Origin of the sequence: Paenibacillus sp. EPM92 (assembly GCF_016586185.1) — a bacterium.
GTDB lineage: Bacteria > Bacillota > Bacilli > Paenibacillales > NBRC-103111 > Paenibacillus_G > Paenibacillus_G validus.
The window spans coordinates 1-51,160 of record NZ_BCPS01000087.1; the positions used below are offsets into that span (position 1 = coordinate 1).

Annotated in this window: 42 protein-coding genes and 1 pseudogene; 3 read left to right on the plus strand and 40 right to left on the minus strand. The window is 48.1% G+C overall.

Going from position 1 to position 51,160, the window contains the following annotated elements; all coding sequences use genetic code 11:
• From JMF85_RS22350 to cyoE, 13 genes are all read right to left on the minus strand, one after another.
• On the minus strand, positions 1-1,898 hold a 1,898-nt coding region (locus JMF85_RS22350; protein WP_201318933.1), incomplete at its 3' end, for a GH92 family glycosyl hydrolase.
• A gap of 81 nt (positions 1,899-1,979) precedes the next feature.
• Entirely contained in the window at positions 1,980-7,877 is a 5,898-nt protein-coding gene (locus JMF85_RS22355; protein ID WP_201318934.1) for a GH92 family glycosyl hydrolase, read from the minus strand.
• A gap of 144 nt (positions 7,878-8,021) precedes the next feature.
• On the minus strand, positions 8,022-10,055 hold the full coding sequence (locus JMF85_RS22360; protein ID WP_201318935.1) for a cohesin domain-containing protein: 2,034 nt from the start codon (positions 10,053-10,055) through the stop codon (positions 8,022-8,024).
• 51 nt (positions 10,056-10,106) lie between these two features.
• Positions 10,107-11,126 (minus strand): S-layer homology domain-containing protein, encoded by a 1,020-nt coding sequence (locus JMF85_RS22365; RefSeq protein WP_141335541.1) that lies wholly within the window; start codon positions 11,124-11,126, stop codon positions 10,107-10,109.
• Positions 11,127-11,416: 290 nt separating this feature from the next.
• Entirely contained in the window at positions 11,417-14,227 is a 2,811-nt protein-coding gene (locus JMF85_RS22370; RefSeq protein ID WP_201318936.1) for a glycoside hydrolase family 3 N-terminal domain-containing protein, read from the minus strand.
• Positions 14,228-14,614: 387 nt separating this feature from the next.
• On the minus strand, positions 14,615-15,436 hold the full coding sequence (locus JMF85_RS22375) for a carbohydrate ABC transporter permease (protein WP_054799339.1): 822 nt from the start codon (positions 15,434-15,436) through the stop codon (positions 14,615-14,617).
• Position 15,437: 1 nt separating this feature from the next.
• Entirely contained in the window at positions 15,438-16,421 is a 984-nt protein-coding gene (locus JMF85_RS22380; protein ID WP_127608358.1) for a carbohydrate ABC transporter permease, read from the minus strand.
• A gap of 64 nt (positions 16,422-16,485) precedes the next feature.
• Positions 16,486-17,829, minus strand: a complete 1,344-nt coding sequence (locus tag JMF85_RS22385) for an ABC transporter substrate-binding protein (protein WP_141335538.1) — start codon at positions 17,827-17,829, stop codon at positions 16,486-16,488.
• Positions 17,830-17,965: 136 nt separating this feature from the next.
• The gene (locus JMF85_RS22390) at positions 17,966-18,745 is read right to left on the minus strand and encodes a response regulator transcription factor (protein WP_127608356.1); all 780 of its coding nucleotides are present in this window, start codon (positions 18,743-18,745) and stop codon (positions 17,966-17,968) included.
• Positions 18,742-20,094 (minus strand): ABC transporter substrate-binding protein, encoded by a 1,353-nt coding sequence (locus JMF85_RS22395; protein WP_201318937.1) that lies wholly within the window; start codon positions 20,092-20,094, stop codon positions 18,742-18,744. The genes JMF85_RS22390 and JMF85_RS22395 overlap by 4 nt, the downstream gene beginning before the upstream one ends.
• Before the next feature lie 2 nt (positions 20,095-20,096).
• Positions 20,097-21,899 (minus strand): cache domain-containing sensor histidine kinase, encoded by a 1,803-nt coding sequence (locus tag JMF85_RS22400; RefSeq protein WP_127608354.1) that lies wholly within the window; start codon positions 21,897-21,899, stop codon positions 20,097-20,099.
• A 235-nt stretch (positions 21,900-22,134) separates the two neighbouring features.
• Positions 22,135-22,668, minus strand: coding sequence for an RDD family protein (locus JMF85_RS22405; protein WP_141335535.1), 534 nt, complete (start codon positions 22,666-22,668; stop codon positions 22,135-22,137).
• Positions 22,669-22,780: 112 nt separating this feature from the next.
• The gene (cyoE, locus tag JMF85_RS22410; RefSeq protein ID WP_141335534.1) at positions 22,781-23,698 is read right to left on the minus strand and encodes a heme o synthase; all 918 of its coding nucleotides are present in this window, start codon (positions 23,696-23,698) and stop codon (positions 22,781-22,783) included.
• 184 nt (positions 23,699-23,882) lie between these two features.
• On the opposite strand from cyoE, the gene JMF85_RS22415 reads away from it, so the two are divergent.
• Positions 23,883-24,488, plus strand: a complete 606-nt coding sequence (locus JMF85_RS22415; protein ID WP_201318938.1) for a TetR/AcrR family transcriptional regulator — start codon at positions 23,883-23,885, stop codon at positions 24,486-24,488.
• A 110-nt stretch (positions 24,489-24,598) separates the two neighbouring features.
• Here the strand turns inward: JMF85_RS22415 and JMF85_RS22420 are convergent, their stop codons facing one another.
• The 8 genes from JMF85_RS22420 to JMF85_RS22455 all read right to left on the minus strand — a co-directional run bounded on the left by JMF85_RS22420 (position 24,599) and on the right by JMF85_RS22455 (position 31,881).
• Complete coding sequence (locus JMF85_RS22420; protein WP_054796613.1) at positions 24,599-25,258, minus strand: ABC transporter ATP-binding protein; 660 nt, start codon at positions 25,256-25,258, stop codon at positions 24,599-24,601.
• Positions 25,255-26,907 carry an ABC transporter permease gene (locus JMF85_RS22425; RefSeq protein ID WP_141335531.1) on the minus strand — a complete coding sequence of 551 codons (1,653 nt, stop codon included), beginning with the start codon at positions 26,905-26,907 and terminating at the stop codon, positions 25,255-25,257. The genes JMF85_RS22420 and JMF85_RS22425 overlap by 4 nt, the downstream gene beginning before the upstream one ends.
• A 2-nt stretch (positions 26,908-26,909) precedes the next feature.
• Positions 26,910-28,013 carry a Fe(3+) ABC transporter substrate-binding protein gene (locus JMF85_RS22430; protein ID WP_054796612.1) on the minus strand — a complete coding sequence of 368 codons (1,104 nt, stop codon included), beginning with the start codon at positions 28,011-28,013 and terminating at the stop codon, positions 26,910-26,912.
• A 123-nt stretch (positions 28,014-28,136) separates the two neighbouring features.
• Positions 28,137-29,558 carry a sensor histidine kinase gene (locus tag JMF85_RS22435; protein ID WP_201318939.1) on the minus strand — a complete coding sequence of 474 codons (1,422 nt, stop codon included), beginning with the start codon at positions 29,556-29,558 and terminating at the stop codon, positions 28,137-28,139.
• Complete coding sequence (locus JMF85_RS22440; RefSeq protein WP_155615131.1) at positions 29,555-30,232, minus strand: response regulator transcription factor; 678 nt, start codon at positions 30,230-30,232, stop codon at positions 29,555-29,557. The genes JMF85_RS22435 and JMF85_RS22440 overlap by 4 nt, the downstream gene beginning before the upstream one ends.
• Before the next feature lie 172 nt (positions 30,233-30,404).
• Entirely contained in the window at positions 30,405-31,046 is a 642-nt protein-coding gene (locus tag JMF85_RS22445; protein WP_054796611.1) for an S-layer homology domain-containing protein, read from the minus strand.
• A complete protein-coding gene (locus JMF85_RS22450; protein ID WP_201318940.1) occupies positions 31,043-31,681 on the minus strand; it encodes a hypothetical protein in 639 nt (212 codons plus the stop codon). Before JMF85_RS22450 ends, JMF85_RS22445 begins: the two co-directional genes overlap by 4 nt.
• Positions 31,681-31,881: a glycerophosphodiester phosphodiesterase family protein gene (locus tag JMF85_RS22455; RefSeq protein WP_201318941.1), complete on the minus strand. Its 201-nt coding sequence runs from the start codon at positions 31,879-31,881 to the stop codon at positions 31,681-31,683. Before JMF85_RS22455 ends, JMF85_RS22450 begins: the two co-directional genes overlap by 1 nt.
• A gap of 321 nt (positions 31,882-32,202) precedes the next feature.
• Between JMF85_RS22455 and JMF85_RS22460 the strand changes: the two genes are divergently transcribed.
• Entirely contained in the window at positions 32,203-32,895 is a 693-nt protein-coding gene (locus JMF85_RS22460; protein ID WP_164751850.1) for a helix-turn-helix transcriptional regulator, read from the plus strand.
• Positions 32,896-32,984: 89 nt separating this feature from the next.
• Here JMF85_RS22460 and JMF85_RS22465 read toward each other — a convergent pair whose 3' ends face one another.
• The 3 genes from JMF85_RS22465 to JMF85_RS22475 all read right to left on the minus strand — a co-directional run bounded on the left by JMF85_RS22465 (position 32,985) and on the right by JMF85_RS22475 (position 36,802).
• The gene (locus JMF85_RS22465; protein ID WP_201318942.1) at positions 32,985-34,076 is read right to left on the minus strand and encodes an NAD(P)-dependent alcohol dehydrogenase; all 1,092 of its coding nucleotides are present in this window, start codon (positions 34,074-34,076) and stop codon (positions 32,985-32,987) included.
• A 102-nt stretch (positions 34,077-34,178) separates the two neighbouring features.
• Positions 34,179-35,111 carry an alpha/beta hydrolase gene (locus JMF85_RS22470; RefSeq protein ID WP_201318943.1) on the minus strand — a complete coding sequence of 311 codons (933 nt, stop codon included), beginning with the start codon at positions 35,109-35,111 and terminating at the stop codon, positions 34,179-34,181.
• A gap of 38 nt (positions 35,112-35,149) precedes the next feature.
• On the minus strand, positions 35,150-36,802 hold the full coding sequence (locus JMF85_RS22475; RefSeq protein ID WP_201318944.1) for a flavin-containing monooxygenase: 1,653 nt from the start codon (positions 36,800-36,802) through the stop codon (positions 35,150-35,152).
• A gap of 336 nt (positions 36,803-37,138) precedes the next feature.
• On the opposite strand from JMF85_RS22475, the gene JMF85_RS22480 reads away from it, so the two are divergent.
• Complete coding sequence (locus JMF85_RS22480) at positions 37,139-37,333, plus strand: hypothetical protein (RefSeq protein WP_054796608.1); 195 nt, start codon at positions 37,139-37,141, stop codon at positions 37,331-37,333.
• 16 nt (positions 37,334-37,349) lie between these two features.
• Here JMF85_RS22480 and JMF85_RS22485 read toward each other — a convergent pair whose 3' ends face one another.
• From JMF85_RS22485 to JMF85_RS22555, 16 genes and pseudogenes are all read right to left on the minus strand, one after another.
• Positions 37,350-37,487, minus strand: coding sequence for a hypothetical protein (locus JMF85_RS22485; protein ID WP_155615124.1), 138 nt, complete (start codon positions 37,485-37,487; stop codon positions 37,350-37,352).
• A gap of 293 nt (positions 37,488-37,780) precedes the next feature.
• Positions 37,781-38,113, minus strand: a complete 333-nt coding sequence (locus JMF85_RS28455) for a response regulator transcription factor (RefSeq protein ID WP_308645034.1) — start codon at positions 38,111-38,113, stop codon at positions 37,781-37,783.
• A pseudogene (locus tag JMF85_RS28460) lies at positions 38,102-38,449 on the minus strand (hypothetical protein); the annotation flags it as partial. The gene JMF85_RS28455 and the pseudogene JMF85_RS28460, both read right to left, overlap by 12 nt.
• Positions 38,450-38,605: 156 nt before the next feature.
• Positions 38,606-39,175: a hypothetical protein gene (locus tag JMF85_RS22495; RefSeq protein WP_201318946.1), complete on the minus strand. Its 570-nt coding sequence runs from the start codon at positions 39,173-39,175 to the stop codon at positions 38,606-38,608.
• A gap of 444 nt (positions 39,176-39,619) precedes the next feature.
• On the minus strand, positions 39,620-40,315 hold the full coding sequence (locus tag JMF85_RS22500; protein ID WP_054798517.1) for a response regulator transcription factor: 696 nt from the start codon (positions 40,313-40,315) through the stop codon (positions 39,620-39,622).
• Positions 40,316-40,332: 17 nt separating this feature from the next.
• Positions 40,333-41,766, minus strand: a complete 1,434-nt coding sequence (locus JMF85_RS22505; RefSeq protein ID WP_201318947.1) for a sensor histidine kinase — start codon at positions 41,764-41,766, stop codon at positions 40,333-40,335.
• A 13-nt stretch (positions 41,767-41,779) separates the two neighbouring features.
• Entirely contained in the window at positions 41,780-42,532 is a 753-nt protein-coding gene (locus JMF85_RS22510) for an ABC transporter permease (protein ID WP_127608338.1), read from the minus strand.
• On the minus strand, positions 42,519-43,247 hold the full coding sequence (locus JMF85_RS22515; RefSeq protein WP_236595954.1) for an ABC transporter ATP-binding protein: 729 nt from the start codon (positions 43,245-43,247) through the stop codon (positions 42,519-42,521). The genes JMF85_RS22510 and JMF85_RS22515 overlap by 14 nt, the downstream gene beginning before the upstream one ends.
• Positions 43,248-43,319: 72 nt before the next feature.
• Positions 43,320-44,441 carry a hypothetical protein gene (locus tag JMF85_RS22520; RefSeq protein ID WP_236595955.1) on the minus strand — a complete coding sequence of 374 codons (1,122 nt, stop codon included), beginning with the start codon at positions 44,439-44,441 and terminating at the stop codon, positions 43,320-43,322.
• A 405-nt stretch (positions 44,442-44,846) separates the two neighbouring features.
• Positions 44,847-46,376, minus strand: coding sequence for an alkyl hydroperoxide reductase subunit F (ahpF, locus tag JMF85_RS22525; RefSeq protein WP_141335513.1), 1,530 nt, complete (start codon positions 46,374-46,376; stop codon positions 44,847-44,849).
• Positions 46,377-46,388: 12 nt separating this feature from the next.
• Positions 46,389-46,952 carry an alkyl hydroperoxide reductase subunit C gene (ahpC, locus tag JMF85_RS22530; protein ID WP_054799352.1) on the minus strand — a complete coding sequence of 188 codons (564 nt, stop codon included), beginning with the start codon at positions 46,950-46,952 and terminating at the stop codon, positions 46,389-46,391.
• A 211-nt stretch (positions 46,953-47,163) separates the two neighbouring features.
• Complete coding sequence (locus tag JMF85_RS22535) at positions 47,164-48,063, minus strand: NAD(P)-dependent oxidoreductase (protein WP_201318949.1); 900 nt, start codon at positions 48,061-48,063, stop codon at positions 47,164-47,166.
• A gap of 276 nt (positions 48,064-48,339) precedes the next feature.
• Positions 48,340-48,981, minus strand: a complete 642-nt coding sequence (locus JMF85_RS22540) for a GntR family transcriptional regulator (protein WP_127608333.1) — start codon at positions 48,979-48,981, stop codon at positions 48,340-48,342.
• Positions 48,982-49,407: 426 nt separating this feature from the next.
• Entirely contained in the window at positions 49,408-50,106 is a 699-nt protein-coding gene (locus JMF85_RS22545; protein ID WP_127608385.1) for a 4-carboxy-4-hydroxy-2-oxoadipate aldolase/oxaloacetate decarboxylase, read from the minus strand.
• Positions 50,106-50,837, minus strand: coding sequence for a PIG-L deacetylase family protein (locus tag JMF85_RS22550; protein WP_174817587.1), 732 nt, complete (start codon positions 50,835-50,837; stop codon positions 50,106-50,108). Before JMF85_RS22550 ends, JMF85_RS22545 begins: the two co-directional genes overlap by 1 nt.
• 40 nt (positions 50,838-50,877) lie before the next feature.
• Positions 50,878-51,160, minus strand: a 283-nt coding sequence (locus JMF85_RS22555; protein WP_483874223.1) for a VOC family protein, incomplete at its 5' end; no start/stop codon positions are given.

Below are 51,160 nucleotides of genomic sequence, written 5' to 3' on the forward strand. Positions count from 1 at the left end.
GCTATACTCCATTTTGGTAAAAATCCGTTTCTGCTCTTGGCGTCATCGACAAAGGACTGTGCGATATCCGCTCCGATATCCGGGAAAAGAACGGCGATCAGCTGCATCTGCGTCCGGTAGACGTCCCATCCGGAGAAGGTCGAATAATGCGTATATTTGCCTTCCGTGTTATAGATCTTTTGATCGAAGCCTCTGTAATCGCCGTTCACATCGCTGTACACATTGGGGTGGATCAACGAATGATACAAGAAAGAGTAGAACATCCGTTTATGCTTCTCCGTTCCCCCCGATACTTCAATCGTACTCAGCGCCTTTTTCCATTTTGCCTGAGCCGATTGCTTGACAGCCTCAAAGTTCCATCCCGGGTTCTCGGTTTTCAAATTCAGCTTGGCATGCTCGATATCGGTATAAGAGATCCCAACCTTCACGTACACTTCTTTATTGTCGGTCGTATCAAACTTGACGAAAGCGCCTACTTTACGGTTGTTAGGAATATCCGATCTTTCAGAAACCTGATCCTTCATAATTTGAGCGCCCTTATAGGTGCCGACTTCAGTGAAGGGCTGACTGAACTCTGCGGCGAAGTAAACGGTATAGTTGTTCGTATTTTCCGCCAAGGTTCCGCTTCCCTTGCTGCCGCAAAAGCCGCCGGCATTCACAGAACCGGTTACGACCCTGTCATTGGTTTCAATATTCACGGTTGCATCTCTAACGCCCGTACCATTAATACCGGTATTGATCAGCATCATGGATTGCGTGGAGGAAGGGTAGGTAAATTTACCGATGCTGGTACGTTCCGTTGCAGAAAATTCAGTCTTTATGTTGTATTTATCCAACACAACACTGTAATAACCAGGAACCGCTGTTTCATTCTCACGTTGAAAAGGAGAGGAATAGTCCTCAAAATTGGTTGCAGGAGACTTGCGTAAGTTACCTACAATCGGAAGAAACGGGATGTTCTGAGCGATGTCGCAGCCGGGTCCGTCAATGTGTGTCAAGCTGAACCCGGCAATGGATTTGCGGTCGTAATCATATCCCGAGCCCAGAGGCGCTTTACCGGTGCCTAGGTCGTTGTAGCCGGTATCCGGACTCCACTGAATCATGCCGAACGGCACTACCGCACCCGGGAACGTATTGCCCCTGTTGCCGCCGAAGCCGACAATGTCCAGCTTGTTATTTTGCGATCCGAGTAACGGGTCTGCATAGGGAGTCGGGTCGAATTCCGAGTTCCTGATTTGAATTTCATCGATAAAGCTGCGGAACGTACCGATTTTCCCCGTTTGTTCATAGGAAACGAGAATCCGCTTAATCGTTCTTCCATTCGCGACGCCGCCGATATCAGATGAAATGAAGTTCCAGGTGTCGAGTCCTAAATGCCCGCCCTTGCCCTGCTGTTCGGGATGCATGAGGATCCCATGCTGGTCCACTGCATGGGATCCGTGCAAGTAGGTTCCGTCTTCAAAGGCGAGATCAACGGCGACAAACGTGCTGTTTTTCCCATGGTTTATGCTCATGCCGTCTAGGGCCGATTTGCTTTGCGGGTATATCCAATAGGATATTGTGGTATTCGGTTTTACAGGAATGTTCACATCAAACACTTTATTGTAGGTGTAAGAGCTGCCGGTACTCGCAGCTTTACCGGAAAATAATAATGCCCCTTTTCCCGATTGGCTTTTCTCGCTGCTTACTTTGGATTCCGGTTGAATCACATTGCTGCCGGCTTCCGCCTCATTCTCCCAAGTCGGTTTCCAAGTATCTTTATTCTCAAAACCCGAATAGAAGCTTGGCACCGCAGCATCGGCAGTCTGAACGAACGCCGGCGGAATAGAAAGCATTCCCCACATCAACATCAAACAAAGCAGCTGACTTATCGATTTCTTCATGGCCGTTGTGCTCATCCCGATGACCTCCACATTTTTTCTCCTTGCGACTAAAGCTTGGGGAGGAAGGCGTAAACGCCACCCTCCCCAACTGAGCAATTATTGCAAAATCTTTCTTGCTAATGCTGCAAGGTCTTCAATATCGATTTTTCCATCGTTGTTCAGATCCGCTTTTTTATACAAATTCCAATTGGGATCATCCGATGCTTTACCGTATAATGCCGCCATAATACCCAGGTCACCGACACTGAATTTGTCGTCTCCGTTCAGATCCTCCGGAAGCTGCGTATTCACGGATGCCCGGAACACTTGCAGTGCCGTAATCAGCTGTGCCGCGGCTTGATCCACTTGCGATTGGGTGGCTGCTGCATCGCCCGCGATCTCGCTGGCGGCATGAATGGCAGCCTGCAGAATCGCTTTCGTGCCTGCCGGATATTCGCCCGTTCTTGTGCCTTCCACAGCTGCATCGTGAGCCGCTTGGGCCTCGCTGATCGAAGCGTTCAGCGCCGCTTTATCCACCGTGCTGATGACCGAATTCTTGAACGTTTGCAGCGCTGTTCGCAGCTGAGACAGGGCCAGTTCAACCGCTTCCTGTGTGGCCTGCGCGTCAGCGGCTACAGCCTGGGCTGCGTTAATCGCCGTTTGCAGTATCGCTTTCGAGCCTGCCGGATACTCTCCGAATTTGGTGCCTTCCACGGCTGCATCATGCGCCGCCTGGGCCTCGACGATCAAGGAGCTGAGCGCCGCTTTGTCGACATGCTTGATTTGTACCGTATGTGAAGCGCCGGTCAATTCGGTTTCCATTCCTTCGCCGTTAGCAACGGTCAGACCGGTTATCCTCATCGTACCGTTTGCCGGAAGTACGGATGTCTTGGCTTTGAAGCGAAGCGTCAGCAGAGCGCCGTTCGGATTCGACGCCTTGGTTCCGACATGGACCGCGATAAACCGGATTTGACCCGGCGTTTCTTGTTTATCCACGATCAAGAATTCATTATCGATCAAGGATTCCCCGGAGATCCACTCGAACTTCTCCGGATCATAGGTGACGGTCACGTCCTGGGCGTATACGCTTTGGCTCACACTGCTCAATCCATAGGTCAGATCGAAAGTCTCGCCGGGCGAAACGGCGTCTGTACCCGCTAAGAGCGCGCCAGGCTGACTCTTCGCATGCTCGATGGTGATATCATCGAAGAAGCCGCGTGCGTATCCGGTTTTTCCGGTCCCGTTATAAGAGATGAGAATCTTATCAACCGTTTTCCCTGCCGCTACCGCTCCGATATTGGACGTAACAAGGTTCCACTGATCCGCTGTCAGCTTTCCGCCGCTCCCCTGCGCATTTGGATGAAGACCTACACCGTTTTGATCGGTGGCGCCCAAATTACGCAAATAGGTGCCGTCCGTGAACTGAAGGTCAACGGATACATATTGACTTGTCGTTCTTGTGTTTTCCGGCAGTACGGTCGCGCCGCTTCCTTCCGGATAGATCCAATAAGACAACACCGTAGAAGGTTTAATATCGAAATGAGCCTCAAACATTTTATTGTACGCGTAGTTCTCCTCCGCACCCGTTGCCTGGACCGAATACAAAATGGAATTGGTGCTGTTGTGGCCGGTTACTCCGGCCTTCGTCTCGAATCCGGTGAGACCGCAGCAGAATCCCCCGATGTTTTTCGACTCGATGGTGTCGTTTTCCCAAGTCGGGATCACGTCGCCCGCCTCCAGGCCCGTCTTAAAATCGACACCTTCGCCATATTCAAGGTCAGCCGCGGTTAAAGCAAGCACCGTGACAGTAAATGACTTCGTCCCGCTTGCGCTGCCTCTCTTCACCGTTGCGGTCAGCGTAAGCTGCGCATTTGGCTGTCCGATACCCGGACGTTTTACGATTTTTCCCTCGTGATTGATGACTGACGGATTCGAGCTTACCCAGGTGATCGTCGTTCCGTAGTCAAAATTGCCGCCCGGTAAGGCTAGTTTTCCGGTAATCGCATGGGTATCGCCCAAATCCAGTCCTTGGATGGTCTCTGCTACCGCTGCTTCATCGTTTAAGGAAGCCGGCGGATTTGCCAGGAGCTCGATTTCAGCCAACGAAGTCGTGGCAGTGCCGCTGTTTTCGGTAATCTCCAATTTGTAGAATCCGTATTTCCCAGGATTTTGAACGCTGAAAGGTCGGGTATATAAGCGCCACGCAAACGCTTCGTTGCTTCTTTGATCCAATACCGTCCAGTGTTGACCGTCATTGGAACCTTTCAGAACCCAGCTTTTCGCGTCGCCTTCCGTATTGCCCGAAGTCAGCGTATACATCGTCACCTGCTTCTGCACGCCGAGGAACTGAAATTGGATCCATGGCGTCTGGCTGTTGAAGGTTACACGTGTATTCGAGTTATTGTCGAACAAGCTTCCTATTGCAGAGCTGTTTTGGCTGTCGGTCGCTTTAGCTGCGCCTTGGGTTATCAGCTTATCGGTCGAATCTTTGAGTGGAGCCGGAGCTGCCGGGCCTTCGGTAATGGATGAAGGCACATCGCTTTCACCGCTGCCCCATGCGGATGGTGCCGGGCCCATATCGAAATCCAACGTTGCTCCGTTTGCGATGTCAGCATGCAGCAGGGAGGTTTTCGTATGCTCCTCGCCGTTCAATCTGAAGGATTGGATGTACTTGTTCTCCATGCTGTTATTCGGAGCATTGACGATGACTTTCTTCCCGTTCTCGAGGTTGATCGTCGCTTTCTTGAATAACGGCGACCCGATGGCATATTCCGGGCTTCCCATTTTGAGCGGATAGAAGCCCAACGCGCCGAAGATATACCAGGCGGACATTTCGCCGTTATCTTCATCGCCTGCATATCCTTGGCCGATTTCACTGCCGATGTAAAGTCTGCTTAATGCTTCCCGAACCTTTTCTTGCGTTTTCCAAGGCTGGCCGGCGTAATTATACATGTAAATGATATGATGGGACGGTTGATTACTGTGTCCGTATTGTCCCATACGCACATCCTTGGCTTCTCTCATTTCGTGAATCACGCCTCCGTAAGAGCCCGCATTGGCCGTAGAAGCAGGTTCCGGTATGCTGAAGAATTGATCCAGCTTGTCGGCCAGCTGTTCTCTTCCGCCGTAAAGATTGGCCAGCCCCTGCCCATCTTGAGGGACATGGAATGCCATATTCCAGGCGTTTGTCTCCGTATAATCGTTACCCCAATCAATCGGATTGAAGTTCTCGGGTGTCGAGCGCCAAGCACCGCTTGAGGTTCTACCGTTGAAAAATTGCACATTGGGATTAAACATGTTGACATAATTTTGCGCTCTGTTGATGTAATATTGGTAATCTTCCCCGTAATGAGCGTTATATGGATCGCTCGGATCGTTCTTCACGGCTAGCGCTTGGGACAAGTTCGCAATGCCGTAATCGTTGATGTATCCATCCATAGCCCATGACAAGCCTTCACCTGTGCCGGTGTTTGTATAGCCGTCGAAAATAGATGTGGCCATCCCTTTTCTGCCGACATTGGCATTAGGCGGAGTCACGGCAGCGTCTTTCAACGCCGATTTGTAAAAGCTTTGCACGTCAAAATTCGTGATCCCTTTCAGGTAAGCGTCAGCAAAAGCGACATTCGCGCTTGTTCCTACCATCAGGTTGGCATAACCCGGTGAAGACCATCTGGAAATCCAGCCGCCATCCCGGTAATGTTGGACGAATCCGTCAATCATTTCGCCGGCTTTGGTCGGCGTCAGTAAAGCATAGGCCGGCCATGTCGTCCGGTACGTATCCCAAAAGCCGTTGTTGGCATAAGTTTTGCCGTCTGCGATGTTAGCACAGGTCTGGGTTGCCGTACTCGTCGTGCAGGTTGTAATCGGTGTTTGGTCGGCATGCTTATAAACCGGTGCTTCGTTAGTGCCGACATTTTCAAATGTCGAGTTTGGATACAAGTATAAACGGTACATATTCGAGTAAAGGGTGACTAACTGATCTTCAGTCGCCCCTTCAACTTGAATAATTCCCAGGAGCTGATCCCACTGCGTCTGAGCCTTCTCTTTGATCGTTTCAAACGTATCGCTTGGACCGATTTCCAACTCCAGGTTCTTCTTCGCCTGATCTAAACTGATCAAGGATGTGGCGATTTTCATTGTAACCACTTTATCCGCCGTTGTATCGAATTTGTAATACGCCTGCACATTCGACCCGCCGCCTCCGCTTCCGGTCAGCTTTGTGCCGGCCGTTACCGGCTTATCGAATGCCGCGTAGATGAACATGCGCGTCGCGCCGGTGGAAAGGCCGCTTCGTTGATCCGTGTAGCCCGAAATGGTTTGGTTGACTGGATCAAGCGCAATACTGCCGTTGTTGCTCTGGTTATCAAAAATAAGGTTGGAGGAATCGCCGGTGAACGTAAATCTGAAAATGGCGGCATGATCCGTAGGAGTGAACTCCGTTTTGATGCCGTTCTCAAAGGTTACGCCGTAATAGTAAGGCTTCGCAATCTCGTTGGCATGCTGGAAAGGCAATGCCCGGGTTGTACGGCTGATACTTGGCGTCCCCGCCGTGTCTGACGGCATGACATGAAACGTTTGGCGGTCTCCCATCCAGGGACTTGGCTCATGGCTTAAGGCAAAGGCCTGAATGGTGGGGAGATTGTTCGCGTTATTGCTTTGATTGTAGTAATAAGTCCAATCCGAACCTGCATTTGTTTTGGGTATCCAGAAGTTGAATCCGTGCGGTACGGCAACGGCCGGAATATTATTGCCCCTGGAGAATGTGCCGTTCGATTGTGTGCCTCTGAGGATGTTGACATATTCAGAAAGCCTGTTGTAGGTTTGGGGAACGGGATTCCCTTCGATTTTGACATCGTCAATCGTCCCTTTGAATCCTGTGCCTTGAACAGCCGCCGGGTTATCATACGCAATCAGGATGCGCTTGATCGTTTTTCCGGCCGCAACGGCACCGATTCGGGATGTTTTGAAATTCCATTGATTGTTATAGAGTGTTTTCGAATTCCCTTGATCCTGAGGATTCACTTTAACACCGTGCTGGTCTACCGCGCCTAGACTATGAAGATAAGTCCCGTCGGAAAAAGCAAGATCAACCGCAGCGTACGTGCTGGAATAATCCATTTGAGCGTTGTCGGTAAACTCCGGAGCTATGTAGTAGGAAAGCTCGGTATTCGGTGTCACGGTAATGTCAACATCATAAAGTTTATTGTACGAATACGCCCTTCCATCCGCCAAATGGATTCCGGAATAAGTGAGCGCCTTCAAACCGCTCCAACCGGCATTAGATTTCGCGGCATAGAGACCCGAAGGACCATTCGAAATAAACGATTTCATATCAGCCGGGGGCGGTGGAGGCAGTACGATCCCGTCGGAGAGCTGAAACTCTGCCAGCTGGATGTAAGAATCCCCGCTGTTAGCCGTGATGTTAATCCGATAATACAAGTACGGGGTGTCGTTCGAGAAATCATATACTTTAGTCTGGAAACGATTGCTGAACGTTTCATTTGTTCTTGTATCCACAGTAGTCCAGGTGCTGCCATCATTCGAACCTTCAAATTGCCAGTTTTTAGGATCCCTTCCCGGAGAATCGTTCGCCGAGGTCAGCGCATATCTCACGATGGCGATCGGTTCGGAAAGCTTGAATTTCACCCAACTGGTCGAGCTCGTATCCAGCCATTTTGAATTCGAGCTCGAATCAATCAGATTGGCTGCCACTTCGCCGGATGAAGCATATTCTCCTCTTGCCGTTACTTCCACGACCTTGTTCGTGACACTCCCCGGAATGCCTGCAAACGGGGTGTTACCGTCTATTCCGGCTGTCAAACGATTGCCCTCATGGTCCGTATCCACGGTGTTTTGCCATGTCACTGGCGGATCACCGGCTTCAAAGGATGAGAGAAAATCGCTTACTTCATTAGCCGCAAACGCCTGCTGATTCAAAGGGTTGTATAACCCCCCCGTCAGCAGAGCGACGCTCATAGCTGCAGCCAGGAATTTCCCGGCTCTTCGGTTACCCATTTCAACAAACCTCCCTGTAATTTTGTTATTGTTAAATCAATGAAAGCGCTTACTACAAACCATCTTACTTCAATCATTTGGCTTTAACTACGCGCTAAATCTATCTTTTCTTCCGAAAAAATAATCAGTTTTAACCGACCGCCACTAATCGAGAATTAATCTTGCGATCCATGCAAGATCCTTGACATCTACCTTACCGTCAAGGTTGACATCCGCTTTCGCCACCTTCGACCAATCCGGATCGGCCGGTGTTCTGCCGTAAGCCGCAGCCACAATAGCCAAATCTCCTACCGAGTACTTGCTGTCGCCATTTAAATCCCCCGGTTCAGACTTAATGACCGAGGCGATAAAGGTTTGCAGCGCCGCCTCCAGATCACCCGCCGCTTCCTGCACCTGCTGATCGTCTGCAGCGGGATTGTCAGCCACCGCTGCTGCACGGTCAATCACCGCCTGCAGAGCAGCTTTAGCCCCTGCCGGATACTGCCCGGACTTGGTACCTTCTATCGCAGCATCATGCTGTGTTTGGGCATTGGCGATTAAAGCCAGCAGCCCTGCTTTATTCACTAGGGTGATTTGTACGTGATACGATGTGTCGTTTAGCTTCATTTCCACGCCTTCACCGTTGGAGACTACGATGTCTGTCATCGTAACCGTAGCGGAGGCGGGCTCGGAAAGTGGTTTTGACCTCAAGTGAACGACCAGCAGCTCCCCGTCCTCATGAATGGCATGATCCGCTCCTTGACTCACCGTACTGATCCGGACCCGGCCCGGCGTATCCGATTGAATAACGACCGAGATCCCTTCTTTTAACGATTCCGCATCGATAAAATCCAACTGCTCCGGATTAAACATGAAGGTCAGATCCTGAGCATAGACACTTTGGGATACACGGCTCAGCCCATAGGTCAGGTCGAAGGATTGACCGGACGCAACGACTGCGGGACCGCTTAATACGACCGAGGGAAGAGCAATGGGCTGCGTCGTCACGGAAGCGCTCGGACCATCGGTACTCCAGAGACCGGATGCATTACCCGCTTCCACCTTAAAGGTATACTGCTTGTTGGGCGTGAGACCGGTAACCTGGTATACACTGCCGGTAACAGCAGCCAATTCGTCGCCATCCTGATAAATTTTATAGCCGGTCACACCAGCCGGATCGGAAGCTCCCGACCATGTCAGCATCAGTCCGGTCAGCGTGACATCGGATACGCTCAACTGCTTATCTGCCGACCATTCAGGCGCACGCGGAGGATTAGGCACTCCCTTGAGTATCTCTCTGGCTATCATGGAAAGGTCATCGATGTCGACCTTACCGTCATAATTAAGATCCATCTTCACATATCGCGTCCAATCCGGATCGGCGGACGTCCGGCCGTAAGCGGCCGACACAATGGCCAAATCTCCTATCGTATACTTGCTGTCGCCGTTTAAATCTCCCGGAAAAGGTGTATGGACCGAAGCGATGAAGGTCTGCAGCGCTGCATTCAGCTCATTCGACGCCTGCTGCACCTGCTCATCCGTAGCAGCCTGATTGTCGGCCACTGCTTGAGCACGGTCAATAGCCGCTTGAAGAGGCGCTTTAGAGCCTGCAGGGTACTGCCCGACGCCCGTTCCTTCAACTGCTATGTCATGTTTCGTTTGTGCGCTGGCGATTAAAGCCAGCAGCCCCGCTTTATCCACCACGGAAATTTGAACGCTGTGCGAAGCAGAGCCCACCCTCATTTCCACACCTTCGCCGTTGGAGATGGCAATGTCTGTCGTCGTAACCTCCCCGGTAACGGTCGAGACGAGTGCCTTAGCCCTCAAGCGCAAAATCAGCAATTCGCCATCCTCATGGACCGCATGACCCGCCCCTTCGCTTGCCATAATAATCCGGACCCGGCCCTGCGATTCAGATTGACCGACTACGGAGAATCCTTCTTTCAATGAATCCGCACGGATGAAGTCGAACTGTTCCGGATCAAACGTTAAGCTCAGATCCTGGGCATAGACATTTTCGGTCACACCGATCATTCCAAAGGTCAGGTCTAACGATTCACCGGCTTGTATCTTGTCCTTGCCGGTTAAGTTCGCTTGGAAGGATTCCTCGGCATGCGCATTTTGCAGCACATCCATCCAGTTCATCGACAAAAGCAAGAGGAGCACCCATACCATGAATATCCTTTTACCTTTTCTCATCGCCTGTATTCCCTTTCTGAATATAAGTAGGTATGTAAGAAAAATCAGCTTTTACAAAGCAAGCATAGACAAGATCAAAGTAACAGCTTCCGCCCGGGTTGCATGATCATTAGGTGCAAAAAGGTTACCCTCCCTGCCTTGGATCAAGCCCGCTTCTTTCGCTTCCGCAACGAAAGGAACGGCCCACTCGGGAATTTGATCCACGTCGGCAAATGCCGGTTTCTTTGCGGTATCCACTGCAATATCCGAAGCTCTGACAATCATAGCTGTAATTTCAGCACGGGTAATCATGTTTTCCGGGCGGAACGTGTCGTCTTCATACCCTGTCACAATGCCCGCTGCAACAGCTTTCGATATGCTTGGTCTTGCCCATTGCGGAATGCTGTCCAGATCCGCAAAGGATAGCTGCGCACTGCCGTTTTCCGGTAATTGAAGGGCTCGTGCCAGCATCACGGCGAACTCCGATCGGTTAACGAGTCCCTGCGGTTGGAAGGTGCCGTCTTCGTATCCGTTCACAAATCCGAGTTTTGCCGCTTTTTCTATCGCTTCTCTGGCCCAGTGGCCGGAAATATCGCTAAACGCTGTTGCCGATTTGTTCATTTGGATCTCGGCTGCCGTCTGTACGCCCGCTTTTTGAACATTGGAAACCAATTGGCTGGTAACGAGCTTCACATCGGTAAGCTCCACTGCAGCTTTCCCTTCACCGATAACTTCAAACGTGAGCGTACACAAGGTGACATCTCCGCTCTCCCCGGATATGCTGCCGATTTTGGTGGCTGCAAATTGGATAACGTTTTTTTTCAACATGGGGGGTACGGAAAATCCCTCGATGGCGCTTTTAGCCCCTTTAAGACGCAGTTGATCTTCGTTATAAGCAAAATTGACTTCGTAAGCGTATAAGTCCTGAAGATTTTGCCCTTTAACGGTGACTTGAACCTCTTGGCCGATCTCGGGTTTATCATTCGTAATGGTTAACGTGAAGGAAGCAGGGTCTGCCGCCAATGAGGTTAGCGGGATCAGGAGCATGCACAGCAATAAGGCCAAATGAATGGATAAAAGTTTTCGTTTCATGTAGATTCTTCCTTTCATCAACACTTTTCGAATCATCATCACTATTAGTAAGCGTTTTCAATTGTGAACCATCAAAAACCTATCCGGCCTCCCTTCCCCATTTCGAACTGGAACACTTCTTTAAATCACATGATACTTAAACAAATTCGCTTTAACTATGCGGTAAATCTATCTTTTATTCCATTAAAATATCCTGTTGTGGGTAAACCCCTGATTCTTCCAAAGAACAAACAGGGGTTTACCGACCAGCTGACGGGAGAAGCTCTGGATCTTATCTTCTTTCGATTACATTATCCGAAAATCATTTTGGCTACAGCCGCAAGGTCGATAATGTCGATCTTACCATCATTGTTGATATCTGCGTGTTTGACTTGATCCCAATCCGCATCAGCAGAAGATTTGCCGTAATAGGAGGCCATGATGCCCAAATCGCCGATACTGAATTTATCGTCTCCGTTCAAGTCTTCCGGCTGTTTCATAATCACGGATGAATAGAACACTTGTAAAGCCGTACCCAGCTCAGCCGTTGCTTGCTCTACCTGCTGCTGTGTGGAATTCGGATTATCGGCTACTTCTCGGGCTTTATCGATGGCGGCTTGCAGCGCTGCTTTCGAACCAGCCCGATACTCCCCGGCTCTTGTTCCTTCCACAGCCGCATCATGCTTGGCTTGGGCGTCGGCGATCAAGGCATTCAAAGCCCCTTTATCTGCAGCCGCAATTCGTACCGTGTGGGACGCACCGATTATCGATGTTTCTACCCCTTCCCCGTCAGCGACAACGACGTTAGCCAAGGTTACCGTCGAGGAAGTGGTCTGGGACATCTCCTTGACTTTAAAGTTCAGCTTCAGCAAATCGACGTTGAGATTGGCGGAGTCCGCCCCCACATTTGCCCCAAGGATACGGATTTGGCCCTGTGCTGCCGATTTATCGACGAGCAAGAATCCATCCTTCACGGAGTGCGCAGAGATGAACTCCAGCTGATCCGGATTATAGGTGAACGTGAGATCCTGCGCATAGACGCTTTGGTTCACGCCTGTTAGGCCGAAGGTCAGATCGAACGATTGGCCGGCATCGACAGCCGCCGCACCGGTTAATACGGCGGATGGATAAGCCAAACCATACCCTCTCGGAAACAACGGTGTCGGATCGGCAGGAGTTACCCCCGGCTGCAGCTGATCAAAAGCTTTGGGCCAGGTGTAAGGCAGCTTTCCTGAGAAGTTATAATCCCCGTAAAGGACATCGGCGATGCCCGTACCGCCTTCCGATCCAGGCAGCCATGCTTCCACAACGGCATCCCAATCATGGCTGTTGATTTTGTCTGTGAGGAGTAACGGCCTTCCGGATACGAGAACGATCACTACTTTCAAATTAGGGTTGGCGGCTTTGGCTGATTTCAGATTCGCCACGATACTTTCATCGCTGCTAGCTCCTCCCAAAGTGCCGTACGATAAGGCTGCGGCGGTATTTCTGTCGCCTTGGCCTTCCGCATAAGGGTCTTCGCCGATAACGGCAATTACAGTATCGTAACCGAGCACGTCGGCCCCGTTTTGATGCCAGTCGACGGTGACATTCGGACCCCCGACCTGCTTCAATCCATCCAGCACATTAACGCCCTTGGTGACTGTGTTTCCGCCGCCCTGCCATGAAATCGTCCAACCTCCGTTCAGATAGCCGATATGGTTCGACTTATCGCCGACGACAAGTATTTTCTGTGAACCGTCTTTCTTAAGCGGCAAGGCTTGATTGTCGTTCTTCAAGAGCACCAGTGATTTCCTGGCAGCTTCCCTTGCGAGCGCCGCATGCTCCGCGCTGTAGATGACACTTTCGGGATTCAACACACTGTCCGATAAAGGATGCTCCAGCAGCCCTTGCTCGATCTTGACTCTTAAAATTCTCGATACGGCATCATTGATTCGGTCCATAGAAACTTCGCCGTTGCCGACAAGAATTTTTAAATTATGGATAAAACCTATCCAACCGCTGCCCTGTCCGCCCCCGGCTGTCGTATTGCCTTTGGCGGAGAGCATAAACATATCGACTCCCGCATTGACGCTTGCTTTCACTTGATTCCTGTAACCGACTACGGGGTTGCCTTGATCGTCCACTTGAATCTGTTGAATGGCGTTATAGTCGGAAACAACCAGGCCGGTAAATCCAAGCCGCCCTTTCAACACATCTGTGATCAAATAAGTATCCGCGTGCGTTTTCAAACCGTTGATGCTGCTGTACGTGATCATTACCGTACGTGCGCCCGCCTGAATGGATTTTTTGTACATTTCGATATAGGGAGCCAGATATTCATCTTTTGCCTGATTCAACGTTTTACCTTCCGGCACCGGTATCGTGATGTTGCCCTGATCTTTACCGTTCTCCGTTAAACCGTCCCCGATATAATGCTTGATGGAGGCGGCAATTTTGTTGCCTTGCAAAAATCCGGAATCTGCAGGATCGCCCTGCAAGCCCTCCACCGCAGCAGCACCAAGCTTAGTGACGATTTGCGGGTCTTCGCTGAAGCCCTCGTACGTTCTGCCCCAGCGAATATTCTGTACGGCGGAAATAACGGGGGCAAAGGTCCAGGTCACTCCGGTTGCCCGAACTTCAGCAGCTGTAGCCGCCCCGATTCTCCTTACCAGATCAGCGTCGTTCGCTGCACCCAAGCCGACATTATGCGGGAACATCGTAGCATTTAGCAGATTGTTATGGCCATGAACGGCATCCACGCCGTAAATAACCGGAATGCCAAGGCGGGTTCCCAAGGCTTGATTTTGAAAATTATCATACATCGTGTTCCATGCAGCAGGCGTGTTCCCTGCGGGTACGGAGCCGCCTCCGCTCAGTATGGAGCCGATGAAGTAGGTTTTTACGTCTGAGATCGTGCCTAACGAAGCACGTTCCGCTTGAACCATCTGGCCGATTTTTTCATCAAGTGTCATGGTGCCAATCAAATCACTAACCCGCTCTTCGATCGGTCGGGCCGGGTCCTTATAAACCGGAACTGCCTCTTCCGCCAAAGCTGTACCGGCCAGATTGCTGAAAACAGCGCCAAAAAGCATTGTAGATAAAGTTAAATTAACGGCAAATTTACGTTTCCATTTTTTCACGTACCCTAACCTCCTCATAGTTTACTAAGGCACTCTCCTGTAAATTTCGGTGGACTACGACATCCGCCAATGCAACGATTCAATTCATAAACGCCTCCTTGAATAGCAGCATTTCTACCGTGAGAAAAACCTCCATCGGGGTCACTTCAACGATAGAAGACCACGTACAGAGGTTTTACGCCAGGTCTGTAAGCGCTTCCTTTTAAACATCTTACATAAGCGGGCTCGCTTTAACTATGAGGTAAAACTATCTTTTCTTCCGTTTAAACATCCTTTTCATACCTGATATCATGGGATGGATTTATTGAAAACGAAAGGGTTGTCCCTTGTCATGAATGATGACTTGCGGGACAACCCTGGCCATTTTTTTCAACTTACGGATAACCTTTATCCCTTGATTGAACCTGCAAGCAGCCCCCTGATAAAATACCGGCTCAGGAACATATAAACCAGCAGTGTAGGGAGTGCGGCCAAAATAGCTCCGGCCATCTGCACGTTCCACTGCACAATCTGACTTCCGGACAGGTTTTGAAGGGCGACCATGATGGGCTGCTGCTTCTGTGTCGTGAGCGTAACGGCAAACAAGAATTCGTTCCAGACGCTGGTGAACTGCCAAATACCTACGACCACAAATCCGGTTAACGATAAGGGAATCATCATATACCGATAAATACCGAAGAAGCCGTTTCCATCGATTTTGGCCGATTCAAGCACTTCATTGGGAACGCCGACATAAAAATTGCGGAACATCAAGGTACAAATAGGCAGGCCGTACACAACATGAACGAGTATTAATCCGGGAATCGAATTGTACAGCTTGATCATTTGCAAAAATTGTATCAATGGAATAAGTATGCTTTGGTACGGAATGAACATCCCGAACAGCATCAGCGTAAACAGGACGTCCGCGCCTTTAAACTTCCATTTGGATAAAATATACCCATTGAGCGATCCGAGCAGGGCCGATAGCAGCGTAGCCGGGATGGCAAGCAAGAAGCTGTTCGTCAAATTGGGGATCAGCTTCTTAAAAGCCTCCTGATAACCGCCCAAGTTAAAATGCTTCGGCAGCGCCCACATTTGATCTAACGTAATTTCTTGCAAGCCCTTCACACTGGTGATCAGCATGACATAAATCGGAACCAGATATAAGATCGCAAGTACGATCAGTACCCCATACAACAGCGAACGGTTGAAGCGCTCCAGCGACATGTTACTCTTCCCCCTTGCGCATGTTGAAAATCAAGTAAGGAACAATAAGTAAGGAGACAAGAAGCAGCATAATCATGGCGATACCCGCACCTTGGGCATAATGATTGCCGCGGAAGGTCGTTTCAAACATATAGACACCGGGAACATCCGTCACAAACATGGCGCCTGGTCCTGTCATCGCATAGACCAAATCGAAAATTTTCAACGAAATATGCGCTAAAATAATAATCAAGCTCATCGTAATGGGCTTCAATTGCGGCAATATGACCTTCAACAGCACCTGCCATTCCGTCGCTCCATCCACCCGTGCCGCTTCCCGCAGGTCTTCAGAGATTCCCCGTAACCCGGCCAGATACATGGCCATCGCAAAACCGGACATTTGCCAGATCGCAGCGATCGCTACAGCAATAATCGCTAGCGGCAGTCCGAAATCAATCTGCCCCAGATGAATTTTGGGAACAATCTCCGTACTTACAAACCAAGACGGGACATTCGTCATCCCTAGTGACTTGAGAAGTAAATTGATTCCTGTCGTCGGGTTTAGAATCCACTGCCACACTACCCCGGTCACGACAAACGAAAGCGCCATCGGAAACACAAACACATTGCGAAAAAAAGCTTCGCCGCGAATTTTCCGGTCAACCATAATCGCCAGAAACAGTCCGATGAGCATCCCGCCCGCAATGAAAAGAATCGTAAATGTCAGTGTGTTTCTTAAATCCGACTGAAAACGAAAATCCTGAAACAGGAATTGATAATTGCTAAAGCCCGCAAAAGCAAAATTTTTGACTAATGTGTTCCATTCCGTGAATGAGACAAAACCTGTCCACGCAATAAATCCATAAACAAAAATGGCGATCGCCGCTAATGAAGGCAGAAGCATGAGGATGGGCACGAGCTTCTCCGACTTCCAGACGCTTCGCCGGCCTGACGCGGGAACGGGTTGTTTGGTATTCAATGGTCTGGTTGAACGGGTAGCGTTCATCTGATCACACTCCAAGACAAAGGGCCAGATGTCTGGTCTGCCATCTGGCCCCGTCGATTTTTCCCTACTTCTTCATACCGTTAGCATCCTGTGCCTGTTTGAGCGCTTTCGCCGCCTGCTCGACGTCGCCCTGCGTTACGAAAATATTGATGGCTTGATTAGCTTGGGTCGTAAAGCCTTCCGGTGCAGCGGAGCCGTGTGCCATACTTGGGGTCAGCTTGCTCTTCTTAAAGTCTTCAATCGTCGTTTTACCATAAATGTCGTATTTGGATGCATCTGCATCAATACGAGCCGGAATCGATCCCTTCAACGGATTGAATACATCCTGACCTTCTACAGAACCGAGAACCTTTAAGAATTCTTTGGCAGTTGCTTGATCTTTGGAAGCTTTAGGCAGTGCAAAAGTATCCGTTATGACCATAAAGCTGCCGTCTGAATTCGGCGATGCGACCCACCCGAAATCTTCATTAGCTTTTAATTTCAGATCCGTTGTAAAATACCCTTTGGCCCAGTCCCCCATGTTGTTCATGGCTGCTTCCCCTTTGGCGACCAGTTGGGCGGCATCCTGCCAGTTACGGGCAGCATGATCTTTATTGATGTAAGTCAGCATCTTTTTAAAGGTTTCCAGCGATTTTTTCACCCGTGCATCGTCAAAAGGAATTTCGCCGGTCCACAGTTTCTTGTAATCGTCAGGACCGAACTCGCCGAGCAGTACATTCTCAAACAGCATCGTTGCCGTCCAAGGCTCTTTGTCGCCGAGCGCAAGCGGAGTAATCCCTTTTGCTTTTAACGCATCCGCCACCTTGAAAAACTCATCAAATGTTGTTGGTGCTTTCAGTCCGTTATCGTCAAAAATTTTCTTGTTGTAGAATATCACATTTCCACGGTGAATATTGACCGGAACCGAATAAATATTGCCGTCCTTGCTGACCATGTCGATCAGGTCCTTCGGAAACTTGGCCTTCCAGCCTTCGCTATCATACAGATCGTTCAAAGGACTTACTTTATCCGCGGCAACCCATCCGGTGTTCAGCTCCGCACCGCCATGCACCTGGAATGAAGATGGAGGATCTCCGCCCTGCATACGGCTTGCCAGAACGGCCTTCGCATTTGTTCCTGCTCCGCCCGCTACCGCGGCGTTAATGACCTCGATATCCGGGTGCTTTTCTTTAAACAGCTTTATAAGTCCTTGAAGTCCCGCTTCTTCACCTGCTCCCGTCCACCAGCTGAAGATTTCAACCTGTTTTTTTTCCGCATTCGCCTTTGGGGCGGGCGTATTTGCCCCCGCTGACGGAGCCGGGCTTTCTTTTACCTCAGTCGTGTTGGCGTCAGTGTCTGCGCCGCAAGCCGTTAAGAGCGTGCCCGCCAGGGTTACAGCCGAAAGCGTAAGAGACAATTTTCGTTTCACAGTTACTACCCCTTTCAAGATTGCTTTTTATGAAAGCGCTTTACAAAATAATCTTACTCAATTGGAGAACCTCTTTGAATGAGGTAAATCTATCTTTTATTCTGTTTTCTTGCACAAAATTTGACATTCCCCTCCTTTATGCATGACGTGCGCGATAGTCGCCCGGCGACATCCCCGTCTGCTTTTGAAACCATTCGCTGAAATATCGGGGATTGGGATAGCCCACCGCCTCGCCAACCTGGTAAATTTTGAGATTGGTACAGCTTAGCAGCTCACAGGCTTTTTCAATTCTCATATGCGATAAATAGTCGCTGAACGATTTTCCTGTTTCCTGACGGAATAACCGGCTTAAATAATTGGACGTGACAAACAACTCTTCAGCAATTTGGGTGAGATGGAGATCTTCCGTGAATCTTGAGCTCATCATCTGAAGAGCCTTTTTAATCAGGTACGAAACGGGCTCCTCCGGCGCCTTTGGTTGTGCGGGCTGCCGCTTGGCAGGCTTCTCTTCTTTGCCGCACAGCTGCTTGGCTTTCTGTAAGACTGCTTCGATCTCTTCGACATCCGTGGGCTTAAGCAGATAATCCATAGCGCCGAGACGGATCGCTTCCTGGGCGTATTTAAAATCGCCATGGCCGGTCAGGAAAATAACTTGAATTTTCGATGGCAAGCGATGGTTATCTTCCAATAGGCGTAATCTTGCGACGAGCTCCAGGCCGGTCATATTGGGCATGCGTATATCCGACACAAGGATGTCGACAGGATGGCCTTCGATATAATTCACAGCCTCAAAGCCGTCCTGAAATACTTGCACCAGATCAATACCGAGAAGCTCCCAATGGATATGTTCGCTTAACCCTTCCCGAATCCAGGCTTCGTCATCGATAATAACAGCCCGGCATGCAGCAGCGCTCATCGATTTTCCTCCGTCCTATTCAGATTCTTTTTGATATGCCCGGAAAGCTGACGAAGTTCATGCGCCGCCTCCATAAAGGTTTCTCTCGGGTTGGCATATAAGGTAACGATTTTGGCCAGCGCCTTATCTTCGATATCAACCATAGCCGGATAATAAGTAATTGAAGGTTCTGCTTTCGCAATATCGATGCTCTCCAGAATTAATGAAAAATCGGGTCGCGACACTTTAAAGGACGGATCACTCAAAATGGAACGTCTGGCTGGAATCCCCCCTCGCTGAGCATAGATCATCCCTCCGCGTTTACCGGTCGCAAACTCGAGAAACTTCCATGCATCCAACGGATTCGTGGAACTGGCATTGATCGCGAGCGTCCAACCATGCTGAAACGGGATACGGCGGAGATTACCGTTCTGGTCCTTGGTGCCGGGAATTAAAGAGATTTGAATCGAATCTGTATAAGGACTAGCGGCTTGCTTGATCATCGGATATGCGGAATTCCAATACGGCGCCGCCATGGCCACTTCCCCTGAAATCAAGGCATCGCGCGTTCTGGAAAAATCCCAGCTCAGCATATCCTGCGGCACGAGCTTCTCTTTCACCAGTTGTTCAAGGTATTCACCGGCTTGAATGGACTCCTGTTGATCCAGCAGTACCTCCCCGTCGTTCTCCTTCAAAATATCTCCGCCAAACGACCATAATAGAGAGGCGAATATTTTGGAGCGTTCCTCCGGTACAACGGCAGGCATCGCTAACCCCCATGTCGTAGGGGATTCCGGGTTATGGCTTTTGGTATATTTCCGGGCCTCCTTGAACAAATCATCCCAGGTTTCAGGAACGCTTGAAATTAAATCACTGCGATAATAAAGAAAATGGGTGCTAATGTCCGTCGGCAGCGCATAAGTCGCTCCCTGGTAACGGTAGACGGAAAGAAAATCATCGACATCGAACGACGGCAAATCCGTCAAATGGGGATTCCTGATAAAGGAATCCAGTGGAAGAATCGCATGGGCGGAGGCAAATTGGGCAATGGACGTGTTCGGTACGGAGACGATGTCAAACGAGTCTGTACCCGCCAGCAGCTGCGTACCAACCGATGTAAAATACACATCTCTGCCCAATTCAATATATTCCACCTGGATACCCGTCTCCGCTTCAAAAGCCTGCGAAATCTGACGCATCGCCGCAGATTCCGTCCCCGTACGAATAAGCACCCTGATTTTTTTGGTTTCTGGTGGAACTTTCACCGTCTCGATGGTTACTTGATCCAGCAAAACCAAACTGCTCAGTGCCCAAATCAGAAGGAGCACGAACGCAATAAACATCAGTCCATTGTATTTAAAGCGCTTCAAAGCTATGCCTCCTCAAATAACGGGTTTGACGGAGACAAACCATAAGGTATGGTTATCTTGACCAGCGTTTCGAGTTGCTCGCTTTCCGTTAGCTGTATGCCGTACCTCTGACCGAATGCCAACTGGATTCTTTGCTGGACATTTCGAAGACCGACATGCACGCTTGGGGAAGCGTCCTGCAGTAAACGGTTCACATGTTCCAGATCGATAGGCGAACCCGTGTTGGATATTAAGATACAAACCCGGTTTTCCATTTTTCGGGCACTTATCGTCACTTTACCGCCCGCCGGATTTTTAGATACACCATGTTCTAAAGCGTTTTCAATTAAAGGCTGAAGAATAAGCGGCATTACACGTACTTCTGAAACAGAGGGCTCCAGATGAATCTCATATTGCAGCTTATCCCTGTAGCGAAAAGATTGAATTTGCAAATAGTTCTCGATATGCTCCACCTCTTTTCTCAGTGTTGTCCATTCCTGTCCCGCAGATAAGGTGAACCGGAAAAACCTGCCCAAAGCCGTTACCAGCTTGCTTATGGATTCCGCTTTATGTTTCTTGGCCATCCAGTAAATCATGTCGAGCGTATTATATAAAAAATGCGGATGAATCTGCATTTGCAGCGCCTGCAGCAGCGCCTCCCGCTTTTCTTTCTGCTGCCTTTCGTTCTCCCGAATCAGATCCTGAATCCGGTCCATCATACGATTGAAGTTGAATTGTAAAATACTGATTTCCTGAATCGAACCTTGAGTTTCCCGCACATGAAGACTGTCTTTCGAAGCAATGGACATTAAGCGGGCCAAATTAATGACCGGCTTGGAAATCGCGGTAGCCAGCAGGATCGAGACGATGACGGAGACAACGGCTCCGCAAGCGGCAATGATCAGCAGATATTGCAATATTTTTTGATTCGGACCAATCAATTCTCCTAAAGGAACAACTGCCGTCATTTTCCATCCGCTGAGTTTCGAGATGTCGGAGGCAAGCAGCCATTTCCCGTCAACAATCCTCAGCCCTTGTCCCTGGAGAGGCAAAGACCTTATCGCTTCATTTATTTTATTGTTCTGAAACAACTGGGGATCCTGCTGGTAAATAACATCTCCCGCTGCGTCCGAAACCAACAATGATCCTGTTGAGCCGATTTGAACCTTACGGAGATACTCACTGATAAACGAATCGTTAAATTGAACAAACAGATACCCGCGAAGCACCCCCGTATTGCTGTCAATAAGGCGCCTTGCTGCCGTCACGGAAGCGCGAACCGGGGTTTGGAAGCCGTCCTTCGGGCTATATATCGCCCTCTTTTCACTGAACCAGTTCATTTTTAAGGACTTGTCCTCTACCTGATCGATGACAAATTGATAGTTCGCATGATCGACCTGCTCGTAGGCATAAAATGAATTCTCCGTCGATAGAACCGTACGATCCGAAGTGATAAAAGAGATGGCGCGTATGTACTCCAGCCTGCCGCGAAACAAGTTGGAATAAACCAATTCTTTAAACCTTTGATTGGCATCAAACAACCGGTATGGAGAATCTAACGGACCCTTTAAAAAATCAAGCGACTGCTCATATAGTAAAGTCCATGTGAGCCGGTCGATTTCTGATAGATTGGCGTCCAGAGCCCGATGAGTCTGTTCAACGGTTTGCAGCAAATATTGGCTCATCTGCTTTTGAAAGATTTCATTTTCCTTCTTGTAGGTAATATACGTGATGACCACCAGAGGAAAAATCATGAGCAGAAGAAAGACGGACAGCAAAATAGTCCGAATGGAAATCGGTTTGCTGAAGGAAATGAAAGCACCCACCCTTTCTTAGATATCCGCATTAGGTTTAAATTAACATATATGGAATGAGATGTTTGTCGAAACGAGTTGCGAGAGAAGGAGTTTCTTGCAATATATAAAAACTTAATCAATCGTCATTGTTTTAATTTTTATAAATTTGGCTCTGTTCAACTTGATTGTAGATTTTCGGATATAAGAAAAACCACCCATTAAAAAGGTGGTTTAACTCCTTCTAAGGATGGAGCTCAATGAACGCTTAATCCTTATATCTTACAACGGTTCCCGCAATAAAATCATAAAGAGTTTGTTTATTTTTGCTGATAAAGGCGCATAGCAAGTAAATGAATACCCATCCGTAGACCGTGGCCAATAAAATATAAATTATATAATCGGGATACCCTGACGGAATGACCATGTGCCATATGGTGAAATGGGACAGCTCCCAAGGGATGAATTTAAGGGCAGAACGGAAAAGAGAGCGGCCAAGACCGCATGGTTGACCGTGCACGTCAACCACCACGATCCCCATTCTTTGCTTTCCCCATGTCGCGTGCGATTTCGACCCCTCACATAAAGCAAAATAAAGATAAACAGGAAGCGTAATTAATAAAAAACCAGTGATCTCCGCGGACAAAGCACTTGCTGTAAACAGTGGAATCAGTATAGGTTTTGCAATATAAAATACTCCGATCAACAGGATGATGTAACCTAATATAATAATATAATCCCACAAAAAAGAAATGATTCGGGTGCCAAACGATACGCTTTTTAGATTACCATAACTTTGCATAAATCCAGCCCTCCTGACGCCCATAAGAACATAACAAAGTTAAGTATTCGGATTTTATAACCAATTATCCTGCACGTTAGTTGTCAAAACAACAGTGAGATGTAACAGAGAGTCATAAATTTAAAAAAATTCCCATCAGAGAATAGATAATTACAGTTGAAAATAAGATCGTCATATGAAGCAGGGAATAAACAAACATTGATTTTGCCCATTTCTCTGAATCCATCTTTTTATAACCGAAAATACTTAAAATAAGCCATAGAACACTTAAAAGAAGCGCGACTAACATAAGACCAAGGCTTAAAGACCCAAAAAGAAAACTTATTGCAATTAAAACAATTAAATAAATATTAGTTTGTATATAGGTTCTTTTAACACCTTTGACTACTGGAAGCATAGGAACCTTCGCAGCCTTATACTCATCGTGCTTCCGGATAGCTATAGCATAGAAATGCGGCATTTGCCAAATAACTGTAATCGCAAACAGACCAAGAATGGCTGGATGTGTTATGTCCGGATAAATAGCAGCCCATCCTATAAGAGGCGGCATTGCTCCAGAAATACTTCCAATCTCCGTATTATAAATGGTTCTTCTTTTACTCCACATCGTATAGGGGACCATATAAAAAAACAAACCCAGAAACCCTAGGAATGCTGCCAGGGGAGTTGTTAATGCAAGAGTTGCTATGCCGAGAATAGACATGAAGATACCAAGCCCTAATACCGCTTTAGGCTTTATTTCTCCTGTTACAGTCGGTCTGTTTTTAGTTCTCTCCATAATAGAATCTATATCTCGGTCATATAGGTTATTAAAAGCTCCGGCTGCACCCATGACTAAAATCGAACCAATCAAAGCAAATAACATTTCCGGAAATTTCTCAATAGGACTGATTTGATAGGTATATAATGCCAAGGTTAATCCGGCAAACATCGGAATCAGGTTTGATTTAATAATTCCTGTTTTAATCGTTTGTGCCAAAATTTTTGACAAAGACTGTTTCTGCGTAGTAAGGCTTTCTTCCCTTCTCATGATGACCCTCTTCCCCTTTTACTGGATTATCTATAATGATCGTACGTCAATCCAGAATGACATTGTTGATGGTTACTTCCAGCATAATGATAAATGATAATTTGCATACCTTTCGGAATTTATATACTATATGGTATGTTAATGCTGCATGGTATGATTGTCAAGCGAGAGGGGGGGAAGAAGAATGGCCAGACGAAGATTAACCCAAGAGGAGCGAAAAAAGGAAACACGGCAATTACTTTTAGAATCAGCTGTTGAGACCTTTGCTCAATTAGGCTTTCACGGAGCTTCTGTTGATAAAATTGCAGAATATGCCGGATTTAGCAAAGGGGCGGTTTATGCTCATTTTAATTCCAAAGAAGATCTCTTTCTAGCCATATTGGAACAACAAATGCTATTACATGTGGAGAACATCCATCAAGTCATAGACCAACAGCATTCACTTTCACATTTTATCGAAACAATGGATGAATATTTCCTTTCCGTTAGGCAGGAAAATCGAACATGGAGCATGCTGAACATGGAATTTCTTCTTTATGCGATGCGTGAAGAATCGGTACGCCATAAATGGTCTACCATGATAACGGAATCGGTAGAACAAATTTCCAAGGCCATTGAGAAATTGATGTCGAAAGAGAATCATGATTCTACTCTATCTACGAATGAAATGGCATGGACTATTCTTTCGTTAGAAAATGGTTTAGCTATCTTTTATTATATTAGTCAAGACCGTGTGCCCCTTCATCTATATGGAAAAGCACTACAACATATGCTCCTGTCCCCACGTTAGTTCGAGTCTGCCGGATATTGGCCGCTTGGTATGCCTTCTCACCGCATCATAAAAAAGAGGGCCTTTCCCGGAAGGTCTATTTATGACCTTATGGGAAAGCCCCCTTACGTTTATTGGAACACCAGCTGTCTGGCTTCCATCTCGACAATCCGATCGCAGATCGCATCGGCATCTTCCCGGTCATGGGTGACAAGGATCGAGGTAATGCCTGCCGCCCGGAGCAGCGCTTGCAGCTCCCCTCGGATCTGGCTCTTCAGATCCGCATCCAGGCTGCTGAATGGCTCATCCATGAGCAGCAGCTGCGGCCGCGGCGCGAGTGCCCTCGCGAAAGCGACGCGCTGCTGCTGGCCGCCGCTCAGCTCATGCGGATACCGCTTGGCGAAGCCGCTCAGCTGGACAAGCTCCAGCATATCGGCCAATCGCGCCGCACGCTCCGAGCTCGGCAGCCGATGCAGGCCGAACAGGATGTTCTGCGCGACCGTCAGGTGCGGGAACAAGGCATAATCCTGGAACACCATGCCGACGCCGCGCGCCTCCGGCTGCACGAATACATTCGGAGAAACCATTGTCACGCCGTTAATGGTGATATGCCCCGAGCTCGGCTGCTCAAGGCCGGCGATCAACCGAAGCAGCGTGCTCTTGCCGCAGCCGCTCTGTCCCAATATTCCCACAATCTCCCCTTGCTTTAATTGAAGCGAAAAGCCGCTCAGCACGCTCCCGCCGGCCTTCGAATAATGATACGATATATCCTGAAGCTCTATGAAGCTCATCTCGCATTCCTCTCCCCTAACCAATGATAGAATACGACGGACAAAATCCCGACCGCGATAATCATGAGCGAAGGCACGGATGCCTGATGGATCTGCTCATCGCTCGCATATTGATAGGCCTTGGTCGCCAGCGTATCGAAGTTGAATGGCCTGAGCAGCAGCGTCAGCGGAAGCTCCTTCACGATCTCCATGAACACAAGCACTAGCCCGGCCAACACCGATCCGCGTATCATCGGCAGGTCTACCTTGAAGAACGTGCGCGTCATTCCGAGACCGAGCATGCGCGACGCCTCGCTGTATCGATTGCCGATTTTGTCAAAACCAGCCTCTACCGCATTATAACCCACCGCCAGAAAACGAACGGTATACGCAAATACAAGCATAACAAGCGACATGCTCAGCACGAGCTTGCCCGCTCCCAGGCCTAGCTGCTCATAGACGCCGGCAAGCTGCCGGTCAAGCGACAGGAATACGGCGAGCACGCCGATGGACAGGACTGCTCCCGGGATGGAATAACCCATCGCAATTACACGGCTCATCATCCTTGAGAAGAAGGTTCGCCCGTAGCGGTTCACATTCGCCACGATGACGGCCAGAAGCATAATAAGCGCGATCGAGACACCTGATAGGACGAGCGAATTATTCAGCATGCCTGCGAACCTCATGTCCAGCACGTCATGGTACGTCCACCCGGCCCAGACGATCATCTGGAGTACCGGAATGATGAATGACAATGAAAGCACGATCGTACTGAAGACGACGGCTGCGGCAGCCTGAATGCCGCGCAGCTTCCTCCGGCGCAGCGGGGTCGAACGGCTGACGGTCGAATGGTATTTCTTCCGTCCGCGTAGCAGGCGTTCGATGACGAACAGCCCTATGATGACCATCATGAGCAAGGCGGACAAACGCAGCGCCGAATCGATGTCGCTCATGCCGAACCAAGTCTTGAAAATGGCGGTTGAGAATGATTGAATGCCGAAGTGCTTGGACACGCCGTAATCGTTCAGCACCTCGAAGGCAACCAGGCTTGCCCCCCCGACGATCGCCCCTTGCGACAGCGGCAGCACCACTCGAAGGAAGATATAGACGGGCCCCTTCCCCAGCAGTCTTGCATTGTCAATGAAGGCGGCGCTCTGCTTCTCGAGGAACGACTTCGTAATCAGATAGATGTACGGGAACAAGAACAGGGTGAAAATAAAAATAGCGCCCTTCATGGACATGATATCGAAGTAACTCTGATTGACGGTCCATCCAAGCTTATTGCGCATAAAGGTCTGCACGCTGCCCGTATAACTGAGCATGGAGCCGTACGTGTAGGCCGCGATATACGGAGGCATAGCCAGAGGCAGTACGAATGTCCAGGCAAAAAAGCGCCGCAGCGGGAAATCGTATGCCGCTACGAGCCAGGCTAGCGCAACGCCGATCATGACGGCAAACGCAACCGTGCCGCCCACGAGCCGCAGCGACTCCAGCGCGTAATCGACAAGCATATACTCCCTGATATGCTGCCAATTCTCATTCGGCTTGCGGAATAGGCCGATCAGAATATAAAAAGACGGAAGAAGGGCCGCCATGGCCCCAATTCCACTAAGGATTACCCATCCATTTAACTTTCGTTTCAAGTCCCTCAACAAGGTGGAAGCCATCATATTTATTTCCAGTTCACCTTGTTCATGATCTCTATAGCCTTCTTGTTATGCTCGCCCAGCTTCGAGAAGTCGAGCTGCTGCACCTTGAATTCGCCCCACTCCTTCAGCAGCGCCGGCTTCTCGGCTTCGACATTGACCGGGAATTCGAAGCTTCCGGCTGCAAGCGTCGTCTGTGTCTCCTTGCTTGTCAGATACTCGATCAGTTTGACGGCGTTCTCCTTGTTCTTCGCATGCGCAGTCAGTCCGACGCCGCTAATGTTAAGATGCGTGCCGGTCGTGTTCTGGTTCGGGAAGAAGACGCCGATCTGCTCGGCTACCTTGACCTCCTCCGCTTCCTTCGAATGCAGCATCTGTCCAACATAATACGTATTCATGATGGCCACGTCGCCAACCTTGGCGGCGATCGCCTTCGCTTGGTCGCGGTCTCCTCCATCCGGCTTTTGAGCCAGGTTGTTCACCAGCCCCTTCGCCCACTGTTCGGCTTGCTCTTCGCCATTCAGCTCGATCAGCGATGCGAGAAGCGATTGATTGTACAGGTTGGAAGACGAGCGCACGAGCACTTTGCCCTTCCATTTCTCGTTTGTCAGATCCTCGTAAGTGGACAACTGATCCGGCGTTACCCGGTCCTTGGCATAAACAATGACGCGTGCGCGGGTAGCATAGCCGATCCAGTTATTATCCTTATCGCGAAGATTCGCCGGTACGTTGGCATTCACGACATCGGACTGGACGGGCTGAAGTACGCCGTTCTGCTTCGCGTAGTTTAATACGCCGCCATCAACGGTGATGAACAAATCCGCCTCGGAACTCTCGCCTTCCCGTTTCAGGCGCTCCACCAGCTCCTCGGCCGTACCTTTGATCTCATTGACCTTAATGCCTGTCCGCTTCTCGAATTCGTCGAAAATTTGGAAGTCGATATCGTAATGGCGTGCCGTGAATATATTAACGACCTGCTCCTTCTTCGGCGCTTCAGTGCTAGCAGGCGCCTCCTTTGCCGGAGCATTGCCCGCTTCTTGATTCCCTGTATTTCCAGCGCCGCAGCCTGCCAGCGCTATGGCCATCATTAGCGTTAGTACGATCATGCCCACGAAGTATTTCTTTCTCATTTCGGTCCGACCTCTCATTCTGATAGTTTATTTGTGATAATGAATATCATTACCAACTCATTGTAACGAACGAAAATGAGAAAATGCTGTGAAAACGAAAAAAGTTTTCTATTCGTGCCGCACTCACTTGATCTTCTCAGGAAACGTAACCGTTACGGTTGTACCTTCATTCAGACGGCTGTCTATTTGAATCGTTCCGCCGCAGCCCTCGGCCAGCCGCTTGGCAATGGACAAACCGAGCCCATAGCCGCCCTGCTCTCCGCTTCGCGACTTATCCGCGCGGTAGAAGCGGTCCCAGACGTAAGGCAAGCTTTCCTCCGAAATCCCGATGCCGCAGTCGATCACCGCAAGGGTGGCTTGCCCGTCAGAAGCCGCTCCACGGATTCGAACGGTGCGGCTGTCGCCTGAATATTTGACCGCATTGTCCATGAGGATAATAAAAATCTGCTCCAGATGCTGTTCGGAAATCGCAAGCCTGATGCCCCCCAAGTCTTCGAGCTCCGCTTCGAATCGGAACGACGGGTACAGGGCGGCTGCATGCTTGATCAGCCGCGACAGAATCGGCGTCGGGTCTGCTTCCCTTGCTTCGTCGCCGCTGACAGACCGCTCCGCCCTCGACAGACGAAGCAGCTCTTGCACCAACCCCTTCAAGCGGGCCAGCTCGTGAAGGGAGATGTCCAGCGACTCCTCAAGAACGGCCGGGTCCTGCTTGCCCCAGCGCCGCAGCATGGCCAGATGACCCTCCAATATCGCGATCGGTGTCCGCAGCTCATGCGACGCGTCCTCGACAAATTGCCGCTGCTGTGCGAAGGAGCGCTCGACCTGGTCCATCATTTCGTTGAATAGGTTCATCAGCGAATGGATCTCGTCCTTCGATCCGGTAAGCTGGATCCGCTCTTGAAGCCCATTCTGCTTGACGCGCCGCATCGTTTCGTTCATCGCCTGAAGCGGCCGCAGCAGTTGGCGCGCCAACAGTCTGCCGCCGAAGGCACTGACCATGACCGCCCCCAGTCCGCATAGAAGCATCACTTGCAGGAAAGCGTTGATCAGCTTCTCGAAGTCTTCCATGCTCTTCACGATTTCAACGGTGCCATGGAATTCAAAGATCGTAAACGGGCTTCGCATGACCAGCATGTTATCCAGACTGAACGATTGGTTATCGTTAGCCCTCAGTACAGCGTCATTGTCCGCTATCCACTCATTCGGAAAATCATCCGATACCGCAATGATCGGCAAGCCCTTCTCATCGAACACGCGGATAAGCTGGGAAGATTGATTCACCTTCTCCAGATAGCTGCGTATGCGCGAGTACTCAGACTCCTCGAAGCGAAACTCCTTCTCCAGCAGCACATTCAGTATTTCCCTCATATCCTGCTGTGTGCTTGCCTGCTCCTCCTTAATCATCCACCGCTCGACGAATACATATTGGACGATGTTATAAGCTCCGAACAGCAGGAACAGCAAGAGAGCTGACCATAGGGTCAGCTTCCATTTGATCGGTAGAGCGTGATAGCATATAGGAAATCGGTAACGTTCCGCCTTCATTTGCGCATCACATAGCCAATGCCACGAACCGTCTGGATATAGCTGGCTTCTCCTTCGGTATCGATCTTGTTGCGGAGATAACGCACATAGACGTCAACGACATTCGTATCGACTACCGTATCGAAGCCCCACACCATATCAAGCAGCGTCTCCCTCGGCAGCACGCGGTTCAGATTTTTCATGAACGTCTCCAGCAAGGCATATTCCCGTTTCGTCAGCTCAATCGTTCTGGAGTCCTTGGTTACAACTCTGGCATCCACATCGAGAACAAGATCATGGAACGCAAGCAGCTGCCGCTGCTGTTCCTCCGCCTCCTCCTGCCTGCGGAATACGACACGTATGCGCGCAAGCAGTTCCTCGATTGCGAACGGCTTTGGAATATAATCGTCAGCGCCGTTATCCAGACCGGATACGCGATCCGTCACGCTGTCTCTGGCCGTGATCATGATGATCGGCACCTTCTTGGCGGCTCTGATCTGCCTGCATACCTCAAGTCCGTCCATTGCCGGGAGCATCAGATCGAGAAGAATAAGATCCCAGCTCTCCCGGATTGCCAGTTCAAGACCGCTCTTGCCGTCCGCTGCGAGCGCAATCTCGAACGCTTCATGGCGCAGCTCCAGTTCGAGGAACCGCGATAGATTCTTCTCATCCTCAATTAGCAATATCCGTTTCATCCTTCGCCCGCCCTAATCGCATCTACATTCTCTATTGATCTTCATTGTAAATGATAATATTTCTCAACGTCAATCATGAGAATTAACAGATGAGGCCCGATTAGCTTGAGATTCAGCTAATGCGGGCCTCGGCAATGACATGCTGGAAGATCCTCTATATCCTAAATCATGTTTACGGGAAAAGTTGAAGCTTGTTCATCAAATTGTAAACGGCTTGCACGCTTTCGGCACGGTTGGCTTGACCTTGAGGTACCATCAGTCCCTCGCTTCGGCCGGAGATTAGGTCGAATTGATAAGCCGCATTAACTCCTTCTTGCGCCCACGCACTCATATCTTTAGAGTCGCTGAAGGCGCTGATCGCATTGCCCGTTGCTCGCCGTTTCGTCTGAAGTTCATAAGCCCGTACCAGAAGGACCGCCATTTGCTCACGGGTTATGGTCCGGTCAGGCGCGAACAAATCCGGCTCTACCCCTTGGACGAGGCCCGCCTGGGAGGCTGTGGCGATCGGGGACGCATACCACTTGTCGGCCGACACATCGCGGAATGATGCCGAAGGCTCGGGATTCAAGCCAAGCAGGCGTACCAGAAGTGCCGTAAACTCCGCACGGGTGACCGGCTGCTCCGGGGAAAAGAGAGTCTGGCTTGTCCCTTCCACAATATGTTTAGCCGCAAACTGCTTAATGACCGGCGCAGCCCAGTGATCGTTCGGAACGTCGGAGAACGTTTTCTCGAACTCCAGCACGCCATATTTGCTAAAATGATACGTTTGTCCTTCTACGAATTCGTCTTTTACCCGACCGCTGACGAATGTCAAGTCCCCGTTATCACTAATATGGTATAAGCCTGCAAGCCTCGGATTCGTGTCTGCGCGTTTTGCTGCACATTCCCGTTCGACTGGCTTACCGCGTTTTTCAACACCGATGCAGGCAGGGTTATCTGTATTCCCGAAGCCTGCACTTCAAGCAACTTGGAAACCAGCCAATCATCAACATTGGCAGGCAGCACGAGCTGCTGCTGTTCGCCCTTAAGCTTGAATGAACCTTGGGCGGATTTGAGCTCTTCTGCTGAAGGTTCATACTTCTTCGGATCGGTATTGACGGATGAAGGGGTTGAACCGACTGAGGTGTCGGTATCCGTGTTGGTATTATTACGGTTTGGCAGCACTTGAATGGCCGCCTCGTACTTGGCGTTGCCATAAACGGCAGTGATCACGCTGGTTCCCGCCGCCAACGCCACAATGGAGCCCGGCCGCACAGCTATCGTATCCGGATGACTGCTTGTAACTGCAGCAAAGGCTGTAACGTCCAGGCTGGGGCCATTCCTATAATCGGCATAGACAGCCAGCGAAACCGTATCGCCCGCATACATGGATGCCGGAAGATCTCTGATTGCGACAGCCTTCAATTCAGGTTGTTCCGGTTGCTGCGGAGATTCCGTCTCTTCTCCCATCACCGTGTTTCCATCCAGTTGGCGTAATCCGTAATGGTCCCTGGCAGTCCCATTTTCATCAAATCCTGCATATCTTTCTTGGTCTCAACCGTATAGGCGTAGATCGGGAATCCCCGGTGCTTGGCATACGAGACCAATTCCGGCGTAATCGCATTGAAATCGATATTTAATAACGTGTTCTCCTGGATGTTATCCGTCACGACCTGTTCAGCGGATTGAAGCGCTATCCCCGGAGACGGCTTGACACCTGCATAATTGTAGCCTCGCCCCAGCTCCGGATTTAACCGGGCGTTATCTAGGTATCAACGGATTGTTAGGATCATGTAAAGACCACCGCCGTTCACCAAATGTCGCTATTTCATCTCTACCCACAATTTCTTCTCAACATCCATCCTTTTTAGTGCCTGAAGATTTCATAAATATCACAATGTAAGCGGTTGTAAAATGTTTATTTATGCTTTATAATTTTTTCAACCGCTTGAGTTCATCTGAGAATGACTTTCCAAAAGGGAAGTGATTGGTTGCTCGATACTGTGATGAAAGATTATCTCCAGATGATTTACACGGCCGCATATCATGAAGACAAGATCGTCCTCACTGCAAGAGGATTCACGGAACTCTTCCCTTTTTCAGGTGTTCATTTATACAGTTATTCGCCGTTAAGCGAGATTATCGAAGGCATTTTGCAAATTACCGACCAGGGAACCAGCCCCTTGAAAATTCGAGACGATGTGCGCAACCTCCCCCTTCTTCGTAAAGCAATTCGAATACAACAAGCGGTGTATGCCGAAGGATCAGAATTAATTCGGCTTTCGCCTGAGAAGTATTTGAAAATGGAATTTTACAAGTCTTTTGTCTTAGCCGTTCCTATTCCTTGTAATACAACAGTAGTTGGATATGCTTGTCCCGGGCAATATACAGGCTCAAAACCGATAGGCGACGATCTTCTTCAGGCACTCACTTTATACGGGCAGCTGGCAGGTAAAGCCATTCGATCTATGAATCCTATTGATAACCCTAGTAAACTGAGCGACCGTGAGATCGCAGTTTTACAAAGAATGTCTTTTGGAGAGAGTGTGAAAGAGATGTCGGAGTTTATGGGGATTAGTCAATTCACCGTTCAGGATTATGTTAAATCCGTGACCAAGAAAATGACTGCGCACAATCGGGTTCAAGCTGTCGCAGAAGCGATACGGCAGGGAATCATAAAATAACATGTAAAAAGCGAGGCCATCTAAATGAAAATCAAGCTCCAGACAACTTCGCTGGAGCTTGATTCTCTGCAAGAAATACTTCGGAATACCTACATTTTCAAGACCGGCTTAACCGTTTTCCCCGTATGCGAATCCTCAAAAGCCTCATTGATCTCATCAAAATTGTAAAACTTAATCAGTTTATTGAACGGGAATTGACCACGTTTGTAATACTCAATTAACTTCGGAATAAATACCTGCGGAACAGCGTCGCCTTCAACCACCCCAACCATTGTTTTTCCATCCGCCATCAGATCTTGGTGGATATTGAACGTTACTTCTCCCGTTGCCCCGACAATGGCGACTGTCCCTCTGTTTTTTAACGCTTGTACGGATTGGCGCACGACCACAGGAACTCCCGTCGTTTCGATGGCATAGTGGGCCCCCCCATTCGTCATCTCTTTGATTTGTGCTACCACGTCCACCACTTCTTTTCCATTTAATGCATGGGTGGCACCCAGCTCCATGGCTAACTCTAAACGATGATCATGTACATCAATGGCTATAATTTTAGAACATCCGGCAATTTTCGCAGCCATGACTGCACTAAGCCCAACCGCGCCGCATCCATATATGGCAATCGTAGAACCGAATTCAGGCTTTAATTTATTCAATACCGTCCCGCTTCCGGTTTGGATTCCGCAGCCTAGTGGTCCAAGCAGGGCCAGATCTACATCTTTGTCTACTTTTACGAGGTTTTTCTCGTTGGCCACGACATAGGTGCTAAATGAAGATTGTCCGAAAAAAGTGGAAACTTCCTGCTCCTTATAGAAGATCCTGTGGGTGTGATCGCTCATCCTTCCGCCAAAATTCAATGGGTTTAACTCGTTGCACGTTGTTGGATGCCCAGTTAAACATTCCTCGCATTGGCCGCAGGAAGAAAAAGATAGGACAACATGATCCCCTGGACGCACAGTCCTTACATTGAATCCAATTTTTTCTACAATCCCGGAGCCCTCATGCCCTAGAACAGCCGGCAACGGTACAGGAGCGATTTGGTCTCTGACTATGGCATCCGTGTGGCAAACACCCGATGCCACAACTTTGATTAAGACTTCATTCTCTTTGGGTTCCGACAGATTCACCGTTTCTATTTTAAAAGCCGAGCCCTTATGATGGGTTACGGCAGCTTTGATTAACATAGGAAGACCTCCCTTTTCCATGGATTAAATTTGTGGTTCGATGACCTGTGGGCCAATCCTTTCGCCATCTCCATAAATATATTTGTTAATCCTGTCTGGTATTCATCTGCCAGAGACCGTTCTCAAATAATTAGCCACCCGATCAATCGCATGCTTCCCTTGATCCAATATCCCTGCAAACCAAAAGAATCCGTGAATCATTCCTTCATAGCACTCGTATTCCACGGAAACCCCGGAATCTTTCAGACGGGCTGCATATTGAGCTCCCTCATCGCGAAGCGGATCATATTGAGCTGTAAGGATTAGTGCGGGAGGCAGCCCGCTTAAACTATTGGCGAGCAACGGGGAAACATATACGTTCTGAATGTCATCTTCGGATCCCAGATAGTGCTTCCGGAACCAAAGCATGTCATCTTCGGTTAGATTATATCCTTGGCCATTTTCTTTGTACGAGTTGCTATTGCAGGAAAAGTCAGTCACCGGATAGAGCAATACTTGAGAAACAATTGCAGGTCCTCCCCGCTCCTGTGCCAGGATTGCAACAACGGCTGCCAGGTTTCCCCCCGCACTGTCTCCGCCGACAGCTATTCGGGAAGCATCTCCTTGAAAGGTGGATGCCTGATTGCTTACCCATTCAAGGGCAGCGTATCCATCCTCAACAGGTACCGGAAATTTATATTCGGGAGAGAGCCTGTAATCTACGGAAACGACAACCGAACGCGCAGCATTGGTAAGATTTCGGCACGGTCTATCCACGGTTTCCATATCACCGAACACATAGCCTCCACCGTGAAAAAAGACGAGAATGGGAAAGGGGCCTTCCCCCTCGGGTCTATAAATCCGGACTTTAATTTGACCATCGGGAACAGAAATATGGCGGTCTTCCACCTGGGCAACCGCTTCAATTTCTCCACCCAGAGTGTGCATCTGGGCGAATAAGGCCCGACTTTCTTCAGGTGTCATCATCTTCAATGGCGGTGTGCCACCCGATTTGATTAAATCCAAGAATGCCGCTGCTTGAGGATCCAAAGTCATGATAATATAACCTCCTTTGCCAATCTCTGATTATATGCTTAGTGGATGGAAAAGGATATCAAAGAGAATCCCTCGTAACCCTTATCCGCAACTTCGTTGCATATCTGGCGGTAGGGTCCAACACCCCCCAGATAAATCGGGAATCCAAGCGGCTTATCTGCGATATTCGCACCCGTGTACCAGGAGTCGGTCTTGGTATAGAGCGTGGAGTCGGCCACCTCTCTGCAATGCTTGCTCCATCCCTCTTCTGCCTCCGCCTTGGCCTCAATCGTCTCCACACCATGCTCGCGCATATATTGGATACAATCCGCAATCCATTCCACGTGCTGCTCAATAGATACAAGCATGTTGGTCACGACGGAAGGACTCTCAGGACCTGTAATCATGAAAAAATTCGGGAAACCAGCGGTAGCTATTCCGAGGTACGTCCTTGTCTGCGCTCCCTCCGCCCATTTTTCCTTTAACGCCGCCCCGTCTCTACCACGGATATCGATTTTGAACAACGGTCCTGTCATCGCGTCGTAGCCGGTAGCAAAAACGAGGATGTCCAGTTCATACTCCATATCCGATGTTCGCAGCCCCTTGGGCGTGATCTCCTGAATAGCCGCTTGCCTTACATCTACTAAGGTAACGTTCTCGCGGTTATAGGTCTCGAAATAATTGGTGTCTATCACTGGACGTTTGGTGGCGAAATAGTACTTTGGCATCAACTTCTCGGCCACCGCGGGGTCAACTACGATCTCCCGTATCTTGGAGCGGACGAAATCGGCGATAGTCTCGTTGGCTGCTTCGTCAAAGACCAAGTCCTTATAGGTAAACGGAAGTGCTTGCCCGCCTTGCTCCCAGGCCTCCTCGAATACCCGCTGGCGTTCTTCCGGTGTATCATCGAGCACCGACCGATCACGGGGCATATACGGAGTGCCCATGAACGATTCGCGTATTTGTCGTTTAATCGCACTGTAGTTGTCTTTCGTTTGACGTATGAATTCCGGGTCCAACGGATGGTTTTGCGCTGGCGTGCTATACTGTGGGGTCCGCTGAAAGACCATTAGGCGGTCTGCCTCTTGTGCAATGGCCGGTATGACCTGAACGCCCGTACAGCCGGTACCAATGACACCGACCCGTTTACCCTGGAAATCCACCTTGTCGTGCGGCCAATGTCCGGCGTGGTACCAGTCACCCTCGAAGCTATCTAAGCCCTTAAATGCAGGAATACTGGCGGCAGAAAGACAACCTATTCCCGTGATGAAGTACTTAGCCGATACGCTAGTGCCATCGTCCATGTTGATTTGCCATCTATTCGTCGTCTCGTTGTAATGAGCAGCAGTGATGCGCGTCTTGAATTGGATGTCCCGACGCAGGTCGAACTTGTCTGCCACGTAGTTGAGATAGCTTAGGATTTCAGGCTGTTCGGCGTATCTGGAAGACCATGTCCATTCCTGAAGAAGCTCATCAGAGAAAGTGTAGTTATAATAGATGCTTTCAATGTCGCAGCGCGCTCCGGGATAACGATTCCAATACCAAACACCTCCAACCCCATCGCCTGCCTCGTAAGCACGGGTGGAGAAACCTGCCTCACGTAGGCGATAAACCATATACAAGCCCGAAAATCCTGCCCCGACAACGACCGCGTCGAAGTTGGCAACCTCCTTCGTTTCAGTTTTCTGGTGTTTCTGTTGAGCAGCGTTCATTCTTGTTCCTCCCTTACCTAAGTAGACTCCCATGTTCGCCGAGGCAGTTGTCTTACCTTGAAGTTAAGCGCTTACATGTTTCATTTTAGAGCTTAGCTCCCGATAGGAAAATTCCCAAAATTCTTTAATTTTCACACCTTAAAATCTACATATTTTCCTGATATTAGGCATAGCCCTCCCCCGAAACAGGGGTGCATCCAATACTTGATTTCCTTAAGCTCTCGTAGCAGGCCCTTTGCAGCTGAACAAAAAAAGCTGCCAGTCGGCAGCATCAATTATTTGTATGATTTTAACTTCCAGTAAACCCAAAGCCATTTTTCCATAGGAGATTAGACAATGAAAAACGAAACAAAGAAGATGATCGCATACTGGGTAACTACCATATTCGGCCCGGTGAGTTTCGTAATCGGCGATTTCCTCTTCATCACCCACGGGGAGCACCAAGTGGAGCAGCTGAACCACAAAGAACAGATCGTCAACACGATCTGCCGCCAATTACTATGTAGTAAAACAAGCGGTGAGATACGATGATTCACCTTCAGGGGGTTCACTCCCCATCCTTTGCTGTCATGGGCTTTTTCCCAAGGTTCAATCGATCCACAATTTGATCGACTGCTTCTTGTTTCATGCTGCTGTTCGTTATCAGCTGAGAGAGAATTTTCGTTACATCGATAGATGTCTTCATGATTTATCCCCTATTCAGTATTTTTTGAGGTGTTGTAACCAACTCAGCGAGCTTGTTACGTACTGCCTTTATGGAAGGACTCCGCAGATCCCCGTTGGCCTCCCATTCCTCCGCGGTCATCATGGTCTTTCTGAAGAATCCGCACTCTGGTCGCTTTTGTTCATCTTCACCAGTGACCGAACACCAGGTTATCATACTCATACTATAGACTTATTCTACCCATAAAAAAATCCCCAAAGCGGGGGAGAAGGAGGGGGGAATTTCCGTGCTCCGAGGGAGATGAACACATGCTTCTATAGCAAGTTCAGTTCCTTCCCCCGCTGCAGGGCTTGCAGCCTGCTGTTTACACCAAGCTTTCTATTGATATTTTTCATATGACTCTTCACCGTCTCGACTGTAACCCGGAGCTGCTCGGCGATCTGTTTATTGGACATTCCTTTCTCCAGCATTCTTATAATTTTCAGTTCCTGTTTCGTGAGCAGTGACCAGGAGACAGCTCCTCCTTTGCTCGTCTCATCCATCAACTGAAGTATTTTGTTGACGTATAGCAAGGAGACTTCGGATGATCCAACGCTAGAATGATGGTCTTGCCTATGTTCGATATATCGACACAGCAAGTCCGCCATATGATTTCCCGCGTCCACGAAACTGCGAAGATATTCACTACGTTCTGCCAGTCCTAGGGCTGCTTCCAGCTTCATCAGGGCGTTTCCTTCATCCCCCATTCGATGAAAGACCAAGCTTTGCAGAATGAACACCCTAATTTTATCTCTAAGTCGATTTTCGCTATGGACAAGCTGATATAAGTTCTCCAGAATTTGCAAAGCTTCCGGATATGCCCCATATTCCGTAAGCACCTTGGCTAGCTGAAGATATTCTATGACATGATGCAGTGAAACTGTATCCGTGTGCTTATAGCCGCAAGTTTGCAGCCAAGCGTCCACGTCTTCCAGGGACCCTTTAGTGACAAAAAGCTTTCTCCCTCTCCAACTTTTTCAAAAAAAGATGCTTAGCCGGCGAATCGATCTTCGGCTTTATCTGTTCAAGTTTCGGCGTAGTGCTGCCCCATAAGAAAGTGCTCCACGGCCTCTTCAAAAAAGCCTTGCTTCTCCAACCAATTAGCCGCAGGCAAATTCAATCGTTTGAAACGTTCCGGATACTTTCCAAGAGAAAAGACTGAATCTCTTGAGACTGATGGCGAAGCACTTCCTGAAAAAGATAATCGGATATAATGCGATGCTCACCATTGAAAGCATGAATAAATCCGTGAACATCGTCACTGCCTTGCAGCGATATCGCAGCAAGATGCAAACCGCTGATCCACCTGCCGCAGGGAAGGGCAATTGAATGTGACTCGCTATATATAAATGGATATTCTCCGGCACATTCTCAAGCAATCGCACCACCGATGCGTGAATGGAAAAAAGATGAATCGTGTGATAATCGTCTAAAATGATCGCCAATTCCTCGCCGCGGATGCTAAACTCATGAATCATCGCTGCAAGTAAAGGCTCAACAGCTCCGGTTTTCAGCGCAGACAAATACGGATCCATAGCCGTGGCAAAAGAAGGAGTCTTGCTGTCAAAAGCCGCGATGATATAGCTCCAAAACTGATACAGATCATTATCTTGCGAATCCAGGGAAACCCATGCGGCGGGTATCTCGCTTTGCTGTACCCACTGACTCAAAGCTGTTGTCTTTCCGTACCCCCAGGGGCCGTCACGAAAGTCAGTTTCGTATGCAATCCCTCATTCAGCATCTCCATGATCGGTAGGCGTTCCATAAGCACATGACGTCGTGAATACGGAATGTGTAGCTTTGTCGGTAAAATCATCGCCCGATACCCCTTTTTTGCCGCTCTTATCCTTAAATAGATTATATATAAATAATAGCAACTTTCGTAGAGCAAACATAAAATACCCGTTATCAAAAAAGGATAGGTCGCTGAGATGAGCTTTTTCGAAATGCAGCCACAATAAAAAAACCTTTGCAAGAGATTCCTTGCAAAGCGTTTACGATTCTTCAAATGCATCTCATTATTCAGCTATTCATTATTATTCATTCACATTTCAGAATCACTGCCGCCTGTCAAGGCGAAAACCGTACCTGACAGGCTCTCTTTAGATTCGTTGTCAAACCATAAACCTGTACCCGGATCCCCAGACCGTACCTATATATTGAGGCTTGGACGGGTTCTCCTCGATTTTCTCCCTGATCCGGGCGATGTGTACCGTAACCGTAGACGCATCACCAAGCGCATCCATCCCCCAAATCCGTTCAAAAAGCTCTTCCTTGCCGAATACCCGATTGGCATTTTGCAAGAGAAACAGAAGCAGGTCAAATTCCTTATGAGCCATCGTTACCTCTTTCCCGTTCACAAAAACCCTTCTGGAATCTTTTTGGACCTCTAGTCCCCTGACCTGGATCTTGCTGACCTCATCAACCTTACCAAACCGTTCTTTCATCCTCTCAAACTTGTTCAGATGAGCGTTAACCCGGGCCACCAGTTCACCGGAGCTGAAAGGCTTTGTAATATAGTCATCCGCGCCGAGACCGAAACCGTTAATTTTATAAATTTCCTCCGCCCTGGCCGATACAAGAAGCACGGGAATGTCCTCCTTCTCGCGGATCGTTTTCAAAACCTCAAATCCGTCCATCCCCGGCAGCATAATGTCCAGAATAATAAGGTCAAACGCTTCCTCCTCAAGGACTTTCAAACCGTCCGTTCCGCTATTCACGATCTTAACTGAAAAGCCGCTCAGCTCAAGATAATCCTTTTGCAGATTTGCTATACTTTGATCGTCCTCAATAATCAGTATCCTTTTCATCCTAACCTCCAAAAATGCTAAAACTTTTTCAGAGATATCATCATGCGGGTTCCTTCCCCTACTGAGCTTCTGACCCAAATTTTTCCTTCGTGACCTTCCACAATTTGTTGAGCAATAGCCAGCCCAAGGCCGCTGCCGTCCGCACTCTTTCTTGACGGATCCGCACGATAAAATCTCTCAAAAATATGGGGAAGGTCGTTCTCGGGTATTCCTTTTCCATTGTCCCTGATTTCTATTATAGCGGATGTCCGGGTTTCCCTTAATATAATACGAACCTGTCCGTCAGCCTTTTCCATGTACTTCTTGGCGTTGTCAAGAATGTTTTGAATGACCCGTTTTAACCTTTCTCTATCGATTAAGACATAGACGGTCTCCTTCAATTCACTGATAAGCGCCAGTTTTATATTCGCCTTTTCATATTCATAGCGATGGTCAGAAACGCAATCCTCGAAGTATGGCTCCAGATTCGTTTTCTCAAAATGATAAGGGATTTGGTTCAAATCCAGCTTGGAGTACAACAGAAGATCATCAATCATGGCGTTCACCAGAATCGCCTTTGATCGTGCCGTTTCCAGGTATTCCTCCATTTTTTCCGGTGTTTTGGCTACCCCGTCGATAATGCCTTCGATATATCCTTTAATGGAAGTAACAGGGGTCTTTAAGTCGTGAGAGATGCTGGATACCAGAAACTTCCTGTTTTCATCGTATTTCTGCTGCAGATAAATAGACTCCTTCAGCTTAATCCTCATGAACTCCAGCGTCCTGCACAGTTCCCTGACCTCTCCTTCGCCTTCCTCCGCAATCCCGCAGCTTAAATCGCCTTCACTAATTTTAACAGCGGCATCCCTCAGCCTGGAAATAGGTGTAATGATGCCGCGGGAGAACCGGTAGGAAACCCAAAAGTTCATGATCAAAAAAGAAAGGATAAAAAAGCTGACCGTAAAAATGCCAAGAAACAGGTAAAAGCCCGTTTTCAGCTTGATCGGCGCAAGCAGCAGCAAAACGCCCTCATCTCCCGAATGAAGGCTATAGTCCGCTCTGGCAAACATAAAGGTTCTGCCATCCAGCTCTAAAGTATCAAGATTAGGCGCATTGTCGGATAGCATCAAGCTTTTTTCAATATCGATTTCATTAAACTTTTTTGTGGAATATAATACTTCTCTGTTTTTCAAAATAACGGCATTAGCCCCCAAAGCCTTAACCCGATCGGACAGCTCCTGCTGATAGGGTTTATCAAGCAGCTGTTCGAACTCGAGTGTCTGCGCTGCCCTCTTGATCTCACCGATCCCCGACCTGACTTCAAAGATCCTTTTCAAATCGTTGATATCCGCTTCCGGGCCAACCACTTTCGTATAAGCGGCAACAAATATAATGACAGCCAAAACGGTTAATGCAATGGAAACCAGCACGGCGAGCGCATTCATCGTAAAAAAGCGTTTGGTTAATTGCATTGGAATTACCTTTCTATATATCCTTGCGGTCAAACAAATAATAACCCGCTGTAAATAACATTATACCACAGCCCGACATGATTAAGATCTGGCGGAAAATTTTAAAGCCATTGACCGTTTCCGAAATCCAGAGCGTGTACCAGTCAAACATGGATGTGATAAAAAAACTCGAATAATTGGAAAAAACGATGCCTAAAAAGTTAAACCCGATAAAAACAATAATCGAGAGAAAAAAAACCGCCAGTCCTCCCCGAAGTATATTGGATAGCAATACAACGAGAAGGGCAAACACAAAAACAGGAAAAAACGTTGCGGCATATGACAAAACGACCCTTACGATACCGATCAGGCTGGCGGACGAAGGATTAAATATGAGCCCGGCCAGTAAAGAAAGAATCATGACAAACAGCAGGTTTGCAATAATGAACAAGGCTAAATTTAAAACCTTCGCGCTAAATACGCCGAATCTGGAAACAGGCCTTGTGAGCGTTATTTTCATTGTATTTGACGAAAATTCGCCGTTAAACATATCGATGGCTACAAAGGTTGCAAATAGAGGCAGGATCGTGTAAGTAAACATCGATAGAACCACTAAAGGAAATTCGTTGCTGCCTACAACTCTTAATCCAAGGCCATGCTTAATCGCCGTTACGGCAATTTGTCCAATCACAACGGCAAGAATGGACAAAATGGCAGCCGCTATCATTTTTTTCTTTTTCAACAGCTTGACGATTTCATTGATAAATGCAGCCTTAAACCCTGCCATTCCGGTCCACCTCACTAACAAAATAATTTTCAAGCGAAGAATAATTGGAAAGGATATTTTGGGTATAATCCACATTGACAAGCTTTCCGCCGTAAACCACTCCGATTCTGGTGCAGGTAAGCTCCACATCATGAATCAGGTGACTGGAAATAAAGAACGTCGTGCCTTCTTCCTTGGCAAGCCGTTTAATCATCTTCCGCATATCCAGCATACCCTCGACATCAAGTCCGTTCAATGGCTCGTCCAATATTAACAGCTTTGGCTTCGACAGGATCGCTGCCGCTACCCCAAGCCTTTGTTTCATACCAAGCGAGAACTTTCTTGATTTTTCATGTTTATATTTTAACATGCCGGTGATTTCAAGACATTCGTCAATTCTTTGCTGGTCAACCTGCGGATAAAACCTGGCAAACAGCTTCAGGTTTTCGTTTGCCGTTAAATAAGGATACGACTCCGCTGTCTCGATAATACAGCCCACATGCTTCATAGCATTAACATAGTCCTCTAAAATGCTGGCGCCAAAAATCTTCACATCGCCGCGGTCCGGTTTCAGGAGTCCCGTCATCATTTTCATAGCGGTCGTCTTTCCTGCGCCATTTGGCCCCAAAAAACCGAATATATCGCCTTGATCGACTTCCAAATTCAAATCGCTGATTCCCCGGCCGTTTTTATATACTTTGGTTAAACCGGTGATTTCAATAGCTTTATTCGTCAATGATAACATCCCCCAATAAATATGACATGGCTGTCCCTAAAGTGAAGGTTCACTTTAGGGACAGCCTTTCGATTACTCTTCAAATACGCGGCTAAATTCCCCATCGAAATGTTGGTGACTGGTGTTGGATCTATACGAGTTATTGTCCAAGATCTCGATGTTCAGGTCGAGATAAATTTTTCCGGAGCCGCTCGGATGAAGCTGCCCGTTTTCTTGCTCGCCTTTAGCATTTGTATAAGTAAAGAAAGACATAGGCTTTGAATTGCTCGGATTATATTCAAAAGTAAAGTTATACTTGTCAGGATATTCGGCTTCGAATCCGGGCTTCACGGTTTCGTAATACTTGCCGGTCACTTTATTATTTTCCACGCTCGTGATTTCAAGGATTCTCTCACCGATTTTCACGAATTTCCCGTCTTTCTCGATAATGATGTTATTTTTATATTTCCCCGCATACTTACTGCTAAAGCCGCCGGACTGGCTTACCTTCTCGACGTTTGCGCCTGTCAGGTCAGGCTTTGTAATCTTCGTATTTCCAATGTCGGAAAGCTTGAGAACCACATTCAGCGATAAATCATGCTGTACTCCGCTTTTATCTTTCCCGGAGAGAATCACATCACCCGTCAAATTTTCCAATAATCCCGCTTTGTTTTCAACGGCTGTGCCCGATACCTTTTTAACAAAAATATCACTATCAATTTCCGGCAGCTTCGAATTTCTATCCATGCGGCTTTGGTCGCTAATCATCTGCTTTATACCGAAGGAAGAGACAGCATTTACTACGGCAGGCACTTGCGCCTCAGACAAGCTTCCCGAGTAAACTCGTCCGCCCTCAGGCCTTTCTTCAACCTGCACATAGTCTTTCAGATTGCCAACCAATGCGTCAACGATCTTCTCGACCTCTGGCGCCCCCTTCTCGTTAAAAGGGTTATCAAATCTGTTCCCGCTCCCCCTGTCTATATCGTCGGGGTATTCCGTCACATAATATTTGTCGTCCGTTCCGCTTTTCCAAATCGAAAGCTTTTGATCGGAATACGAGTAATTGGTTGTCGTTTCGCCATTTGAATATTGAGTCTTAGTAGAATTTTCAGATGCCTGCTTTTCATTATCGATTTTATTGAAGGTGGAGGCCTGAAGGAAGGTTTGATCGTTATCCTTCAGCGTGAACAGCGCCTCGACCGTGTAGTTGTTCAATCCCTTCTCCATCTGCGCGGAGGTATTTTTTACGGAACTCTTTAACCGGTCATAGCCTGAGCCAAGCGCCATATCGGCAAAGGCTGTGGATACAAAGACACACGCTCCGATCGTAAATGAGAGGACGCTAATCGATTTTTTACTGAGTTTCATTTCGGATCTCCTTTATTTCATATTGGGGAAACGTTTCCTTCCCTTTCATTATAATCGGGGCTTATTGAATCTATCTAAATAAACTATTAACAAATTATAAACTCAAGCCGGTGCAAAAATAACGAGGGCTGTGCTTGCATAACTTTGTCGTATTCTAGCCATAATAAATATCCCCTCCAAGATCAACAGTAAATGTCATTCCTTTTACTGTCTACTTAAAGGGGATAATATTAACGTAATATAATAATCTGGTTAATTACGGATTAGATAATCGAATGCGCCTAAGGCTGCATTAGCACCCGATCCCATAGAAATAATAATCTGCTTATACGGACTGTTTGTACAGTCACCTGCTGCAAACACTCCAGGTACGTTCGTAGCGCCATGGCTATTTACAACGATCTCCCCGATGCGATTGCGTTCGACCGTATCGCCTAACCAATCGGTATTGGGTACAAGACCGATCTGAACAAACACGCCCTCCAATTCAATATGCTGAACCGCTCCTGTATCGCGCTCAATGTAGGAGATACCGTTTACCTTGTCAGTACCGGTAATTTCTTTGGTTTGAACGTTCTTTAGAACCGTTACGTTAGGCAGACTGTAAAGACGATCTTGTAATACAGCATCAGCTTTCAGCTCCGGCATAAACTCAAGAACGGTGACATGGCCCACAATGCCTGCAAGATCAATGGCCGCCTCAATACCGGAGTTACCGCCGCCAATAACCGCTACGCGTTTTCCTGTAAACAAAGGACCATCACAATGAGGGCAATAGGCTACACCTTTGTTCTTGAACTCCGCTTCGCCGGGTACGCCAACATTGCGCCAACGGGCACCTGTTGAAAGGATGACGGTCTTGCTCTTTAGAACAGCACCGTTTTCGAGTTCAACTTCGATGAAGTCCCTTTTTTCCAAACGCTTGGCGCGCTGTAATTTCATTACATCAATGCCGTACTCTTTCACATGCTCTTCAAGACTCGCTGCGAGCTTAGGACCTTCGGTGTATTTAACGCTAATAAAGTTCTCTATACCTACGGTATCCATGACCTGACCGCCGAAGCGTTCCGCAACAATGCCTGTGCGAATGCCTTTACGTGCCGCATAGATCGCTGCACTTGCACCAGCTGGGCCGCCCCCGACAACAAGCACATCGTATGGATCCTTGTTATCAAAATCTGAAGCATCCGGAGCATTCCCCATCTTGGCAAGAATTTCCTCAAGCGTCATACGACCACTACCGAAGAATTCACCATTGAGGTAAACAGATGGCACGGCCATGATGTTCTTGCTTTCTGCCTCCGCTTTAAACGCCGCCCCGTCAATCATGGTATGCGTAATGCCTGGATTGAGGATGCTCATCAAGTTCAGTGCCTGAACAACATCGGGACAGTTGTGGCAGCTCAGGCTGATATAAGATTCAAAATGATATTCACCGCTGATGTTTTTAATCTGGTCAATTACGTTCTGTTCAACCTTCGGAGCTCGTCCACTAACCTGCAGCAGAGCTAACACCAATGAAGTAAATTCGTGTCCCAGAGGAATACCGGCAAAAGTTACCCCAGTATCTTCGCCCACACGATTCACACTAAAGCTCGGCGTTCTCGGTAATTTTGTTTTTTCTACCGTAATTCTGGACGACATGTTGGATATTTCATCCACTAAGGCCAGCATGTTAGTAGATACCGCATCGGACTCTGCGCTAACTTTGATTAGCACGTCGCCTTCCATGAGCTGAAGGTATTGGTTTAATTGTGCCTTGATATCCGCGTCTAGTATCATATTTTGAGCCCCTTAAATCTTTCCTACGAGTTCAAGGCTTGGCTTAAGTGTTTCAGCACCTTCCTGCCATTTAGCTGGGCAAACCTCGCCCGGGTTGTTTCGAACATACTGTGCTGCCTTGACCTTGCTAACAAGAATGCTTGCATCGCGACCGATGCCGCCAGCGTTGATTTCAACGGTTTGGATGATACCGTCCGGATCGATGATAAAAGTCCCGCGATCAGCCAGACCCTCTGACTCGATCAGCACATCGAAGTTGCGGGAAATCGTATGTGAAGGATCTCCGATCATAACGTAGGTAATTTTACCAATCGTTTCTGAGCTGTCGTGCCATGCCTTATGTGTAAAATGGGTATCGGTTGAAACGGAATACACTTCAACCCCGAGTCCCTTTAGGGTCTCGTATTGGTTTTGAAGATCCTCCAGCTCGGTTGGGCAAACGAATGTAAAGTCTGCAGGATAAAAGCAAACTACACTCCACTTCCCTTTTAGATCGGCTTCTGTAACTTCGATAAACTTACCATTTTGATACGCTGATGCTTTAAACGGTTTTACTTCGGTTCCAATTAGAGACATAATCCTTTTCCTCCTAAATGTACATCAAATCTTTAGTTGTATTTAGTGCTATAGAGATATTATCACTGTCAGCCATTATGTTCATGAAGGAACCATGAAAATAAAATGAAACCTTCATGAAGATGATGGATGAATCAGAAATACGATATAATCGTCCCCCTAACTCTCACATGATTCTCGTAAATTCTTTAAGCGTATACAGACGTCGCCATTAATTCGATACTTGTGAGATTTCATTTATCGCTTCAAGAACCTGCTCATACCGCTCAGGCGCATTCCCATTAAAGTACAGCTTTAAGTCCATATCCACCAGATGCTGGAGCTTGATTTTGGTCGCTGCGGAAATAGCAAAATCAAGATTCAGCTCCCTTAAAGTGTTCGTGACCTCCTCCATTTCCGCTACTCTCCGTTCCGCATGAACGGCAGTACGAGTTATGAGCAGGTTAGCCAACTCCACTATGGAGCGATCACTCAAAGTCCCCCCGATGGATTGGATAATTTCCCGCTCAACACCGGATTTATGGGCCGCCGAAAGTGTTTCGAGCAACAATGCCGTAAACCCCTTCATAAACACACTACGGACCATCTTCATTGCGGAAGAACTTCCCGCCTTGTCATTAATGACAGTTATGTTCATTCCGTATGCGCCCATCAGATCCGCAAACCGCGAAGCTCCGTTGCCGCTCACGGAAATCGGAACTTTGTGCCGATAGGGCGGCACCGCTTCCATTACTGCCGCATCCACAAATAGTGCGCCCGAAGCACCTATTATCGTGGCTATCTCCTTTTTAACCGTCGGTGATGCCGAATTCAAATCCGCATACAGTTGGTTATCCTTCACAAATTTAACGGCATCTTCAGCAATTTTTACCGCATATTTCGCACTCGTTGCACAAAGGATGACATCACTGCTTTCTATAAGCTGCTGCAGCGATGAAACTAACGATACATGCGCAGCTTGTGCGCGTTCTTTGATGAGCGGACCGTAGGCTAAATCCTCCAACATCGCATCAAAGGCAACTATTTGTTCAATTCCTTCCGACCATAGTCCGCTGCTGATATGAAACGCCGCTTCTCCGAAACCGATAAAGCCAATTCTCGGCACATCCATGATTCATTACACCTCGTTGTTTAGTATATAGACGGTCGTTATCAGTTGATTGCCCATGTTTTTTTCCCGTTCAAAATCTACTAAATTAGCGCTTCCATTTTCACCCGTAACCAACGGCTTACCGTCAGAGCGTAAAAAAACAAACAAAAACAGACGTGACTGAAAGTTTCGCCTACCCAGACCAAATTTCATTTTCACGTCTTATTTGTTTTCTGAAAGAAGTTCCTTATTCACATTCCCGCGGAATGGATTAATACCGAAAATAGGGAGGGCCTTTCACAATAAAATCAAATGATTGTCCCGTATGGTACGACGTACATTCGAGATATGTGCCCTCATCGCTTCTTCCGCTTCTTTCTCATCGCGATTTTTTAGTGCTTGAAATATTCTTGTATGCTCTTCGAGCGACTGTTGATTTCTTCCTGGGACCAAAACGGAACGAATATCCACTCTTGACAATTGAGTTTTGATCAGATTAATCAGTTCTACTGACTGTATGTTTTTTGAGGACTTATAAATAATATTGTGAAACTGTTTATTCAGGGCCGAGTATTGAGTAAAGTTGCCGTTTTGAACTTGTATTTCCATATCCTTCAAAATTTGACCCAGTTCCTTGATATCCGCATCGCTCATCTGATGGATGGCCGATTTTATAGTGAGAACTTCCAAAGCTTCTCTAATTTCCAGATAATTTAAAATTTCCTCCAATGTGAAGGATTTAATGGTTGCCCCTTTATTTTCCTCCATCTCCACCAAATTTTCCTGTTCGAGTTTTAACAACGCTTTTTTTATTGTATTTCTGCTCACGCCTATTTCATCAGCAAGTTGAATTTCAGTCAGCTTTTGAGAAGGTTTATAGGTATTGTTTAAAATTCTTTCTTTTATATATACATATGCGGTTTCCATTTGTGCGCTCATAATTAACCCCACGATACAAAAGTATTAAATCAAAATCGTACTACAATTTTGATTTACAAAAAATATACTGGTTTTGTTGAAAAAAGTCAACAAATGTAGTTCCTTTCATGCATAAAAAAAGAATAAATACCTTTCAATGATTTGTGGAAACAGTCGAAAATCCTTTATATTTCGAACTATTTCCACAACCACTTCCTTCTCTGCGGCTAACTATTCTTGGACGGACAGCAGAATGGAGGCCAGCTCCTCAGGTGCCGAATAAAATGGAGAATGATCGGTGTCTATTGTGAAAACTTTTTTACATGGCGATTCCATGCCAAGCACCATGAATCAACACATAAGTCGACATTGTTTTATTCACCCTTATCATCTTATTCACATTCGAATGAAGACCGATTCCCGTTACAATTCCGGTGCTGTATGCGCTTATGCCTTCACTTGATCTTCGTCCTCATAATAATGAACATTCTCCCGCTGCAAAACTTCCCGCAGCTGATAAAAATCGAGGCTAAGCTCTCCTCTTGCAATTTTTTCTTTCGTGCCTTCCTCTTTCCGCATTCTCTGTTTAGACGCTTCCAGCGTAGATCGTATGTCATCACGCTTCACAACCACGATACCGTCATCATCCGCCATCATAAGATCCCCCGGATTCACCGCGGCGCCGCCACATACCGCCGGAGCATTTACCCATCCGCCCCGGGTTTTCACCGCGCCCTGTGAGTGAATCGCTTTCGTCCAGATCGGAAACCCGAGCTCCCTGATTTGAGCCGCATCGCGAATTCCGGATTCTGTGATGACGCCTTTTACGCCGCGTTTCATTAACGCCATGACGATCAGCTCACCGATCATTCCGATGGCATTTTCACCAATGGTGCTGATGACAAGAATATCGCCGGGCCTGCACACTTCAATGGCGGCGTGGATCATCAAGTTGTCCCCAGCATAGCAAACAGCCGTTACCGCCGGGCCGCAAATTGCGGCCCCGCTTGATATCGACTTGATCTCCCGGCTCAAAAGGCCTATCTTCCCCTGAGCTTCGTGAACGGTAGAAACATCCAGCTTCGAATATTCTGCTATAAGTTGCTCATCCGGCCGCTTGATATTTTTGACGACGTACTTATTCATCACACAAATTCTCCTCCCACATAAGGAAAGAACCGGCTGAAAGCCTCCGCATATTTATACTGGTTGTTTCCCGATACCCGGCGTGCATGGTTGCCTCTCAGCCTGGCTTTTGCATCATAGTAATCATGCAAATGTTTTTGCGCTTTAAAAGCTTCCATCGCAGCTAATTTTTGTTCATAGGTTTCCGTAATATCAAGGATAAGTTCAGGTTTAAAGTCACTAATTTCCGATTGATGCGGCTCGAAGCCGAATATACGTGATTGTTTAGCCGTTGCCGTTCCGTCGATTCTAACGCCGTTAGAGGTTGACAATACGCTCGCATCAAAAACGAATTTACCCACCGTTTCATGATCCGGATTGAAGGCGTCTTTGAATCCGTGCGTCAGAATGTCGTGCGGCCTCACTTCCCTAATCTTGCGTACGAGCCGCTCCATCCGCTCTTCGCCCAATTGCATATGGTAATCCTGATAGTCCCAGTACTCCATATCGGTTATTCCCAAAGCCTGTGCGGCTTCCTCAATCTCGCTTCTGCGTATTTTCTTCACATTGTCATAGGTTTGCCCTTCGATGTTCCAAAGATCGTTGGATTCCCCCCGGATCCCATAACTCAAAATGACGAGGGATACATGGGCGCCATGCTTGACGTACTTCGCAATGGTGCCGCCTCCCCGCCATACAAAGTCGGCGGCGTGAGCGCTTACAACTAATAAATTCGTATTGCTGTCAATCATAGTCTATCCCTCCTTGGCTGATTACATGGTTGGGTCCGTACTATTTGTCCACTACCGGTGTGCCGTATGTATGGAATGTGGAGATCGTAGGCGTCAGCCAAGCCTGCCCTCTGGCGCGTTCTGCCTGGCTCCAGGTGATGGTCTCCGCATCCGGCGCATAAATGAAATAGCCTCCGGTACAGACCTCAATTCGGTTTCCGCCCGGCTCATAGTAGTACAGGAAGAAGGTTTGCTGAATCGCATGCTTTGCGGGTCCGCCTTCGATATAGATGTCATTGTCGATATAAATGTCTGCGGCCCGTAAGATTTCTTCCCGCGTATCG

Coding starts and splice junctions, on each gene's coding strand:
- JMF85_RS22360 (WP_201318935.1), bottom strand. CDS start 10,055: ATGAGAAAAGGTAAAAGGATATTCATGGTATGGGTGCTCCTCTTGCTT.
- JMF85_RS22550 (WP_174817587.1), bottom strand. CDS start 50,837: ATGATTGACAGCAATACGAATTTATTAGTTGTAAGCGCTCACGCCGCC.
- JMF85_RS22480 (WP_054796608.1), top strand. CDS start 37,139: ATGAAAAACGAAACAAAGAAGATGATCGCATACTGGGTAACTACCATA.
- JMF85_RS22425 (WP_141335531.1), bottom strand. CDS start 26,907: ATGATGGCTTCCACCTTGTTGAGGGACTTGAAACGAAAGTTAAATGGA.
- JMF85_RS22545 (WP_127608385.1), bottom strand. CDS start 50,106: ATGAATAAGTACGTCGTCAAAAATATCAAGCGGCCGGATGAGCAACTT.
- JMF85_RS22355 (WP_201318934.1), bottom strand. CDS start 7,877: ATGGGTAACCGAAGAGCCGGGAAATTCCTGGCTGCAGCTATGAGCGTC.
- JMF85_RS22475 (WP_201318944.1), bottom strand. CDS start 36,802: ATGAACGCTGCTCAACAGAAACACCAGAAAACTGAAACGAAGGAGGTT.
- JMF85_RS22500 (WP_054798517.1), bottom strand. CDS start 40,315: ATGAAAAGGATACTGATTATTGAGGACGATCAAAGTATAGCAAATCTG.
- JMF85_RS22420 (WP_054796613.1), bottom strand. CDS start 25,258: ATGAGCTTCATAGAGCTTCAGGATATATCGTATCATTATTCGAAGGCC.
- JMF85_RS22375 (WP_054799339.1), bottom strand. CDS start 15,436: ATGTCGCTGGAGCGCTTCAACCGTTCGCTGTTGTATGGGGTACTGATC.
- JMF85_RS22440 (WP_155615131.1), bottom strand. CDS start 30,232: ATGAAACGGATATTGCTAATTGAGGATGAGAAGAATCTATCGCGGTTC.
- JMF85_RS22405 (WP_141335535.1), bottom strand. CDS start 22,668: ATGCAAAGTTATGGTAATCTAAAAAGCGTATCGTTTGGCACCCGAATC.
- JMF85_RS22435 (WP_201318939.1), bottom strand. CDS start 29,558: ATGAAGGCGGAACGTTACCGATTTCCTATATGCTATCACGCTCTACCG.
- JMF85_RS22450 (WP_201318940.1), bottom strand. CDS start 31,681: ATGGGAGAAGAGACGGAATCTCCGCAGCAACCGGAACAACCTGAATTG.
- cyoE (WP_141335534.1), bottom strand. CDS start 23,698: ATGAGAAGGGAAGAAAGCCTTACTACGCAGAAACAGTCTTTGTCAAAA.
- JMF85_RS22380 (WP_127608358.1), bottom strand. CDS start 16,421: ATGAACGCTACCCGTTCAACCAGACCATTGAATACCAAACAACCCGTT.
- JMF85_RS22390 (WP_127608356.1), bottom strand. CDS start 18,745: ATGAGCGCTGCTGCATGCCGGGCTGTTATTATCGATGACGAAGCCTGG.
- JMF85_RS28455 (WP_308645034.1), bottom strand. CDS start 38,113: ATGGCGGACTTGCTGTGTCGATATATCGAACATAGGCAAGACCATCAT.
- JMF85_RS22365 (WP_141335541.1), bottom strand. CDS start 11,126: ATGAAACGAAAACTTTTATCCATTCATTTGGCCTTATTGCTGTGCATG.
- JMF85_RS22505 (WP_201318947.1), bottom strand. CDS start 41,766: ATGCAATTAACCAAACGCTTTTTTACGATGAATGCGCTCGCCGTGCTG.
- JMF85_RS22430 (WP_054796612.1), bottom strand. CDS start 28,013: ATGAGAAAGAAATACTTCGTGGGCATGATCGTACTAACGCTAATGATG.
- ahpC (WP_054799352.1), bottom strand. CDS start 46,952: ATGTCTCTAATTGGAACCGAAGTAAAACCGTTTAAAGCATCAGCGTAT.
- ahpF (WP_141335513.1), bottom strand. CDS start 46,376: ATGATACTAGACGCGGATATCAAGGCACAATTAAACCAATACCTTCAG.
- JMF85_RS22485 (WP_155615124.1), bottom strand. CDS start 37,487: ATGAAGACATCTATCGATGTAACGAAAATTCTCTCTCAGCTGATAACG.
- JMF85_RS22415 (WP_201318938.1), top strand. CDS start 23,883: ATGGCCAGACGAAGATTAACCCAAGAGGAGCGAAAAAAGGAAACACGG.
- JMF85_RS22535 (WP_201318949.1), bottom strand. CDS start 48,063: ATGGATGTGCCGAGAATTGGCTTTATCGGTTTCGGAGAAGCGGCGTTT.
- JMF85_RS22540 (WP_127608333.1), bottom strand. CDS start 48,981: ATGAGCGCACAAATGGAAACCGCATATGTATATATAAAAGAAAGAATT.
- JMF85_RS22510 (WP_127608338.1), bottom strand. CDS start 42,532: ATGGCAGGGTTTAAGGCTGCATTTATCAATGAAATCGTCAAGCTGTTG.
- JMF85_RS22470 (WP_201318943.1), bottom strand. CDS start 35,111: ATGACTTTGGATCCTCAAGCAGCGGCATTCTTGGATTTAATCAAATCG.
- JMF85_RS22465 (WP_201318942.1), bottom strand. CDS start 34,076: ATGTTAATCAAAGCTGCCGTAACCCATCATAAGGGCTCGGCTTTTAAA.